The sequence below is a fragment of the Streptomyces sp. NPDC101776 genome (assembly GCF_044766845.1).
In the GTDB taxonomy this organism is placed as follows: Bacteria; Actinomycetota; Actinomycetes; order Streptomycetales; family Streptomycetaceae; genus Streptomyces.
Genome location: NZ_JBIWMV010000004.1, coordinates 406,516 through 462,193 on the forward strand (window position 1 = coordinate 406,516; position 55,678 = coordinate 462,193).

Annotated in this window: 51 protein-coding genes and 4 pseudogenes (2 of these 55 running past the window's edge); 29 read left to right on the forward strand and 26 right to left on the reverse strand. The window is 70.8% G+C overall.

The window, feature by feature from the left end:
- Nucleotides 1–343, forward strand: partial view of a hypothetical protein gene (locus ACIRRY_RS17120; RefSeq protein ID WP_403973033.1) — the 3' portion only. It extends 176 nt beyond the left edge of the window; the window shows 343 of its 519 coding nt (coding positions 177–519); its start codon lies beyond the left edge, outside the window; it ends in the stop codon at nt 341–343.
- Here the strand turns inward: ACIRRY_RS17120 and ACIRRY_RS17125 are convergent.
- Both ACIRRY_RS17125 and ACIRRY_RS17130 read right to left on the reverse strand, forming a co-directional pair.
- Nucleotides 340–831, reverse strand: coding sequence for an LURP-one-related/scramblase family protein (locus ACIRRY_RS17125; RefSeq protein ID WP_403973035.1), 492 nt, complete (start codon nt 829–831; stop codon nt 340–342). The genes ACIRRY_RS17120 and ACIRRY_RS17125 overlap by 4 nt on opposite strands.
- A complete protein-coding gene (locus tag ACIRRY_RS17130) occupies nt 828–1,838 on the reverse strand; it encodes a GlxA family transcriptional regulator (protein WP_403973037.1) in 1,011 nt (336 codons plus the stop codon). The genes ACIRRY_RS17125 and ACIRRY_RS17130 overlap by 4 nt, the downstream gene beginning before the upstream one ends.
- A gap of 52 nt (nt 1,839–1,890) precedes the next feature.
- On the opposite strand from ACIRRY_RS17130, the gene ACIRRY_RS17135 reads away from it, so the two are divergent.
- Nucleotides 1,891–2,277, forward strand: a complete 387-nt coding sequence (locus ACIRRY_RS17135; RefSeq protein ID WP_403973039.1) for a cupin domain-containing protein — start codon at nt 1,891–1,893, stop codon at nt 2,275–2,277.
- Here ACIRRY_RS17135 and ACIRRY_RS17140 read toward each other — a convergent pair.
- Together ACIRRY_RS17140 and ACIRRY_RS17145 are read right to left on the reverse strand one after the other, a co-directional pair.
- On the reverse strand, nt 2,262–2,453 hold the full coding sequence (locus tag ACIRRY_RS17140) for a DUF397 domain-containing protein (protein WP_403973041.1): 192 nt from the start codon (nt 2,451–2,453) through the stop codon (nt 2,262–2,264). The two genes, ACIRRY_RS17135 and ACIRRY_RS17140, sit on opposite strands and share 16 nt — an antisense overlap.
- A 10-nt stretch (nt 2,454–2,463) precedes the next feature.
- The gene (locus ACIRRY_RS17145; RefSeq protein ID WP_403973043.1) at nt 2,464–3,309 is read right to left on the reverse strand and encodes a helix-turn-helix domain-containing protein; all 846 of its coding nucleotides are present in this window, start codon (nt 3,307–3,309) and stop codon (nt 2,464–2,466) included.
- Between the two features lie 227 nt (nt 3,310–3,536).
- Between ACIRRY_RS17145 and ACIRRY_RS17150 the strand changes: the two genes are divergently transcribed.
- Complete coding sequence (locus tag ACIRRY_RS17150) at nt 3,537–3,989, forward strand: ATP-binding protein (RefSeq protein ID WP_403973045.1); 453 nt, start codon at nt 3,537–3,539, stop codon at nt 3,987–3,989.
- A gap of 29 nt (nt 3,990–4,018) precedes the next feature.
- Nucleotides 4,019–5,911 carry a thioredoxin-like domain-containing protein gene (locus ACIRRY_RS17155; protein WP_403973048.1) on the forward strand — a complete coding sequence of 631 codons (1,893 nt, stop codon included), beginning with the start codon at nt 4,019–4,021 and terminating at the stop codon, nt 5,909–5,911.
- Nucleotides 5,912–5,939: 28 nt separating this feature from the next.
- Here the strand turns inward: ACIRRY_RS17155 and ACIRRY_RS17160 are convergent, their stop codons facing one another.
- The 5 genes from ACIRRY_RS17160 to ACIRRY_RS17180 all read right to left on the reverse strand — a co-directional run bounded on the left by ACIRRY_RS17160 (nt 5,940) and on the right by ACIRRY_RS17180 (nt 11,011).
- Nucleotides 5,940–6,104: a hypothetical protein gene (locus ACIRRY_RS17160; RefSeq protein WP_200712931.1), complete on the reverse strand. Its 165-nt coding sequence runs from the start codon at nt 6,102–6,104 to the stop codon at nt 5,940–5,942.
- A gap of 43 nt (nt 6,105–6,147) precedes the next feature.
- The gene (locus ACIRRY_RS17165; protein ID WP_403973050.1) at nt 6,148–7,206 is read right to left on the reverse strand and encodes a glycosyltransferase family 2 protein; all 1,059 of its coding nucleotides are present in this window, start codon (nt 7,204–7,206) and stop codon (nt 6,148–6,150) included.
- 205 nt (nt 7,207–7,411) lie between these two features.
- Entirely contained in the window at nt 7,412–7,651 is a 240-nt protein-coding gene (locus ACIRRY_RS17170; RefSeq protein WP_266859456.1) for a DUF6458 family protein, read from the reverse strand.
- Between the two features lie 116 nt (nt 7,652–7,767).
- Nucleotides 7,768–9,063, reverse strand: coding sequence for a M18 family aminopeptidase (locus ACIRRY_RS17175; protein WP_403973052.1), 1,296 nt, complete (start codon nt 9,061–9,063; stop codon nt 7,768–7,770).
- Nucleotides 9,064–9,184: 121 nt separating this feature from the next.
- Nucleotides 9,185–11,011 carry an acyl-CoA dehydrogenase gene (locus tag ACIRRY_RS17180; RefSeq protein ID WP_403973054.1) on the reverse strand — a complete coding sequence of 609 codons (1,827 nt, stop codon included), beginning with the start codon at nt 11,009–11,011 and terminating at the stop codon, nt 9,185–9,187.
- Between the two features lie 149 nt (nt 11,012–11,160).
- Here ACIRRY_RS17180 and ACIRRY_RS17185 point away from each other — a divergent pair, with 149 nt between their 5' ends.
- From ACIRRY_RS17185 to ACIRRY_RS17215, 7 genes are all read left to right on the forward strand, one after another.
- On the forward strand, nt 11,161–11,643 hold the full coding sequence (locus tag ACIRRY_RS17185) for an SseB family protein (RefSeq protein WP_403645571.1): 483 nt from the start codon (nt 11,161–11,163) through the stop codon (nt 11,641–11,643).
- Nucleotides 11,644–11,827: 184 nt separating this feature from the next.
- Nucleotides 11,828–12,928: an SDR family oxidoreductase gene (locus ACIRRY_RS17190; protein WP_403973056.1), complete on the forward strand. Its 1,101-nt coding sequence runs from the start codon at nt 11,828–11,830 to the stop codon at nt 12,926–12,928.
- Nucleotides 12,925–14,316, forward strand: coding sequence for an aminotransferase class I/II-fold pyridoxal phosphate-dependent enzyme (locus ACIRRY_RS17195; protein ID WP_403973059.1), 1,392 nt, complete (start codon nt 12,925–12,927; stop codon nt 14,314–14,316). Before ACIRRY_RS17190 ends, ACIRRY_RS17195 begins: the two co-directional genes overlap by 4 nt.
- 306 nt (nt 14,317–14,622) lie before the next feature.
- The gene (locus ACIRRY_RS17200; protein WP_403973061.1) at nt 14,623–15,672 is read left to right on the forward strand and encodes a diiron oxygenase; all 1,050 of its coding nucleotides are present in this window, start codon (nt 14,623–14,625) and stop codon (nt 15,670–15,672) included.
- A complete protein-coding gene (locus ACIRRY_RS17205; RefSeq protein ID WP_403973064.1) occupies nt 15,669–16,421 on the forward strand; it encodes a tryptophan 2,3-dioxygenase family protein in 753 nt (250 codons plus the stop codon). The genes ACIRRY_RS17200 and ACIRRY_RS17205 overlap by 4 nt, the downstream gene beginning before the upstream one ends.
- 130 nt (nt 16,422–16,551) lie before the next feature.
- Complete coding sequence (locus tag ACIRRY_RS17210; protein ID WP_403973067.1) at nt 16,552–17,529, forward strand: pirin family protein; 978 nt, start codon at nt 16,552–16,554, stop codon at nt 17,527–17,529.
- 65 nt (nt 17,530–17,594) lie between these two features.
- Entirely contained in the window at nt 17,595–18,695 is a 1,101-nt protein-coding gene (locus tag ACIRRY_RS17215; protein WP_403973069.1) for an AI-2E family transporter, read from the forward strand.
- Here ACIRRY_RS17215 and ACIRRY_RS17220 read toward each other — a convergent pair.
- Nucleotides 18,611–20,791 carry a SpoIIE family protein phosphatase gene (locus ACIRRY_RS17220; protein WP_403973071.1) on the reverse strand — a complete coding sequence of 727 codons (2,181 nt, stop codon included), beginning with the start codon at nt 20,789–20,791 and terminating at the stop codon, nt 18,611–18,613. The genes ACIRRY_RS17215 and ACIRRY_RS17220 overlap by 85 nt on opposite strands.
- A 165-nt stretch (nt 20,792–20,956) precedes the next feature.
- On the opposite strand from ACIRRY_RS17220, the gene aspS reads away from it, so the two are divergent.
- The 3 genes from aspS to ACIRRY_RS17235 all read left to right on the forward strand — a co-directional run bounded on the left by aspS (nt 20,957) and on the right by ACIRRY_RS17235 (nt 24,377).
- A complete protein-coding gene (aspS, locus tag ACIRRY_RS17225) occupies nt 20,957–22,720 on the forward strand; it encodes an aspartate--tRNA ligase (protein ID WP_403973073.1) in 1,764 nt (587 codons plus the stop codon).
- A gap of 154 nt (nt 22,721–22,874) precedes the next feature.
- Nucleotides 22,875–23,840, forward strand: coding sequence for an intradiol ring-cleavage dioxygenase (locus ACIRRY_RS17230; RefSeq protein ID WP_403973075.1), 966 nt, complete (start codon nt 22,875–22,877; stop codon nt 23,838–23,840).
- Between the two features lie 153 nt (nt 23,841–23,993).
- Nucleotides 23,994–24,377: a hypothetical protein gene (locus tag ACIRRY_RS17235; protein ID WP_403973077.1), complete on the forward strand. Its 384-nt coding sequence runs from the start codon at nt 23,994–23,996 to the stop codon at nt 24,375–24,377.
- A 29-nt stretch (nt 24,378–24,406) separates the two neighbouring features.
- Here ACIRRY_RS17235 and ACIRRY_RS17240 read toward each other — a convergent pair whose 3' ends face one another.
- Complete coding sequence (locus ACIRRY_RS17240) at nt 24,407–25,336, reverse strand: hypothetical protein (RefSeq protein WP_403973080.1); 930 nt, start codon at nt 25,334–25,336, stop codon at nt 24,407–24,409.
- 80 nt (nt 25,337–25,416) lie between these two features.
- Nucleotides 25,417–25,838: pseudogene (locus ACIRRY_RS17245) on the reverse strand (ATP-binding protein).
- A 159-nt stretch (nt 25,839–25,997) separates the two neighbouring features.
- Here ACIRRY_RS17245 and ACIRRY_RS17250 point away from each other — a divergent pair.
- The 3 genes and pseudogenes from ACIRRY_RS17250 to ACIRRY_RS17260 form a co-directional block, all read left to right on the forward strand.
- Nucleotides 25,998–26,129: pseudogene (locus tag ACIRRY_RS17250) on the forward strand (helix-turn-helix domain-containing protein); the annotation flags it as partial.
- Nucleotides 26,130–26,197: 68 nt separating this feature from the next.
- A pseudogene (locus tag ACIRRY_RS17255) lies at nt 26,198–26,461 on the forward strand (dioxygenase); the annotation flags it as partial.
- A 160-nt stretch (nt 26,462–26,621) separates the two neighbouring features.
- A complete protein-coding gene (locus tag ACIRRY_RS17260) occupies nt 26,622–27,971 on the forward strand; it encodes a polysaccharide lyase family 1 protein (protein ID WP_403973083.1) in 1,350 nt (449 codons plus the stop codon).
- A gap of 224 nt (nt 27,972–28,195) precedes the next feature.
- On the opposite strand, the pseudogene ACIRRY_RS17265 reads toward ACIRRY_RS17260, so the two are convergent.
- From ACIRRY_RS17265 to ACIRRY_RS17275, 3 genes and pseudogenes are all read right to left on the reverse strand, one after another.
- Nucleotides 28,196–28,831 (reverse strand): annotated as a pseudogene (locus ACIRRY_RS17265) (FG-GAP repeat protein); the annotation flags it as partial.
- A 95-nt stretch (nt 28,832–28,926) separates the two neighbouring features.
- Nucleotides 28,927–29,403 (reverse strand): hypothetical protein, encoded by a 477-nt coding sequence (locus tag ACIRRY_RS17270; protein ID WP_403973085.1) that lies wholly within the window; start codon nt 29,401–29,403, stop codon nt 28,927–28,929.
- Between the two features lie 46 nt (nt 29,404–29,449).
- Nucleotides 29,450–30,076 (reverse strand): TetR/AcrR family transcriptional regulator, encoded by a 627-nt coding sequence (locus tag ACIRRY_RS17275; RefSeq protein ID WP_403973087.1) that lies wholly within the window; start codon nt 30,074–30,076, stop codon nt 29,450–29,452.
- A gap of 117 nt (nt 30,077–30,193) precedes the next feature.
- Here ACIRRY_RS17275 and ACIRRY_RS17280 point away from each other — a divergent pair, with 117 nt between their 5' ends.
- A complete protein-coding gene (locus ACIRRY_RS17280; RefSeq protein WP_403973089.1) occupies nt 30,194–30,934 on the forward strand; it encodes an SDR family NAD(P)-dependent oxidoreductase in 741 nt (246 codons plus the stop codon).
- A gap of 15 nt (nt 30,935–30,949) precedes the next feature.
- Here the strand turns inward: ACIRRY_RS17280 and metG are convergent, their stop codons facing one another.
- The 5 genes from metG to ACIRRY_RS17305 form a co-directional block, all read right to left on the reverse strand.
- A complete protein-coding gene (metG, locus tag ACIRRY_RS17285) occupies nt 30,950–32,680 on the reverse strand; it encodes a methionine--tRNA ligase (protein WP_403973091.1) in 1,731 nt (576 codons plus the stop codon).
- Between the two features lie 144 nt (nt 32,681–32,824).
- On the reverse strand, nt 32,825–34,684 hold the full coding sequence (locus tag ACIRRY_RS17290; protein ID WP_403973093.1) for a VWA domain-containing protein: 1,860 nt from the start codon (nt 34,682–34,684) through the stop codon (nt 32,825–32,827).
- A 245-nt stretch (nt 34,685–34,929) separates the two neighbouring features.
- Complete coding sequence (locus tag ACIRRY_RS17295) at nt 34,930–36,951, reverse strand: FUSC family protein (protein WP_403973095.1); 2,022 nt, start codon at nt 36,949–36,951, stop codon at nt 34,930–34,932.
- Between the two features lie 59 nt (nt 36,952–37,010).
- Entirely contained in the window at nt 37,011–38,042 is a 1,032-nt protein-coding gene (locus ACIRRY_RS17300) for an endonuclease/exonuclease/phosphatase family protein (RefSeq protein ID WP_403973098.1), read from the reverse strand.
- 52 nt (nt 38,043–38,094) lie between these two features.
- Nucleotides 38,095–38,847 (reverse strand): alpha/beta fold hydrolase, encoded by a 753-nt coding sequence (locus ACIRRY_RS17305; protein WP_403973100.1) that lies wholly within the window; start codon nt 38,845–38,847, stop codon nt 38,095–38,097.
- A gap of 81 nt (nt 38,848–38,928) precedes the next feature.
- Between ACIRRY_RS17305 and ACIRRY_RS17310 the strand changes: the two genes are divergently transcribed.
- Nucleotides 38,929–40,425 (forward strand): PLP-dependent aminotransferase family protein, encoded by a 1,497-nt coding sequence (locus ACIRRY_RS17310; RefSeq protein WP_403973102.1) that lies wholly within the window; start codon nt 38,929–38,931, stop codon nt 40,423–40,425.
- On the opposite strand, the gene ACIRRY_RS17315 is transcribed toward ACIRRY_RS17310, so the two are convergent.
- Nucleotides 40,307–41,257 carry a hypothetical protein gene (locus ACIRRY_RS17315; RefSeq protein ID WP_403973104.1) on the reverse strand — a complete coding sequence of 317 codons (951 nt, stop codon included), beginning with the start codon at nt 41,255–41,257 and terminating at the stop codon, nt 40,307–40,309. The genes ACIRRY_RS17310 and ACIRRY_RS17315 overlap by 119 nt on opposite strands.
- A gap of 212 nt (nt 41,258–41,469) precedes the next feature.
- Here ACIRRY_RS17315 and ACIRRY_RS17320 point away from each other — a divergent pair, with 212 nt between their 5' ends.
- Nucleotides 41,470–42,069 carry an SH3 domain-containing protein gene (locus ACIRRY_RS17320; protein ID WP_403973107.1) on the forward strand — a complete coding sequence of 200 codons (600 nt, stop codon included), beginning with the start codon at nt 41,470–41,472 and terminating at the stop codon, nt 42,067–42,069.
- Between the two features lie 87 nt (nt 42,070–42,156).
- Here ACIRRY_RS17320 and ACIRRY_RS17325 read toward each other — a convergent pair whose 3' ends face one another.
- Nucleotides 42,157–42,603, reverse strand: a complete 447-nt coding sequence (locus ACIRRY_RS17325) for a hypothetical protein (protein ID WP_403973109.1) — start codon at nt 42,601–42,603, stop codon at nt 42,157–42,159.
- A 125-nt stretch (nt 42,604–42,728) separates the two neighbouring features.
- On the opposite strand from ACIRRY_RS17325, the gene ACIRRY_RS17330 reads away from it, so the two are divergent.
- The 3 genes from ACIRRY_RS17330 to ACIRRY_RS17340 all read left to right on the forward strand — a co-directional run bounded on the left by ACIRRY_RS17330 (nt 42,729) and on the right by ACIRRY_RS17340 (nt 45,938).
- Complete coding sequence (locus ACIRRY_RS17330; RefSeq protein WP_403973112.1) at nt 42,729–43,400, forward strand: NAD(P)-dependent oxidoreductase; 672 nt, start codon at nt 42,729–42,731, stop codon at nt 43,398–43,400.
- 5 nt (nt 43,401–43,405) lie between these two features.
- Nucleotides 43,406–44,614: a PP2C family protein-serine/threonine phosphatase gene (locus tag ACIRRY_RS17335; RefSeq protein ID WP_403973115.1), complete on the forward strand. Its 1,209-nt coding sequence runs from the start codon at nt 43,406–43,408 to the stop codon at nt 44,612–44,614.
- Between the two features lie 85 nt (nt 44,615–44,699).
- Nucleotides 44,700–45,938, forward strand: a complete 1,239-nt coding sequence (locus ACIRRY_RS17340) for a hypothetical protein (protein WP_403973117.1) — start codon at nt 44,700–44,702, stop codon at nt 45,936–45,938.
- Here ACIRRY_RS17340 and ACIRRY_RS17345 read toward each other — a convergent pair whose 3' ends face one another.
- Complete coding sequence (locus ACIRRY_RS17345) at nt 45,939–47,189, reverse strand: amidohydrolase (RefSeq protein ID WP_403973120.1); 1,251 nt, start codon at nt 47,187–47,189, stop codon at nt 45,939–45,941.
- Between the two features lie 131 nt (nt 47,190–47,320).
- Here ACIRRY_RS17345 and ACIRRY_RS17350 point away from each other — a divergent pair, with 131 nt between their 5' ends.
- Entirely contained in the window at nt 47,321–48,133 is an 813-nt protein-coding gene (locus tag ACIRRY_RS17350; protein ID WP_403973122.1) for a hypothetical protein, read from the forward strand.
- A gap of 388 nt (nt 48,134–48,521) precedes the next feature.
- Here ACIRRY_RS17350 and ACIRRY_RS17355 read toward each other — a convergent pair whose 3' ends face one another.
- Nucleotides 48,522–48,668, reverse strand: coding sequence for a hypothetical protein (locus ACIRRY_RS17355; RefSeq protein ID WP_403973125.1), 147 nt, complete (start codon nt 48,666–48,668; stop codon nt 48,522–48,524).
- Between the two features lie 134 nt (nt 48,669–48,802).
- Complete coding sequence (locus tag ACIRRY_RS17360; protein ID WP_403973128.1) at nt 48,803–49,120, reverse strand: DUF6401 family natural product biosynthesis protein; 318 nt, start codon at nt 49,118–49,120, stop codon at nt 48,803–48,805.
- Between the two features lie 180 nt (nt 49,121–49,300).
- On the opposite strand from ACIRRY_RS17360, the gene ACIRRY_RS17365 reads away from it, so the two are divergent.
- From ACIRRY_RS17365 to ACIRRY_RS17375, 3 genes are all read left to right on the forward strand, one after another.
- Nucleotides 49,301–50,644, forward strand: a complete 1,344-nt coding sequence (locus ACIRRY_RS17365) for a tetratricopeptide repeat protein (RefSeq protein ID WP_403973130.1) — start codon at nt 49,301–49,303, stop codon at nt 50,642–50,644.
- A gap of 140 nt (nt 50,645–50,784) precedes the next feature.
- Complete coding sequence (locus ACIRRY_RS17370; RefSeq protein WP_403973621.1) at nt 50,785–51,741, forward strand: permease; 957 nt, start codon at nt 50,785–50,787, stop codon at nt 51,739–51,741.
- Entirely contained in the window at nt 51,738–52,541 is an 804-nt protein-coding gene (locus ACIRRY_RS17375; protein WP_403973623.1) for a TIGR03943 family putative permease subunit, read from the forward strand. Before ACIRRY_RS17370 ends, ACIRRY_RS17375 begins: the two co-directional genes overlap by 4 nt.
- A 97-nt stretch (nt 52,542–52,638) precedes the next feature.
- On the opposite strand, the gene ACIRRY_RS17380 is transcribed toward ACIRRY_RS17375, so the two are convergent.
- Nucleotides 52,639–53,421, reverse strand: a complete 783-nt coding sequence (locus tag ACIRRY_RS17380) for a hypothetical protein (RefSeq protein WP_403973133.1) — start codon at nt 53,419–53,421, stop codon at nt 52,639–52,641.
- A gap of 285 nt (nt 53,422–53,706) precedes the next feature.
- Here ACIRRY_RS17380 and ACIRRY_RS17385 point away from each other — a divergent pair, with 285 nt between their 5' ends.
- Both ACIRRY_RS17385 and ACIRRY_RS17390 read left to right on the forward strand, forming a co-directional pair.
- Nucleotides 53,707–54,405, forward strand: a complete 699-nt coding sequence (locus ACIRRY_RS17385; protein ID WP_403973136.1) for a type 1 glutamine amidotransferase domain-containing protein — start codon at nt 53,707–53,709, stop codon at nt 54,403–54,405.
- Nucleotides 54,406–54,615: 210 nt separating this feature from the next.
- Nucleotides 54,616–55,678, forward strand: partial view of an esterase/lipase family protein gene (locus tag ACIRRY_RS17390; protein ID WP_403973139.1) — the 5' portion only. The gene runs 146 nt beyond the window's last position; 1,063 of the gene's 1,209 nt are visible here — the first part of the coding sequence; it begins with the start codon at nt 54,616–54,618; its stop codon lies off the right edge, out of view.

A 55,678-nucleotide genomic window follows, 5' to 3' on the forward strand; every position in this document is an offset into this window, starting at 1 on the left:
GGTGCTGCGGACGGTCCTCGTCGGCACGTGCGCGTGGCTGCTGTTCTGGGCGATCCTGCACGCCGAACGCCGCCGCCAGGCCCTCTACACCCGCATCGGCTACGACACCGTGTCGGCCGGCTCCTGGTCGACCGCCCGCCCCGTCAGAGTGCTTGCCACGATGCTCGTCGCCTGGGTCCCCGTGACGGTGTTCATCTGGCTCGTGGGCAGGACGCAGGACGACCCCTACGGCTGGACGACCAGCGCGGTCTTCGGCGCGCTGGCCGTCGCGGGCGGCTACGTCGGGGACAAGGCACGCCGCCGGACCCGCGCCGGCACAGCCGCCGACCAGGACGTCGGCTAGTCCTCCCGCTCCTTCTCCGCCAGGTGGATCACGCACACCGCCACCGCGATCAGCAGCGCCGCGTCCGCGTCCTCCCGGACGATGTCGACGCCGTAGGTCTCCCGGACGTGCAGCCAGCGCCGGGAGATCTGCGCGAGCAGCTCGCCGTCGTAGTCCACCCCGAACTCGCGGTCCAGGATCTTGCCGCTGACGTCGAGTTCGGTGCCGTCCACCAGGGACACCCGGTAGTGGTTGCGCAGCAGGGAGAACCGCTTGCGCTTGATGGTCGCCAGGGGCTCACCGTCCCGTTCGATGACCATCGTGTCGCGCAGGGCGAGCATCTTCTTGTGGATGTCGATGAGCACGCGCCCGTGCGTGTCCTTGAGCTCGAAGGTGTCTCTGATGCGCATGGCCTTGCCGTCGACCAGGAACACCTTGTTGCCGTGCTGGTCCTCGATCCAGTAATCCTCACCGAAGCCGAGGATCCGATCGCGTACGAGGAATCTCATGACATTACGGCTTCCCCGGCAGCCGGTCCGAAACGCCGCCGATAGGCCGACGGGCTCAATCCGGTCTCCTTCCGCAGCCGTACGCGCAGGTTCGCACCGGTGCCGAGCCCGCACCGCGCGGCCACCACGTCCAGCCGTTCCTCCCCGCGCTCGATCAGCCGGCAGGCCAGGGCCACCCGCTCCCCGGTGAGCCACGCGAGCGGCGTCGTCCCGAGCTGTGCCCTGAAGCGCCGGTGCAGGGTGGCGGGGGAGACGGCCGCGCGGGCGGCCAGTCCGGCCACCGTCAACGGCTCCCCCAGCCGCTCCTGCGCCCACGCGAGCAGCGGCGCGAGCGACTCGTCGGGCACGTCGGGCAGCGGCCGTTCCACGAACTGCCGTTGCCCACCGTCCCGATGGGCCGCGAACACGAGCCTCCTGGACACCGCGTTGGCGATCTCGGCGCCGTGGTCCCGCCGTACGACATGCAGCCCGAGGTCGAGCGCGGCGGCGCTGCCGGAGGCGGTGAGGATGTCGCCGTCGTCCACGAAGAGGACGTCCGGTTCGAGCCGCACGCGCGGGTGCAGCATGCGGAAGCGGTCGGCCCACATCCAGTGCGTGGTGGCCCGGCGCCCGTCCAACAGCCCGGCCTCGGCGAGCGCGAAACTCCCGGTGCACAGGCTCATGACACGGGCCCCGCGCGCGTGAGCACGCCGAATCGCGTCGAGGACGTCACCACCGCGCGGTACGACGTTGTCGGGCCGGCCCGGCACGACGAGGGTGTCCGCCGAGTCCACCGCGTCGAGACCGTGCGCTCCGGTGAGGGTGAAGAACCCGTGGTTCATCCGCACCTCACGCGTGGGCGCGCACACCAGGACTTCGTACAGGGGCCCGGGGAGCCCGAGTTCAGGCCGGGGCAGCCCGAACAGCTCGGTGGCGACACCGACCTCGAAGGGGTTGGTGCCCTCGTCGACGATCACGGCGACCCGGTGCGGACGGGTGGGCGGACGCTGAGAGGATCCTTGCGGCATGTGCGATTCCTAGCACTCGTACGGCCGCTACGACACCCCGCACGCTGACCTCATGGAACCCATCGCGCTAGCTGCCGCCCTCGCCTCCTTCACCGACCGGTGGAGCCCCCGCATCGTCACCACCGTCAACGACTACGACGTACGCGTCGCGAAGGTCGAGGGCGAACACCTCTGGCACACCCACGACCACACCGACGAGTTCTTCCTGGTCCTGGAGGGCGAGTTGCACATCGCGCTTCGCGAGTCGGCGGGGGAGCGCACGGTCGTCCTCCCCAAGGGCTCCGTCTTCACGGTCCCCCGCGGCACGGAACACAAGCCGTACGCCCCGATCCCCACGGAGATCCTCCTCCTCGAACCGACCGGCACGCTCACGGTCGGCGACCAGCATGAGGAGATCCCGGCGCATGTGGACGCGACGACGGGTCACACCTTGAACTGACCCTTCAGGGCGGTGAGTAGGGAGTTCAGGGTGGTGGGGGTGGGTGAGAGGAGCGTGGTGGGCTCGTCGCTCTCGCGGAGGTGGAGGGTGGTGAGGGTGGCGGCTATCTCCAGGCAGTCCTCGTCCTCGCCGCCCCCCGAGTAGGACGACTTGTGCCAGTGGAGAGTGGGGGACATCGGTGGCCTTTCACAGTTCCTGGGCGATGCGGCGGATGAGGTCGAGGGAGGCGCCCTGGGTGAGGGCAGCGCCCTCGATGCGTGCCAAACGGGCCTGGTAGCGACCCAGTTGAGCGGGAGCGTCGAGGAAGACGGACCCGTGCGCCGAGTCGAGCTGCACGGTGTTCAATTGTGCGACGGCTCCGCCGACGTACTGCATGGAGTGTCCTGAGCCCGCGAAACCGTCCGTGGTGAACGGGATCGCGCGGATCGTGACGTTCGTCCGCTCGGTTGCTCGCGCGAGATGGTCAAGCTGGGCGCGGGTGACCTTCGGGCCGCCAACACGCATGCGCAGAGCGGCTTCATGGATGATCACGTCATACGGCGTCTCTGAGTCGAGCACCTGCTGGCGCTGCATCCGGAACATGACGCGAGCCTCTCGCCCGGCGTCCGGAAGGTCTGGTTGCACGAAGACCGAGGCCGCGCGTACGTGATCCTCGGTTTGGAGGATTCCCGGGATATGTACGACCTGGAAGGTGCGGACGTACGACGCGTGGTGTTCCAACTCGGCGATGTCGAGCGCTCCGGGTGCCAGAACACCTCGGTACTCCATCCACCAGCCCTTACTGCTCGGATTCGCCATCTCGGCCAGCGCATCGATGAGTCGATGATCGCCGCACTCGTAGAACTCGACCAGCCTGCGCAACCGCTCCTCGCTGATGCCGAACCGGCCTGACTCGATGTGACTGATCTGGGTCTGGTTCACGCCCAGGAACGCGGCGGCGTCTCGCGACTCGATGCCGGCGGCCTCCCGCAGTCGACGCAGCTCCGCGCCCAGTCTCGCTTGACGCGCGGTGGGGGTGGGCCTTGGTGGCATGGCGTCCTCCTTCAGGGCAATTATTCAATACCGCTTGAGCCGTATCAGGCTGAGCCGCTATGGTCGTAACGTATCTCACGGAGGGTGCCCAACTGGTCACCCATCCGCAACTCCCGCACGCCCACCGCTCGTTGGAAGCGCCACCCCGACCATCGACACCGGGGCGCCGGACAGCAACGAGCCCGGGCTCGCACAAACCCCCCTCACCCCACCGGAGTTGATGCCCCATGCCCTCGTACACCCTCATCTGCCCACCCCTCGACACCTCCCCGCACATCGCCCGCGACTTCGTCGCCACCGTCCTGGGCACCCTGGACCTGGACAGCAACATGATCGACGACGCGATCCTGTGCACCTCCGAACTCGTCACCAACGCCTGCGTCCACGCGAAGGGCGGTGACGGCACGGTGTTGTGGCTGGCGGTGGAGGAGGGACGGCTGCGGGTCGTGGTGTACGACGGCGACGAGAACCCGCCGGTGATAAGGGAACTCACGACGGACGCGACGGAGCGCACCGGCGGTCGAGGCCTGTATCTCGTGGACAACGTCACCGAGGGCCACTGGGGCCACGGCCCGGACATCCCCTACGGCGGCCAGCCGCACCCGGAGGGCAAGGCGGTGTGGTTCGACCTGCCCGCAGCCCTGCCCGTGGACAAGCCCGTACGACGCCCGGCGAGGTGACTGTCAGCGATGGGTGGCACTCTTGTTTCATGACCGACGCATCCCCGGCCCCGACTCCCCGCCGCGCCCGAATCCGCGCCCCCCAGCTCACCGGCAAGGGCGGCTGGCTGAACACGGGTGACAAGCAGTACACCCTCGCCGACCTGCGGGGACGCATCGTCATTCTGGATTTCTGGACCTTCTGCTGCATCAACTGCCTGCATGTTCTCGACGAGCTGCGGGAGCTGGAGGAGAAGCACCGGGACACGGTGGTGATCATCGGCGTGCACTCACCGAAGTTCGTGCACGAGGCCGAGCATCAGGCGGTCGTCGACGCCGTGGAGCGGTACGGGGTGGAGCATCCGGTGCTCGACGACCCGGAGTTGGCCACCTGGAAGCAGTACGCCGTGCGCGCGTGGCCGACGCTCGTCGTGATCGACCCCGAGGGGTACGTCGTCGCGCAGCACGCGGGCGAGGGGCACGCGCACGCCATCGAGCGGCTGGTGGCGGAGCTGGAGACCGAGCACGCGGCGAAGGGGACGCTCCGGCGCGGGGACGGGCCTTATGTGGCCCCGGAGCCCGAGCCCACCGTGCTGCGCTTCCCCGGCAAGGCGATCGCCCTCCCCGGCGGCACCTTCCTGGTCAGCGACACCACCCGGCATCAACTCGTCGAGCTGGCGGCCGACGGGGAGAGCGTCGTACGGCGGATCGGTTCCGGGGCGCGGGGGTTCGGTGACGGGACCGCCGACTCCGCGGCCTTCAACGAACCGCAGGGGCTCGCCCTCGGCGAGGACGGGTCCGTCGTTGTCGCCGACACCGTGAATCACGCCCTGCGGCGCCTCGACCTCACCACGGGTGCCGTGACCACCCTCGCGGGCACCGGCCGTCAGTGGATGCAGGGCGAGCCCACCTCGGGTCCCGCCCGCGAGGTCAGCCTCTCCTCCCCCTGGGACGTGGCCTGGTGGCAGGGCAAGGTGTGGATCGCCATGGCCGGTGTGCATCAGCTCTGGGCCTACGACCCCGTCACGGACACGGTCTCCGTCACCGCCGGCACCACCAACGAGGGGCTCGTCGACGGGCCCGGCGCCGAGGCCTGGTTCGCGCAGCCCTCGGGGCTCGCCGCGACCGCCGACCGGCTGTGGCTGGCCGACTCCGAGACGTCCGCCCTGCGCTGGGTGGACCTGGACGGCGCCGTCCACACCGCCGTCGGCACCGGACTCTTCGACTTCGGGCATCGTGACGGAACCGCCGAACAGGCGCTGCTCCAGCACCCGTTGGGCGTCACCGCGCTCCCGGACGGCTCGGTGGCGATCAGCGACACGTACAACCACGCACTGCGCCGCTACGACCCCGCGACCGGCGAAGTCACCACGCTGGCCACGGACTTGAGGGAGCCGAGCGACGCCGTGCTCGTCGGTGACGAGATCCTGGTCGTCGAGTCGGCCCGGCACCGACTGACCCGCCTACGGTTGCCGGAAGAGGCGGTGCGCGTCGAGTCCGTCGCCCATCGCACCCGGCGCGCGGCCACCGAAGTCGCCCCAGGCGAGCTGAAGTTGGACGTCATCTTCCAGGCCCCTGCGGGCCAGAAACTCGACATCCTCCCCCACGCTCGAACAGACTCGCGCGGGGGGACCCCCATCGGCCCCTCGACCAGGCTCCTCGTCTCCGCCACCCCACCCGAACTGCTCCTCGCCGGCGAGGGCGCGGGCACGGACCTGAACCGCACCCTCACCCTCAACGAGGCTGTCGCGGAAGGCGTGTTGCACATCTCCGCGATGGCCGCGTCCTGCGACGACGATCCGTCCAACGAGTTCCCGGCCTGCCATGTCCACCAGCAGGACTGGGGCGTCCCGGTCCGCCTCACCGAGGGCGCGACGGACCGCCTCCCCCTCGTCCTGGCCGGCATGGACGACCGGGAGGACCAGCCCGACCAGGACGCCTGAAACGAGGGATCAGCAGCACAGCAAAGGGCTACCGTCGCCGCGCCCGCGGCGCCAGCTTGTACACCGCCATCCCCGCCGCCACCAGCGTCGTCGCCGCCACCATCATCGCCATGCTGTTCAGCCACAGGCCCGTCGCGGCCAGGGTGGCACCACCGGCGCCGGTCGTGCCGGCGCCGACAACTCTTCCGTACATAAACGTTTCTCCTTGCGGACGTGAAGTGATGTGGGGGATGGGCCTAGGTGGCCACCCACCTCTCCTCGCTGCGGCGGACCAGGCCCCACAGGGAGGTGAAGTAGACGGCGTGCTGGAAGAGGTCGTAGAGCATCTCGGGGATCATCAGCGCGGCGACCAGGACCGCGACGGGGCCCGCGCGGCGGACCGAGACGGTTTTCTCGACCACGAAGATCAGGCCGATGGCGGTCCAGAACGGGGAGAGGCCGGGGAAGCCGTAGACCGTCGTGTAGGTCGCCATGAAGGTCAGGTAGATCAGGAAGGACAGGGCGCCGAAGCCCATCAGGAACTGCTGGAGGAAGTAGCGGGCGGTGACACGTGTCCAGCCGTAGTCGCGGAGGTTCTCCAGGGCGCCGCGCTGCCAGCGCAGGCGCTGGTGCCAGAGTTTGGGGAGGCTGGTCATGACCTCGGTGGTGACCGCGCAGCCCGCCGGGGACATGGCGCGGTAGCCGAGGGTCTTGACCGCCTTGGTCATCTCGTCGTCCTCGGTGAGGGAGGCGAGGCTGTAGTAGCCGTCGCCGCCGCCGATGCGGCCCGAGTGGCGGGCGTCCCGCACCTCGCGCAGGACGCGGGCCCGGAACATGGTGCCGGTGCCGGTGAGGACCTGGGCCTTGCCGCCGGTGCGGTCCAGTTCCCAGGCGTAGCGCTGGAACTCCATGCGCTGGAGCAGGCCGAGGAGTCCGCCGCCCTTCTCGCCGTAGAAGACTCCGCCGACGGCGCCGACCTTGCGGTTGAAGGTGGCCATCGCGGTCTCGCTGAACCAGGGGTTGAGGATCGTGTCGGCGTCCTGGACGAGGAGGAGGTCGCGCTCGTCGAGGTGGGGCAGGACCCAGTCGATGGCCTGGTTGAGGGCGCCGGCCTTCTTGTGGGTGTTGCCCCGGGTGGCGAAGATGTCCGCGCCGTGCGAGGCGGCGACCTCGGCCGTGTCGTCGGTGCAGTTGTCGGTGACGACGACGATCAGGTCGGGCTTGCGGGTCTGGCGCCACAGGCCCTCGATCGCGGCGCCGATGCGGTCCGCTTCGTTGTGGGCCGGGATGAGTACCACCAGCCGTGGTTCGAGCACGGCAGCAGCCCCCCGCGAAGATCGTGAGACGGGCCCGGGGCTGCCTCTCCCCGGGCCCTCAACTGCACGAAGTCTTCACGAGGTTCACACAACCGCACAATGCGCCCAGCGTCACGGATTGCTCACGGTTGACTGTGTATGTCCTGTGCGGGCGATTCGGCGCGTGTGCGGGGTACGCCCACCTATCCGCCTGCGAAGGTGTGGCTCACGCGCCGTATCCGCCGCGGTAGCCGCGCGACTCGTCGTCCTCGACGACGGTCGTCTGACCCGGTATCACCACGCGCCGGCGCCGGGCCATGCTGCTGAACGTCACGACGCCGATCAGCCCGACGACCATGAGGATCACGCCGACCAGGTCGAGATTGACCCCCTGCATGTGCCAGTCGGTCGCGAACGTCAGAATCGCGCCGACGGCGATGAGGATGATGCATCCGCCCAGGCCCATGAGTGTCGCCTCCCTGTGCTGTCCGGGCCGGTCGTCCCGGTCCGCACCCCGGGTACCCGGGGAACCAACACCCATGCGCCGAGCGGGACAACACCCATGAGCCAGGCGGGAGTTGGCTAACCCTCCAGGAACGCCACCAGCGCGTTGGCCAGCAGGAACGGGTCGCGGTCGCCGCAGAGTTCGCGGGCGCTGTGCATCGAGAGGATGGCCACGCCGATGTCGACGGTCTTGATTCCGTGGCGGGCCGCGGTGATCGGGCCGATCGTCGTGCCGCAGGGCATGGAGTTGTTGGAGACGAAGGTCTGGAAGGGCACGCCGGCCTTCTCGCAGGCCGCGGCGAACACCGCGCGGCCCGAACCGTCCGTGGCGTAGCGGTTGTTGACGTTGACCTTGAGGATCGGGCCGCCGTTGACGCGCGGATGGTGCGTCGGGTCGTGCCGCTCCGCGTAGTTGGGGTGCACCGCGTGACCCGTGTCGGAGGACAGGCAGACGGTCCCGGCGAAGGCACGGGCCCGGTCCTCGTACGAGCCGCCGCGCGCGAACACCGAGCGCTCCAGGATCCCCCCGAGCAGCGGGCCGTCCGCGCCCGTGTCGGACTGCGAGCCGTTCTCCTCGTGGTCGAAACCGGCCAGCACGGGGATGTACGGCAGGTTCTCGCGGGCGGCGGCGGAGGCGAGCGCGGCGGCGCCGGAGTGCAGGGACAGCAGGTTGTCCATGCGCGGAGCGGCCACCAGCTCCTGGTCGCGGCCCAGGTAGGCGGGCGCCTCCACGGAGTGGGTCATCAGGTCCCAGCCGGTGACCTCGCCCGGCGCGAGCTCCGACTCCTCCTCCAGGAAGGCGATCAGATCGCCGTCGCGGACGTCGTCGCCCAGGCCCCAGATCGGCTGGAGGTGGCGCTGCTTGTCCAGCTTGAGTCCGTCCGCCGACACGGAACGGTCCAGGTGGATGGCGAGTTGGGGCACCCGGAGCAGCGGCCGGTCCACGTTCACCAGCCGCGTCGAACCGTCCCGCAGGGTCAGCCGGCCGGCCAGACCGAGGTCGCGGTCGAGCCAGGAGTTGAGCAGCGGCCCGCCGTAGATCTCGACGGCGACCTGGCGCCAGCCGTGCCCGCCGGTGTCGGGGCGCGGCTTGACCCGCAGGTTCGGGGAGTCGGTGTGCGCGCCGACGATGCGGAAGGGGGTGTGTGGGGCCGCGCCCTCGGGGACGTACCAGGCCACGATCGCGCCACCGCGCAGCACGTACTTGCCGCCGGTCGTCCCCTCCCAGGCGTCCGTCTCGGCGACCTGCCTGAATCCGGCCTTCTCCAGCCGCTCGGCGGTGTTCGCCACGGCGTGGTACGGCGTGGGACTGGCCGCCAGGAAGGACATCAGATCGTCGGTGTGGCCGCGGTCGAAGCGGATGGGTGCGCTCATGGGGTTCACCTTAACGACGTACGAGGGCCCGCTCCCGGGGGTGGGAGCGGGCCCTCACAAGGGCGATGTGGGGATTCGCGAAGCTGTACCGGTGTTGTCCTGGAACGTGTCGGGGGCTTGTCTAGAAGGCTGCCTCGTCCAGCTCCATCAGGTCCAGTTCTACGCCCTCGGCGACCTTGCGGGCCAGGGTCACGCCCGGCAGAACGTTGCCCGCGAAGAACTTCGCGGCCGCGATCTTGCCGGTGTAGAAGGCACGGTCCTTGGCGGAGGCCGTCTCCAGTTTCTCGACGGCGACCGCGGCACCCTTGAGGAGCAGGTAGCCGACGACGACGTCGCCGGAGGCGAGCAGCAGGCGGGTGGTGTTGAGGCCCACCTTGTAGATGTTCTTGACGTCCTCTTCGGTCGCCGCGAGGTCGGTCAGCATCAGGCCGACGATGGCCTCCAGCTCGACGGCCGCCTTGGCGAGGTGCTCACGGGCACCGGCCAGGTCCTCGCCGCCCGTCCCCAGCGCGAGGAACTCCTTGATGTCCTCGGCGAGGGAGTTGAGGGCGCTGCCCTGGTTGCGGACGATCTTCCGGAAGAAGAAGTCCTGGCCCTGGATGGCGGTCGTGCCCTCGTACAGGGTGTCGATCTTGGCGTCCCGGATGTACTGCTCGATCGGGTACTCCTGGAGGAACCCGGAGCCGCCGAAGGTCTGGAGCGACTGGGCGAGCTGCTCGTAGCCCTTCTCGGAGCCGTAGCCCTTGACGATCGGCAGGAGGAGGTCGTTGAGCGCGTGCTCGGTGGACGTGTCCTCGCCCTCGGCCTCCTTGACGGCGATCGTGTCCTGGACCGAGGCGGTGTACAGCACGAGCGCGCGCATGCCCTCAGCGTACGCCTTCTGCGTGATCAGCGAGCGGCGCACGTCCGGGTGGTGCGTGATGGTGACCTTGGGCGCGGCCTTGTCCATGAACTGCGCGAGGTCGGGACCCTGGACGCGCTCCTTGGCGTACTCAAGAGCGTTGAGGTAGCCGGTCGACAGCGTCGAGATGGCCTTCGTGCCGACCATCATGCGAGCGAACTCGATGATCCGGAACATCTGGCGGATGCCGTCGTGCTTGTCGCCGATCAGCCAGCCCTTGGCGGGGTGGCGGTCGCCGAAGGTCATCTCGCAGGTGTTGGACGCCTTGAGGCCCATCTTGTGCTCGACGTTGGTGGCGTAGACGCCGTTGCGCTCGCCCAGCTCGCCGGTCTCGACGTCGAAGAGGAACTTCGGCACGAGGAAGAGGGAGAGGCCCTTGGTGCCGGGGCCGTGGCCCTCCGGCCGCGCGAGCACGTAGTGAAGGATGTTCTCCTCCATGTCGTGCTCACCGGACGTGATGAAGCGCTTGACGCCTTCGATGTGCCAGGAGCCGTCGTCCTGCTGGACGGCCTTGGTCCGCCCCGCGCCGACATCGGAACCGGCGTCCGGCTCGGTCAGCACCATGGTGGACCCCCAGGTCCGCTCCACCGCGAGCTGCGCGATCTTCTTCTGTACGTCGTTGCCCTCGTCGTAGAGGATCCCGGCGAAGGCCGGACCGGAGCAGTACATCCACACGGCCGGGTTCGCGCCGAGGATCAGCTCCGCGTACGACCAGATCAGGGAGGGCGGAGCCGTCGTACCGCCGATGGCCTCGGGGAGGCCCAGCCGCCAGTACTCGGACTCCATGAAGGCCTTGTAGCTCTTCTTGAAGGAGGCCGGGACGGGCGCGGTGTTCGTCTTCGGGTCGAAGACCGGCGGGTTGCGGTCGGCGTCGGCGAAGGACTCCGCGAGCTCGTTCTCCGCGAGCCGGGTCAGCTCCTCCAGGACGCTCTTGGCGGTGTCCGTGTCCATCTCCGCGAAGGGACCGGTGCCGTACAGCTTGTCGCGCCCGAGGACCTCGAAGAGGTTGAACTCGATGTCGCGGAGATTCGACTTGTAGTGCCCCATGGCGACGACTCCGTAGAGAGATATGTACAACGAGATGCGTACGCGAGATGTGTACCAAGCAGTAGCAAGCAATAACTACGATGATGCTACCCGTCGGTAATAAGAAGCAACCCCAAGCCGTCCATCTGTGACTCAGTACTCTTGCTCGCATGTATGGATACGGCCCGACCATGGATGGGGGCGCGGCCCAGCAGGGGTATGTCCCGCCCCAGCAGCAGATGGCCGGTGGCGTGGGCGGCTACGGCCAGCAGCCGCCGCTCTACCCCGAGCCGTCCCCGCCCTCGCTGGCGGACGCGGTACGCGCGTTCACCACCGGGCAGATGGCCGCGGAGGACTTCCAGCAGGTCTTCGCGACGTCCAAGGTGTACTGCCCGCGCGGCGACAACCCGGGCTTCCTCGCGCTCCACAACACCCAGCAGCCGGTGATCCCGATGTTCACCTCGCTGAAGGAGCTGCGCCGCTACGCCGGCAAGGAGTCCAAGTACTTCGTGATCACCGGTGCCGAGGTCATCGACCTGCTGCCGACGGGGTACGGCTTCGTCGTCGACATGGAGGGCGAGCACCGGATGGTGTTCGACGCGAAGGCGGTCGAGCAGATGGTGGAGTTCGCGATGCGCAGGATGTACGGCTGAGCAGCCCGGCTCGGTTGATCGGTTGATCAGCTCGATCAGTGACTCGATGGCCTAGTCGCTGAAGTGCGGGGCGCGATCCGACGAGAAGTCGGCGGTGTTACCGGCGCGGCGGGGGTGTGCCCCGGGTGGCTGGAAGTGTGCGGTTCCGTCAGAGAGCGGACACGGCACACCGACGGGGGCCCGCATGGCGGCGACACGGAACGTACTGATCACAGGCGGCTCGGCGGGGATCGGGCAGGCGTGCGTGCGGCGGTTCGTGCGCGGGGGTGATCATGTCTGGTTCACGTATCACTCGGGGCGGGAGCGGGCGGCTCGGCTGGTGGCGGAGTTGGCGGGGCTGGGGGGACCCGGGGAGCTTGCGGGATCGGGGGAGTTGGCGGGGCCACGGGGGCAGGAGGGATCGGCGCGGTCTGCGGGGTTGACGGGCTCGGCGGGTCTGGCGGAATCAGCCGGATCATGGGGGCCCGGAGGTCTGGCGGGCTCGGCGGGACTGAGGGGACCGGGAGGTTCTTCGGGTCCGGCGGGATCGGCGGGACCGGGAGGCTCGGGAGGACCGTCCGAATCTGCGGCCCCGTCGGGGTCTGCGGTTCCGACTGGACCGGCAGGCCCTGCGGGACCGGGGGACGGCCGCCGCTACGCACCCAGGGCCTTCGAGTTCCGGCAGGGTGAGTGGTCCGATCACGAACGCCTGGTCGCGGAACTGCCGGGACCGGTCGACATCCTGATCAACAACGCGGCGGTCGGCTCGAAGACGGTCGAGCAGTACGTCCCCGGGCCCGGTCACGCGCAGGACGCCGCGTTCCTCCAGATCAACGCGGTGGGACCGCTCTGGCTCAGTGAACAGCTGCTGCCGGGCATGCGGGCGCGCGGCCGGGGCACGATCGTCAACGTCGCCAGTGTCGGCGGGGGCGTCGCGCAGTTCCCGGGTTTCCGGGTCGCGGACGGCATGAGCAAGGCGGCCCTCGCGTATCTCACCCGCCACCTCGCCGCGGAACTGGTCCACGACCCCGTCGACGTCCTCGCGATCTGCCCCGGCGCCGTGGACACCCCCATGTTCGAGGCCAGCACCCTCGCGGGCCTCACCCCGTCCCGCCGCACCGCCCTCCAATCCGCCCTGCCCGGCGGCCGGTTGATCCGCCCCGAGGAAATAGCGGAACTGGTGTGGTGGCTGGCGGGCCCGGGTGCCGGTCTGCTGCACGGCGCGGTGATCGACGCGTCGATGGGGCTGGGGGTGCGGCCGGGGTTGCTCGGTGGGGTGGTGGAGGGTGCGGGGGTGGAGGGGTGACCTCGATCTCCCGCCAAGCCGCCCGCCTCGTCTCCGGTTCGCCCGCCATCGCCGAGGCCCACTTCCGTGCCGAGGCGCTGCCCTACCACCCCAGCCTGCGTCCCGACGGTTGGCTCAATCTCGGTACCGCCGAGAACCGGCTCGTCCAGGACCTGCACGGCGAGTTGCCGCCACCGCCGCTGACGGCGCGCGAGACCCGTTACGCGCCCCTGTACGGGACCCCCGAACTGCGTGAGCACATCGCACGGCATCTCAGCTCGACGGGCGGTCGGGCCGTCGACCCCGAGGATCTGGTCGCCGTGGCGGGGGCGACCGCGGCCCTCGACGTGGTCGCGACCGCGCTCTGCGACCCCGGTGAGGCGATCGTCGTGCCCGCGCCCTGCTACGGAGCCCTCGACACCGACCTCGGCGGCCGTTCCGGCGCTCGGCTGCTGCTCGCCCCGCCCGACGTAGCGGACGGCCACGGGCTCTCCGTAGCCTCCGTGGACCGGACGCTCGCCGAGGCGCGGCGTGACGGCGTGGACGTACGGGCCGTAGCGCTCGCGTCGCCCGCGAATCCGACCGGAGCTGTCCATCCGGCCGCCGAATTAAGGGAGTTGGCCGTGGTGGCGGCCCATCACGGTGTGGACGTCGTCGCCGACGAGATCTACGCGGGGTCGGTGTTCGGGCCGCTGCCCTTCACCGGGTTGCGGACGGTCGCCGCCGACCCCGCCCGCGTCCACACCGTGTGGGGTTTCGCCAAGGACTTCGGGCTGCCCGGGCTCAAGGCGGGCGTGCTGCACACCACCGACCCGGAGATCCGGGACGCGGCCCGCGCCCTCGCCTACTTCGCGCCCGTCTCCACCCACACCCAGGCCCACCTCACCCGGTTACTGGCCGACCCCGCGCGCGTGCACGCCTTCCTCGCCGAGAACCGGCGCCGCCTCGGCACCTCGTACACCCGGGCCGCCGCGCTCCTGGACGGCCACGGCATCCCGTACGCCCCCGCGCAGGCCGGCTGCTCGGTCTGGGCCGACCTGGCCGCCTGGCTGCCCCGCCCCGGCTTCGCCGGAGAACGCGCGCTCTGGCAGGAGATCCTCGACCGCACCCACGTCAGCATCCTGCCCGGCGAGGCCTTCCACGCCCCGCGCCCCGGCTGGTTCCGCATCTGCCACTCACTCGACGCGGCCCTGGTGGAGGAGGCCCTGGCCCGGCTCGGCCGCCTCCTCAACCCGAGCGGAACACCCCGCGCACCCCATACACCCCATACACCCCATACACCCCATGCGTTCCATGCGCCTCATGTACTCCGCACACTCCGTGAGCCTCACGACGACACGAGATGCCACGCGATCGCACCGGCGGGGCTCACCGGACACAGCCGTGGTGAAGGGGGGCCTGGTGAGTGAGTTCCCGCTCCAACCGGCCCGGCTGCTCATCCGGAGGGGAGCACCACACGCACCCCGTACACCACACACACCCCATACACCACACGCACCTTGTGCGCCCCACCGATGCCCTGACCGCACCCCAGGGGACCCGCCCGGCACGACCGCCCTCGCGGCGGAGTCCCCACTCCGACCGGCTCAGTCGCGGTCTGCCGACGCAGGACGCCGCCGATTGCCCCCACGAGCCCCGCCCGACACGACCCCCTTCCCGGCAGAGCCCCCGCCCCAACCCACCCCACCCGCTCACCAAGAAGGGAGCCCCCCCCCGTGACAACCCCCAACAGCGCCAACACCCCCCACCCACACCCGCCCGGCCCCCTCGACCGCTGGTACGAGCAGGCAGGCGTCCGCACCGGCGTCCGCCGGATGTTCCACGAGGACACCGAGCGCGGCAAGGTCTTCTTCCCGGTCGCCCTGGTCCCGTACGCCGGACATGACGCCGTACGCGAACTGCCGCCCGAGCGGCTGCGCGAGCTGACCGTGCGGCACCTCTACCAGTTCCTGCTGTCGACGACCCACCTGGAGACCCGGGTCGTCAACACGGCCGCCGAAGCCGTGGCCAACGGCCGTACCGGACTCGACCTGCCCGCCGACCTCCGCCCGGACGCCTTCAAGGTCTACTGCGACGAGGGCTACCACGCCCTCTACAGCCTCGACCTCGCCGACCAGATCGCCGCCGTGACGGGCATCGCGATACCGGACCAGGACTACGGCGGCTTCGTCGACCGGCTGCGCAGCGCCGCGCACCGCGCGCTGCCCGCCGCGCCCGCGCTCGCCGGACTCCTCCAGGCGGTGGTGTTCGAGACGCTGATCACGGCCGTGCTGAACGAGGTACCGGGCGACGACAGCGTCGTCCGCGTGGTCCGCGACCTGCTGCGCGACCACGCCCGCGACGAGGGCCGCCATCACCGTTTCTTCTCCGCCCTCTTCCGAGAGGTGTGGACCCACCTCTCGGCCCCCGACCGCACCGCCGCCGCACACGCCCTGCCCGAACTGATCCGCACCGCCCTGACCTGGGACCTCGCCCCCGTCCGCGCCTCCCTGCGGCTGGCCGGCCTCGACCCGGACACCGCGCGCCGGGTCGCCGCCGACTGCTGCGCGGCCGGCCCCGACCCCCGCCGCCTGAACGAGACCGCCCGCTCGACGCTACGGCTCTGCGCGACCGTCGGCGTCTTCGAACTCCCCGGCGCCCGCGAGCACTTCGCCGCCCACGGCCTCGGCGACGGCCACGACTTCGGAGACGGTCACGGCTTGGGCTGCGGCCACGACTTCGGCGAGTGCCACGGCCTCGGCGACGGCCACGAGGAGACCCCGTGAACCCGACCACCACGAGCCTCACCTACGGCACGTATCTGCGGCTGCCGCAGCTCCTCGGCCAGCAGTTGCCGCAGGCCGCCGCCGCGCACGACGAGCATCTGTTCATCACCGTGCACCAGGTCCACGAACTCTGGTTCAAGCAGCTCCTCGTCGAGCTCACGGACGCCCGCGACCGGATGCTGACGGGCGAGAACGCCGTAGCGCTACGACGACTGCGCCGCTGCCACGAGATCGAGCGGGCGCTGCTCGGCACACTGGAGCCGCTGGACACGATGGCGCCGCGCGACTTCCGGGAGTTCCGCGGCGCGCTCGGCACCGCCAGCGGCGGCCAGTCCGCCCAGTTCCACGAGATCGAGGCGCTCTCGGCCCACCGCGACCCCGCCCACTCCGCCCACCGGAACCGCCCCCGCCGCATGCGCTGGCTGACCCGCGCCGAACGGGCCTGCCTGGACCGCCGCCTGCTGGAACCCACCCTGTGGGACGGCTACCTCGCGGCGCTGGCGGGCCACCCGGGCGTGGTCCGGACCGCGGCCTTCCGCGGTGAGGGCCCCCTGGGCGAGCTCGCGGACGCGCTGCTGGGCCACGACGAGGGGTGGGCGCGCTGGCGGGCCCGGCACGTCCGGGTCGTGGAGCGGCAACTCGGCGGGGAGCGGGGTACGGCGGGGAGTTCGGGTGCCGCGTACCTGCGGAGCCGTAGCGAGGAACGGTTCTTCCCCCGGTTGTGGGAGGCTCGGGGCGCCGTGCTGTGAGCCCCTGATACGTCCGCTGTGCGGGTGAGTCGGGCGGAAGTCCGGAGGGAATGTCCTCCGGGCTTCTTCTGTTGTGGGGTAGCAGAAAGTTCAACGCTCAACTAAACTCGACGCACAAGGAGGTCCCGACATGCCTGCAGTGACCGTAGAGAACCCGCTGACCCTGCCCCGCGTGGCCGCGCCCGCAGACGCCGTGGCTCGTCCCGTGCTCGCCGTCAGCACCGCGCCGAGCGGTTTCGAGGGTGAGGGCTTCCCGGTGCGCCGCGCGTTCGCCGGGATCAACTACCGCCACCTCGACCCGTTCATCATGATGGACCAGATGGGCGAGGTGGAGTACGCGCCGGGCGAGCCCAAGGGCACCCCCTGGCACCCCCACCGCGGCTTCGAGACCGTCACCTACATCATCGACGGCGTCTTCGACCACCAGGACTCCAACGGCGGTGGCGGCACCATCACCAACGGCGACACCCAGTGGATGACGGCGGGCGCGGGCCTGCTGCACATCGAGGCGCCGCCGGAGTCGCTGGTCGTGTCCGGCGGTCTCTTCCACGGGCTTCAGCTCTGGGTCAACCTGCCCGCCAAGGACAAGATGATGGCCCCGCGCTACCAGGACATCCGCGGCGGCCAGGTGCAGTTGCTGACGACTCCCGACGGGGGCGCGCTCCTGCGGGTCATCGCCGGTGAGCTGGACGGCCACCAGGGCCCCGGCATCACACACACCCCGATCACGATGATCCACGCCACCGTGGCGCCGGGCGCGGAGATCAACCTGCCCTGGCGCGAGGACTTCAACAGCCTCGTCTACGTCCTGGCGGGCAAGGGTTCGGTCGGCGCCGACCGCCGCCCGATCCACGTGGGCCAGACCGCCGTCCTCGGCGCGGGTTCGTCCCTGACCGTCCGCGCGGACGAGCAGCAGGACGGGAACACCCCGGACCTCGAGGTCGCCATCCTCGGCGGTCAGCCGATCCGCGAGCCGATGGCGCACTACGGCCCGTTCGTCATGAACACCCGCGAGGAACTCCAGCAGGCCTTCGAGGACTTCCAGAAGGGCCGGCTGGGCACCATCCCCGCCGTGCACGGCATGACCGGCGGCGGCCCGCAGTCCTGACCCGCCGTCACCCAGGCGGTCCGTCCCGACGGGACGGACCGCCTGTCGCGTGATCGGGTGGGAGCGTGCAGCTCCTCCCCGTTCCCGTACGACGGCTCGCCGCCTGGTGTGCCGTCATTCTGCTGGTCTGCGGGGTCGGTTACGTCGGGATCCGGCTCTGCTCCGAACTGCGGACCGCCGTGACGCCCGTGCTGCTCGCGCTGCTCGGCACCGCGCTGCTCGGGCCGCTGTACCGGCGGCTGGTGACGGCGCACGTGAACCGGTCGGTGGCCGCCGGGATCACCTGTGTCGCGGTCGTCGCCGTCGTCGGCGGGGCCGTGTACATCGTGGTCGCCGCGCTGATCGACACCGGGGACCAGATCGTGGCCTCGCTCAAGGACGCGGCGAACTCCCTCTCCGACCACTTCGGGGCCGCCGGCACCTCACTGGACGACCTCGCGTCCAACGCCAAGGAACTGCTCACCAAGTTCGGCGGGACGGCCGCCTCGAACGTCATCAGCGGGGTCAGTGTCGTCGGCGAGACCATCGCCATGGCCGTTCTGGCGCTGCTGCTCGTCTTCTTCTTCCTCCGCGACTCCCACCTCGCCACGGGACTGTTGCGCTCGTTCGCCCCGCACGGCACCGGCGACCTCGTCGAGGCCATGGCCCGCCGTGCCTTCGAGGGCGTCGAGGGCTTCATGCGCGGGACCACCGTCATCGCCCTCATCGACGCGCTGTGCATCGGCATCGGGCTGCTCGTACTGGACGTGCCGGGCGCGTTCGGCCTGGCCGCACTCGTCTTCGTCGGCGCGTACATCCCGTACCTCGGCGCGTTCCTCTCCGGGGCCGTCGCCGTGCTGGTCGCACTCGCCGACCGGGGTGTCGTCATCGGACTGTGGGCTCTGGGGGTCGTCCTCGCCGTACAGGTCCTGGAGGGGCACGTCCTCCAGCCGATGATCCAGAGCCGGACCGTGCAGATGCATCCGGCGGTCGTGATGATCGCGATCACCGCTGGGGCGTCCGTGGCCGGCATCCTCGGCATGCTGCTCGCCGTACCGCTGACCGCCGCCGCCTTCGGTGTCGTGCACGAACTACGGGAGCGTTACGCGTCCCAGGACCCGAACTCCGAGACCCCGCCCGGGCCGTCACCGTTCGCGTCCCCCGAGCCGTCCCCGTCGGACTCGTAGAGCTCGAACCAGATGCTCTTGCCCTCGCCCCTCGGGTCCACGCCCCAGGTCTCGGCGAGGAGCTCGATCAGGAGCAACCCGCGCCCGGAGGACGCCAGTTCACCGGGGTGCCGCTTGTGCGGGAGGTCGTCGCCTGCGTCCGTGACCTCGACCCGCATCCGCCGCTCACCGCTGTCGCCGGTCACTTCGGCGGTCAGCAGGGCGTCGGCGTCGGTGTGCACGAGGACGTTGGTCAGCATCTCGGAGACGAGCAGGACCGCCGAGTCGACCTGGTCGGCGGTCGTCCAGTCGTGGAGGAGTTCGCGCAGTTGCTGCCGGGCCACCGCGATCCGCTCGGGCTCGGCCTGCGCGACCGTGAGCACCGTACGGCGGACCGTCGGCGGGACGTTCGTCGTGTCGCCGCAGCCGCAGCTCTCGCCCTCCCGGGACAGCAGCAGTACGGCGATGTCGTCCTCGCGGCGGTCCACGAGCGGGCCGGTGGTGTGGTGCGAGGAGGGCCCGTGGACGGCCTGGACGAGCGCGTCGGCGAGTTCTTCCAGGTCGCCCTTGTGTCCCTCCAGGATCGTCCGGATGCGCTGCCAGCCCGTCTCCAGGTCGTGGCCGCCGGTCTCGATCAGCCCGTCCGTGCAGATCAGCATGGTCTCGCCGGGCTCCAGGGCGAACATGGTCGTCGGATAGTCGGCGTCCGGGTCGATGCCGAGCGGCAGACCGCCCGCCGTGGGCCGCGTCAGCACCGTCCCGTCCGCCATGCGTATCGCCGGGTCGGGATGGCCCGCCCGGGCGATCTCCAGGACGCCCGTCGCCGGATCGGCCTCGGCGTACAGGCAGGTCGCGAAGCGCGGGTCGGCCTTCTCCGCGTCACCGTTGGTGATGCCGTGCAGGAAGCGCGAGGCGCGGGACAGTACCGCGTCGGGCCGGTGTCCCTCGGAGGCGTAGGCACGCAGGGCGATCCGGAGCTGCCCCATCAGCCCGGCGGCGCGCACGTCGTGCCCCTGGACGTCCCCGATGACCAGCGCGATCCTTCCGTTGGGCAGCGGAATCATGTCGTACCAGTCGCCGCCGACCTGGAGCCCGCCGCCGGTCGGGATGTAGCGGGCGGCGACGCTCATGCCCGGGATCTCCGGGCCCAGCGTGGGCAGCATCGAGCGCTGGAGTCCGTCCGTCAGCTCGCGCTCGGACTCGGCGACCCCGGCGCGGGACAGGGCCTGTGCGAGCATCCGGGCGACCGTGGTGAGGACGGACCGCTCGTCGGGCGTGAAGGCCACCGGGTGGGTGAAGGCGGCCATCCAGGCGCCCATCGTGCGTCCGGCGACGGTCAGCGGCAGGAACGCCCAGGACTGCCGGTGGAAGTGCTGGGCGAGCGGCCAGGTGACCGGGTAGCGGTCCTTGTACTGGTCGGGCGTGGACAGATAGACGGCACGGCCCGTCCGGACGACCTCGGCGGCCGGGTAGTCGGTCACCGTGGACATGTGCGAGAACGGGTCCTCGTCGCCCGGCTGGTGCCCGTGATGGCCGACGATCGTGAGGCGGTCGCCCGATACGCCGAACACGGCGAGGCCGTCCGGTGAGAAGCCCGGCATCGACAGGCCCGCCGCGACCCGCAGCACCTCCGCCGTGGACCGCGCCTCCGCCAGCGCGCGGCCCGCGTCCAGCAGGAACGCCTCGCGGGAGCGCCGCCAGTCACCGGTGACCGCCGTCCGCCCGGCCGGTGTGCCGGGTGTGGGCTCGGCGACCTCCTGGAGGGTGCCGATCAGCTCGAACGACCGGGTCTCGGGGTCGTAGGACGGCTTGGAACGGCTGCGGACGGTACGGATCACCCGGCCCCGCTCGTCCATGATCCGGACCCGGACCTCGGCGAGGGTGTCCTCGGCGACGGCCAGCCCGACGACCCCGGCGATCTCGTTCCAGTCGACGGGGTGGAGTCGGGCCCGGGTCTGAGCCTCCGTGAGGGTGGTCGGCTCGGCGGGCAGCCCGAGGAGCCGTGCGGCCTCGGCGTCCACCGTGACCAGCTCCGAGGCGGTGTCCCAATGCCACAGACCGGTCGCGAGGGCGGCGAGTACCTCCCCCACGGCGGGCAGGGGCTCACCAGTGCGCATGGCCCCACTGTAAGAAGAGGAGATCGAACCGTGCCACCGAGGGAGCCCGTAGTTAATGGTGGGGAGGCGATCTGTGGGTGGCCGGTACCCTTGGGACGTCCGGGCTCCGGCCCCGGACGTTTCACGTGAAACACTCCCCGATCCGCGAAGGCTGGATGAACGACGATGCATCGGTACAGGTCCCACAGCTGCGGCGAGCTCCGCGCCTCTGACGTCGGCACCGACGTCCGGCTGAGTGGCTGGCTGCACAATCGGCGCGACCTGGGCGGCATCCTCTTCATCGATCTGCGCGATCACTACGGCATCACGCAGCTCGTCGCCCGCCCCGGCACGCCCGCGTACGAGGCCCTCGACAAGGTCACCAAGGAGTCGACGGTCCGCGTCGACGGCAAGGTCGTCTCCCGGGGCACGGACAACGTGAACCCGGATCTGCCGACCGGTGAGGTCGAGGTCGAGGTCGGCGAGGTCGAGCTGCTCGGTGCCGCCGCCCCGCTCCCCTTCACGATCAACACCGAGGACGGGGTCAACGAGGAGCGGCGCCTGGAGTACCGCTTCCTGGACCTGCGCCGCGAGCGCATGCACCGCAACATCATGCTGCGGTCCTCGGTGATCGCCTCGATCCGCTCGAAGATGGTCGCCCTCGGCTTCAACGAGATGGCCACCCCGATCCTCTCCGCGACCTCCCCCGAGGGCGCGCGCGACTTCGTGGTCCCCTCCCGCCTGAACCCGGGCAAGTTCTACGCCCTTCCGCAGGCACCGCAGCAGTTCAAGCAGCTGCTGATGATCTCCGGCTTCGACCGCTACTTCCAGATCGCGCCCTGCTTCCGCGACGAGGACGCGCGCGCGGACCGCTCGCCGGGCGAGTTCTACCAGCTCGACGTGGAGATGAGCTTCGTAGAGCAGGAGGACGTCTTCCAGCCGATCGAGAAGCTCATGACGGAGCTGTTCGAGGAGTTCGGCGGCGGCCAGCCGGTCACCTCGCCCTTCCCGCGCATCCCGTTCCGCGAGTCGATGGTGAAGTACGGCTCCGACAAGCCTGACCTGCGCGCGAAGCTCGAACTCACCGACATCACGGACGTGTTCGAGGGCTCGGAGTTCAAGGCCTTCGCCGGCCAGCACGTGCGCGCGCTGCCGGTACCGGACGTGGCGTCGCAGTCCCGCAAGTTCTTCGACCAGCTCGGAGACTTCGCGGTCACCCTCGGCGCGAAGGGCCTGGCCTGGGTCCGCGTGACCGAGGACGGTTCGCTGACGGGCCCGATCGCGAAGTTCCTCACGGAGGAGAACATCGCGGAGCTGACGAAGCGACTGTCGCTGGCCCCCGGCCACGCGGTGTTCTTCGGCGCGGGCGAGTTCGAAGAGGTCTCGAAGATCATGGGCGCGGTGCGGGTGGAAGCCGCGAAGCGCGCCGGGCACTTCGAAGAGGGCGTCTTCCGCTTCTGCTGGATCGTCGACTTCCCGATGTACGAGAAGGACGAGGAGACCGGGAAGATCGACTTCTCGCACAACCCGTTCTCGATGCCGCAGGGCGGCCTGGAGGCCCTGGAGACCCAGGACCCGCTGGACATCCTGGGCTGGCAGTACGACATCGTCTGCAACGGCGTCGAGCTCTCCTCCGGCGCGATCCGGAACCACGAGCCCGAGATCATGCTCAAGGCCTTCGAGATCGCGGGCTACGACCGTGACACCGTCGAGGAGCAGTTCGCCGGCATGCTGCGCGCGTTCCGCTTCGGCGCCCCGCCGCACGGGGGGATCGCCCCCGGCGTCGACCGCATCGTCATGCTGCTCGCGGAGGAGCCGAACATCCGCGAGACGATCGCGTTCCCCCTCAACGGCAACGCGCAGGACCTGATGATGGGCGCGCCGACGGAGCTGGACGAGACGCGTCTGCGGGAGCTGCATCTGTCGGTGCGGAAGCCGCAGCCGAAGTAGTGGGCGAACGGCGGTAGTTGGGACGTCAGGCAGCTGAGACGTCAGGGAGTTGGGGCTCGGAACCGGCATCGGTTTCGAGCCCTTTCGCTTACGCACAGGATTCACAGCGCATTCTCATGTTCATGTCATGTCGGGCGCCCCTAGCGTCCCCGGCATGACGGATTCCCGAGTACCCCCCATGGATTCTGAAGTCCCCGAGGACAGGGGACAGTTGGCGCGCCGTACGGTCCTGGTGGCCGGCGGTGTGGCGGTGACGGCGGTGGGCGCGGCCGGAGCGCTGTCGGTGAGCGCCTCGGCGGAAGAGCGCGCCCCGGCCGGCGCGACCGGGTCGCCCGAGGCCTGCTACACACTCACCTCGGAGCTGACCGAGGGCCCCTACTACATCGACGCCGACAAGATCCGCCGCGACGTCACTGAGGACCAGGAGGGCATCCCGCTCACCCTGTCCCTGAAGGTGATCGACGCGGACACGTGCAGACCGCTCCGCAACGCGGCCGTGGACATCTGGCACTGCAACGCGACCGGCGTCTACTCCGGCTACGAGGCGGGCGGGGGCGGCGGCCCGGCCCCGACGGGCGCGCCGCCGTCGGGCACCCCGACCGATACCCCCACCGGCACCCCGACGGGTGGCCCGCCGCCCGGTGGCGGCGGAGGCCACCAGGAACCGACCGACGACGACCGCTTCCTGCGCGGCACCTGGCACACGGACCGCCATGGCCAGGTCACCTTCAGGACGGTGTTCCCCGGCTGGTACCAGGGCCGTTGCGTTCACATCCACGTCAAGGTGCACGTCGACGGCGAGTGGACGGACGCGGGCTACGAGGGCGGCCACACCTGCCACACGGGCCAGCTGTTCTTCGACGAGAAGTCGGTCCTGGCGACGGCGGTCCTGGAGCCGTACGTCTCGAACACGGCGACCCGCACGACGCTCACCGAGGACGGGATCTATCCCCAGAACGGCCACGAGGGCGGCCTGCTGTACCTCAAGTACGACAGGCGGCGGATCGCGCGGGGGGTGCGGGCGCGGCTGACGCTGGCGGTGGCACCGGACGAGACGAACGAGGGGGAGGGCGGCCCGGGCCCCTCGCCTTCGGCGTCACCGTCGGCCACGGCGGGCTGACGAACACACCGGCCTCGTACGTCCCACCCGCCATGGAAACCTCGCAGCGGACACACAGGAATATCGATGTGCCTGCACAGAGGCAGGGCGTGTCATGGACGTACGAGGTCGGAACCGCCCGGCCGCGCACCACGTGAACGCCGGGAGGAAGCGATGGGATACATCGTGCTCGCACTGCTGTTGATCGCCGGGGCGGCGTCCGCCGTCGTCCTCCTGCGGCGCGCGCAAGGGGCGCGGGGCGGGTCCGACCTGTCCGACCTGGACGCGGAGGTCGAGGCCAGCGGCTGGGTACTGCGGCTCGGCGCGAGCCTGTCGGTCCCCGAGGCGAGGATCTGGGCGGGAGCGGACGAAACGGCGACGCGGGCGCTGACGGCCGCCGCGGAATGCCACCGGGCGGCAGGCACCCAACTCTCCGCGGCCCACACGGCGGACGAATACGCCCAGGCGACGAGGCTCGCCCGGGAGGGCCTGGCCCACATCGCCACGGCACGGGCGGCGCTGGGGAGCGGGCCGGTACTGGCGGACTCGGCGGCGTAGGCCTGGTCGGGCTGTGCTGCTTCGAGTCGTCAGACCTGGTCGGTGACGGATGGGGGCTGGGAAGCCTCGGGGGTCTCGACGAACAGTTCTTCCGCCGTGGACGCCGTCAGGGAACGGTCGAACCAGAGGGTGAGGGTGTCGAGGTCGGTGCAGGAGGTGATGCGCTCACGGATGTCGTCGGGGACGTCGATGCCGTGCTTCTCCAGCACCCGCAGGATCAGCGAGGCGCGATCCTCGGTCTTGCCTTCGGCCTTCCCCTCCAGGTACTTCTCCTCGTAGATCGTCCCGTGGCCCGGGAAGTGGGTGATGACGTTCGACATCAGCTCTCTCCATTTCTCCTTGGCCGGAGTGTTCTCCAGGCCTACTTCCAAAACCTCGAACCAGTACGCCGTGGTGTCTGGATCGAAGGACAGGAGTCCACGGACCATCGCTTCCAGTATGGCGGGCGCTCTGCGGTCATCGCTATGAACGATCGCCGAGAGCACGGAGAGCGCCGGCTGCTGGGTCACCGTCGACTCGTCGGTGATCACCGGGACGGTGCCTGGTCCCAGCACGAACGGGCGTGTGACCTGGGTCGTCCACGGACCGACGCCGCACTCGAAGGGACCGGCTGCCCACTTCGCCGTCGGCCGGTCCCGGCATACGGCCACTAGCAGCACCGGCATGTCGTACCTCGCGCTGAGGTGCGCCACGTAGTAGGCCCAGCTCTTCGCCTTGTCCGGGTCCTTCTTGGTCTGGGACTCGATGGCGAGCAGGAAGCTCTCTCCCATGGCGGGTTCGAACTTGAGCACCGTGTCCACCCGGCGTTCCAGGGGCCGGATTTCGGTGGCGTCGGGTGTGATCGTGCCGAAGTCCGACTTCGCGGGCGGTGGGATGCCCAGTGACTCGAAGACGAGAGTGAGGGCCTCCGGATGCTCCTGGAAGAGCCGGTGGGTCGCCTCGTGGGTTGATGTGACCATGTGCGCAACCTAGGTGGATCAAGGACCGGGCTGTCCGGCGGATTTGGGGACGTTCACTCTTTCGAGGGGCGGAGAAACGTTCAGGCCGCGCCGCCGAGTTCGCGCCAGACGTACTTGCCCCGGTGACCGTTCCTGGACAGCGGCTGCCAGCCCCATTGGTTCGCGCAGGCTTTGACGAGGGCGAGCCCGCGGCCCTCCTCCAGGTCCAGGAACTGGTTCAACTCCATTGGTGGTTGCGGGGGTTCGGGGTTGGCGTCCCAGGCGCCGATGCGGAGGGTGCCGGGTTTCCAGGAGACCCGGAGGATCACGGGGCCCTTCGTGTGGCGTACGGCGTTGGAGACCAGCTCCGTTGCCAGGAGTTCGGCGGTGTCGACCAGGCCGATGAGTCCGTGCATCGTCAGGATCAGGCGGAGGGTACGGCGGCAGACGGTGACGGCGCGGAGGTCGTGGGGATGGTGAGGGTGTATTCCCAAGGCGCGGCCGGCTCTTCGGTTTCGGGCATACGTGACTCCTGGTCAGGGAGGGGGAGTTGGCGGGTCGGCGGTGGCTTGTCGCGGCCGGCATGGCATGGCGGGGCGATGCGCTTCCGGGGTCCCGGTGTTCCGCAGGGTGTGCGTCGCATCACTGTTCGAAGCCCGCAATGCTGGGGATTTGGAGCCGCATGCCCGCGAGGATTCAGCCGACCGCTCGCCAACTCTGCCTCGGTGCTGAGCTGAGGAAGCTACGCGAGACGGCTGGCCTGTCGTCCCGAGAAGCGGCGGGACTGCTGAGTGTGGCCCCAGCCCAGATGAGTCCGGGAAACGAAACAGCCAACCAGTCGCCGGAACAATCGGGTAAGCAATCCCCGCGCACAAGCGGGACTTGACCCGACGCACGGTCGTCGTCGCCGGCGGAGCCGCCGTCGCCGCGGTGGGTGTGGGGGGAGGGCTCGCCGCGAGTGCGTTCGCGGACGGGGTGAACTCCCCCGGGGCCGCGAAGGGCACGGCCAGCGGTGGCGATGCGTGCTACACGCTCACCTCGGAGACTACCGAGGGGCCGTACTACATCGACGCCGACAAGATCCGGCAGGACATCACCGAGGACGAGGAGGGTATTCCGCTCACCCTTGCTCTCAAGGTGATCGACCCCAGCCGAGCGCGTCGGCGACACCTTCGGCATCCGCGTCCTCATAGCGCCCGGGCCGTAACTGTGGGCAGGACCAAGAAAGTTGGCGGGCCGCGGCAACCTTCTTGATCCTGACGGCCACTGAGGAGTCGTAACCCCTCGCCGCACCAAAGGACTTCCCGTGGCCACCTCTTCCCACCGCCGCTCCCTCCGCAAGCGCCGCACGATCGTCGTCACCGCCGCCGTGGCTGTCGCCGGCGTCGGCGCCGGGTTCCTCGTGCTGAACGCCAACGCCGCCAGTACCAGCGTCGACCTGTACCACCGGACGCTCGCCGCCAAGGACGGCTGGGCCTCGTCCGGGACCGGGACCACCGGTGGGGCGAAGGCCGATGCCGCGCACACCTTCACCGTGAGCACCCGCGCCCAGCTCGTGAAGGCGCTCGGGTCCGCAAGTGACACCACGCCCCGGATCGTGAAGATCAAGGGCACGATCGACGCCAACACCGACGACAGCGGCAAGAAGCTGACCTGCGCGGACTACTCATCCGGCACGGGCTACTCGCTGTCCGCCTACCTCAAGGCCTTCGCCCCCTCCGCCTACGGCACCTCCAAGCTGCCCTCCGGTACGCAGGAGAAGGCGCGGGCCGCGGCGCAGACCAAGCAGGGGAAGAACGTCATCTTCCGGGTGCCGGCCAACACCAGCGTCGTCGGCGTGCCCGGCACCAACGCGGGGATCACCGGCGGCATGCTCCAGATCCAGAGCGTCGACAACGTCATCGTGCGGAACCTGACCTTCGCCGCCACCCAGGACTGCTTCCCGCAGTGGGACCCGACGGACGGAGACAGCGGGAACTGGAACTCGCAGTACGACGCCGTGACGCTGCGCGGTGCCACGCATGTCTGGGCCGATCACAACACGTTCACCGACGCGCCGGGGCTCGACACCTCCGACCCGACGTACTACGGGCGCCAGTACCAGATCCACGACGGCGACCTCGACATCACCAAGGGCTCCGACCTGGTGACCGTCGAGCGCAACCAGTTCACCAACCACGACAAGACGATGCTCATCGGCAGCAGCGACACCGACAGCGTCGGCAAGCTGCGCGTCTCCATCCACCACAACGTGTGGAAGGGCATCGTGCAGCGGGCGCCGCTGGCCCGGATCGGGCAGATCCACATCTACAACAACTTCTACGACACCACGAACCTCAACGGGTACGTCCTTCAGTACAGCGTCAACTCGCGGGCCAAGGCGCAGGTCGTCGCCGAGGACAACTACTGGAAGATTCCCGCGAGTCAGAAGGTCGGCAAGCTGTTCAGCGGGGACGGCACCGGGTCCATCGCCGGTGGCGGCAACCTCGTCAACGGCACCGCCACCGACCTCGTCGCCGCCTACAACGCCGCCAACTCCAAGAAGCTGAAGACCACCGTGAACTGGACGCCGACCCTCACGGCCGGGCTGGAGACCTCCGCCAAGAACCTGCCGACGGAGCTCGCCGGCACGACCGGGGCCGGCGTCCTCAAGTAGCCCCCAGTGAGCGGCGGTTGACTCAGATCAGCCAGAGCAGCCCGTACCCGCCCAGGGCCGTGTCGCTCTGCTGGGTGAGGCCGACCGCCGGTGCGGTGAACAGCTTGGTGCCCGTGGCCGTCGGACGGGAGGTGCCGCCGGGGAAGACCCAGACCGCGCCCGCGCCCGTGTCCGCGTTCTCGTGCTCCGAGCTCCGAGCTCACGAACAGTTCGGGCTTGCCGTCCTTGTCGACGTCCCCGACCGAGACCGTCGTACCGAAGAAGTCGTCGGTCTCGGAGGCGCCGGGGACCCCGGCGGTGTCCTGGGTGAATGAGTAGGCGCCGGTGCCGAGCGCACCTGTGCGGCGGCCGGGAATCACGGTCACCGAAGCGGCCCGGCTCTGGCCGGCGACGCCTTCGAACGGGGCGCCGACGACGATGTCGGCGAGCCCGTCCCGGTTGAGGTCGGCCACGGCCAGGGCGCCGCCGAACTCGTCGTCGTACGGCGTGGAGACCACGAGGTCCGCGTAGCCGTCCCGGTTGAGGTCCGCCGTCGCGGTGGCGGTGCCGAACTCGTCGTAGGCCTCGGCCGTGCCCGGTACCCCGACGGTGTCCTGGGTGATCGTCTTGCGGTGGGCCGCCGAGAGGCCCGACGAGGACCCGTACAGGACGACGATCGCGCCCGCCGCCTCCTTGCCGGCCACGTTCGCACCCGGCGCGGGCAGGACGGCGTCGCGGTAGCCGTCACCGTTGAAGTCGCCGGGGACCGCTCCGTGCACGGCGAGCGCGGGCGCGGCGGGCAGCAGTGTCCCGCCGACCAGGGCCGCGGCGACGACCGCCGCGGCCCGCCATCTTCCGCCGGACACCGTCGAGTTGCTCATGCGAGTCCCCCTCCCACCCCCGACGCGCCCCCTGTGCGCCGACACCAGGCGTGCAGTGTGAAGCCCCTGGCTGTAAGGGAGTTGAGGGTGAGGACTCAGCCGTCGTACGTGCCGTCCCACGGCGGCCCGAAGGCGTGCCGGTCCGGATACAGCTCGGCCCAGCTGCCGTCCTCGTCCTCCTCGACCAGCAGGCCGAACAGGACGCCGTCGACGGTGCGTTGGAAGGGGCGGACCGCGATGTCGGTGTAGCTGCGGCGGGGGAGGGCGCGGAGCAGTTTCGCCAGGTGGATTCGGGCCTGCGAGAGGACCGAGTCGTCGCCGTGCGGGGCGCGCTGCTGCTCGGCCCAGGTGCCGGCGCACCAGATCTCCGAGTCGCGGTACCGGCCCGCGGTATCGAAGGTGTGGAGCACCGTGTAGAGACGTTTCTGCTCTTCCCAGCCGTCGTCGGGACGGAAGCCTTGGGGAAACGCGTAGGTGACCGACGCCAGGAACTGGCCGTCCGCGTAGCGGCCCACGGCACCGCTGCGCTGATTCGGCTCGTAGGCGATCGGAATGACCTCGGGGACTGCCATGGCGGAACCTTACGGGTTGGCGCGAACACGTCTACGTCGGGGTCCGTCACCGAGCCCGCATGACCTCGCTGAGTTGGCCCTGGGCCAATGGTGGCACCGCGATGGGATGCGCCGCACCAGCCCGCAGTCCGTCGAGGAAGAACGCCAGGCAGCGGCGCCAGGCGTCGGGCGCGGTCTCCATCGACTCCCGGATCACCTGGGACATCGCCCAGATCAGGGTGACCAGGTCCTCCGGTTCGAAATCGGGGCGCAACTGCCCGCTGTCCCGGGCCCGTTGGATGATCAGCTCCGCGCGCTGGAAGCCGCGGTGACAGGCCTGTTCGACCTCCCCCGCCGCCCGGAACCGTTGCGCCATCGCGTCGTTGAGGCCGTGGTCCTCGGCCTGTAGCGCGAAGAGCCCCTCGATGTACCCGACGAACCCGTCCCAGGGGTCCGGAGCCGCCAGCGCCGTATCCATGATCCGTTCCAGCGTGGCCAGCCGCTCCGGGAGGATCGCGTCCCAGAACGCCTCCCGGGTGGGGAAGTGGTTGTACAGCGTGCCGATGCTGACCCCGGCCTGCCGGGCGATCTCCTCCAGCGGCGCGTCCAGGCCACGTTCGCCGAAGAGCCGGGTGGCGGCGGTGAGCAGCTTCGCGCGGTTGCGGGCGGCGTCGGCCCGCAGGGGTTTGGGCATGGCTCCATCATACGGAACCTGAGACAAGCCTCAGGTTAGGTGTTACGGTCGCCTGAAGTTGAGGCAATCCTCAAGTTCTCTGTTCCGGGTACCTCTCCATCGTCGAAGGGCACCGTCATGTCCGCACCCACCTCGTCAGACCCCAAGGTCGCCGTCGTCATCGGCGTCGGACCCGGCCTCGGCATGTCCGTCGCGCACCGCTTCGGCCGCGAGGGGTACGCCCTGGCGCTGGTCTCCCGCAGCGACACCCGGCACGCGGACTACGTCGCGTCGCTCGCGGCGGCGGGGATCGACGCCGGGTCGTACGTCGCCGATGTGCGCGACGGTGAGCGGCTCGGGGCGGTGCTCGACGCCGTCGCGGAGCGGTACGGGCACATAGACGCCGTCTACTACGGGCCGGGCGCCCTCGACCTCGACGCGCGCCCCGAATCGATCACCGAGACCGACTCCGCCGGTGTCCGGGAGGCGATGAGCTGGATGTATCCGGCCGTCGACGTCGTGAACAAGGTGCTGCCCGGCATGGTCGAGCGTGGTGACGGTGTGCTGGTGTTCGCGGGTGGGCTCAGCGCAGTGGTGCCGATGCCGATGCTCGGCGCGCTCGCCGTGTCCTCGGCCGCCCTGCGCAACTACGCCCTGACCCTCAACGCCGCGCTCGCCGAGCAGAAGATCTACGTCGGCAACCTGGTCATCGGCGGACTCATCGAGCGCGGTGACATCCATCAACTGCTGACGGCTCACCCGGAGCGCTACGGGAACATCGGTGAGCGGACCCTGAACCCCGACGACATCGCCGACGCCGCCTGGGAGTTGGCGGCGCGGCGAGATCGGGCGGAGGTGACCTTCAACGTGCTCGGGTGAGAAGTGGCGACCAGGTCAGCCCTGGTCGCCGCCGAAGCGCTCCTTGTACGTCTCCAGGTCCTCGTCCGTGAGCTTCGCGAAGAGGACCGGGGGGACCGTGAAGGGGGTGCCCGCGGGGATGGCGGTCAGCGACTTCGCCTCGTCCGAAGACACCCATGTTGCCGTGTCGTCGGGCAGGGCGAAGGCCGCGCGCATCGCCGCCGACGAGGACGGGATGAAGGGTTCCGAGACCACCGCGTAGAGGTGGATCAGGTTCATCGCCGTGCGCAGGGTGAGGGCCGCGGCCTCCGGGTCGGTCTTGATCTCCAGCCAGGGGGCCTTCTCCTCCAGGTAGGAGTTGCCCGCCGACCACAGGGCGCGCAGCGCCGCGGCGGCCTTGCGGAACTGGAGGGCCTCCATCTGGGTCTCGTACTCGGCGAGCAGGGCGGCGGTCTGCTCGCCGAGCCTCGTCTCCGGCTCGCCCGCCGCCGCGCCCGCCGGGACCTCGTCGCCGAAGCGCTTCTTCGAGAAGGACAGGACGCGGTTGACGAAGTTGCCGAGGGTGTCCGCGAGGTCCTTGTTCACCGTGGCGGTGAAGTGCTCCCAGGTGAAGGACGAGTCGTCGGACTCGGGGGCGTTGGCGATCAGGAAGTAGCGCCAGTAGTCGGCCGGGAGGATGCTCAGGGCCTGGTCGGTGAAGACGCCCCGCTTCTGGGACGTGGAGAACTTGCCGCCGTAGTACGTCAGCCAGTTGAAGGCCTTGACGTAGTCGACCTTCTTCCACGGCTCGCGGACGCCGAGCTGGGTGGCCGGGAACATCACCGTGTGGAACGGGACGTTGTCCTTCGCCATGAACTCCGTGTAGCGGACCGGGTTCTCACCGGCGTCCGCCTCGTACCACCAGGACTTCCAGTCGCGGATCTCGCCCTCGGGGGCCGCGTCCGACCATTCCTTCGTCGCGCCGATGTACTCGATGGGGGCGTCGAACCAGACGTAGAAGACCTTGCCCTCCGCCGCGAGCTCGGGCCAGGTGTCGGCGGGGACCGGGATGCCCCAGTCCAGGTCGCGGGTGATCGCGCGGTCGTGCAGGCCTTCGGTGAGCCACTTGCGGGCGATGGAGGAGGCGAGCTGCGGCCACTCCTCCTCGTGGGCGGCGACCCACTCCTCGACCTCGTTCTGGAGCTTCGACTGGAGGAGGAAGAGGTGCTTGGTCTCCCGCACCTCCAGGTCGGTGGAGCCCGAGATCGCCGAGCGCGGGTTGATCAGGTCGGTGGGGTCGAGCACCCGGGTGCAGTTCTCGCACTGGTCGCCGCGGGCCTTGTCGTAGCCGCAGTGCGGGCACGTGCCCTCGACGTAGCGGTCCGGGAGGAAGCGGCCGTCGGCGGGCGAGTACACCTGGCGGATCGCGCGCTCCTCGATGAAGCCGTTCTCGTTGAGGCGGCGGGCGAAGTGCTGGGTGATCTCCAGGTTCTGCGGGGAGGAGCTGCGGCCGAAGTAGTCGAAGGCCAGCGCGAAGCCGTCGTAGACCGCCTTCTGCGCGTCGTGCGCCTGCGCGCAGAACTCGGCTACGGGGATGCCCTGTTCCTTCGCGGCCAGCTCGGCCGGGGTGCCGTGTTCGTCAGTCGCGCAGATGTACAGGACGTCGTGGCCGCGCTGGCGGAGGTAGCGGGAGTACACGTCCGCCGGGAGCATGGACCCCACCATGTTGCCCAGGTGCTTGATCCCGTTGATGTACGGAAGGGCGCTGGTGATGAGGTGTCGAGCCATTGGAGGGCTGCTCCCAGGTCGGTGTGCTGCTGTTGTCGCGAACCTTGAAATCGTAGCCGACATGGGTATGCCGCCCGCCTCCCGTTTTACGGGGTGGGAAGCGGGCGGCACGTTGTCCTACGACTGTGTCCTACGGCTGTGCGGTTACGGGCGCCAGTCGATCAGCACGCCGTCGTAGAGCTCCGCGTCCGTGAGCTCCAGGGGGGTCGGGCCCGCGTGGAAGAAGGCCGTGTTGTCGGTCTTCAGCTTGCGGAGGTAGTCGAAGGCCTTGTTGTCGTGGTCGCCGAACGCGACGAACGAGAAGAAGACGGAGGCGTGCGACTTGGCGGCGTCCGTGAGGGACTGGGTGGCCGGGGTCTTCGCGTCCGGGGCGCCGTCCGTCTGGAAGACGACCAGGGCGGGGGTGGCCGGGGTGGCGTTCGCGTCGTAGTGCGCGAGTACGGCTGCTACGGCGGCGTGGTAGCTGGTGCGGCCCATCCGGCCGAGGCCGGCGTGGGTCTCGTCGATCGTGTTCTCGGGGGAGGCGTTGGTGAGGTCGGTGGTGCCGTCGACCTCCGTGGAGAAGAAGACGACGTGGACGGTGGGGGTGGGGTCGGGGTCCAGGTGGGTCGCGAGGGCGAGGGTCTGGTCGGCCAGGGCCTGTGCGGAACCGTCCTTGTAGTACGGGCGCATGCTGGAGGAGCGGTCGAGGACGAGGTAGACCTTCGCTCGGGTACCGGTGAGGCCGGCCTTGCCGATCGCGACGGCAGCGGAACCGGACCCCACGGCCTCGGCTACGCCCTCGGCCGTCAGGATTTCCCCACCCGCACCGCCCGTGACGCTCTCGTCGTCGGGTGCGGGTGGCCCCTGCGTGGCGGACCCGCCGTCGGCGGCTGCGGCGACGGGCTCCGCGAGAACGGGCTCCGCGACAACCTCTTCCGTGGGCTCCGCCACGGGTTCGGCAACGGGTTCGGCGATCGGTTCGGCGATCGGCTCGGTGGTGGCGATGACCTCCGCCGCGACCGGCTCGGCCACCTCGTCGAGCACCGGCTCAGCCACCTCGGGAACCGACGACTCGGCCACCGCTGCGGCCACGGGCTCCGCCTCGGGGGCGCTCTCGGCGACCGGTTCCGCGACGGGCTCCACCTCGGCCTCCGGCTCAGGCGTGCTCTCCGCGACCGGCTCCACTTCGGGCTCGGTCTCCGCGACCGGCTCGGCTTCCGGCGTCACCTCGGCGGCAGGTTCAGCGACCGGCGCGGGCTCGGGCTCGACGACCGCCTCCGGCTCAGTGACCGGCTCCGTCTCGGGCTCCGCCGTCACCTCAGCCGCAGGCTCCGCTTCGGCTTCCGCTTCCGCCTCGACGACCGGCTCGGTTTCCGCGACCGCCTCGGTCTCCGCCTCCGCCGTCACCTCAGCCGCAGGCTTCGCTTCCGCGTCCGCCGTCTCCTCAACGACCGCGACCGCGTCCGCGTCCGCCTTCACCTCACCGACCGGCTCCGCCTCAGCGACAGTCTCAGCCACCGGCTCAACTACGACCTCGGCGACCGGCTCGACAACCACATCATCCGTCGGCTCAACCACGGCCTCGGTCACCGGCTCAGCAGCCACCTCGGGCACCGGCTCGGCGACTACCTCGGTCACCGGCTCGGCAACAACCTCAGCCGAAGGCGCAGCCGTACCCACGGCCGTACCCGCAGCCGCCGCCCCGGTACCCTCCGCCCCCTCCACCGACGTCGCCGGCTTCGGGACCGTCACGTTGTCGAAGGCCAACGCCACCAGGTCGTGCTCGTCGTCCTCCTCCTGGGTGGAGGACGCGCGGGGCTCCGGTACCTGGGCCGTTGCCGCAGGTGACGGGGTCGGTGTCGACGTGAGGTCGGGTTCGGTGGACGGGGACGGGACCTTCGCGTCCGGTTCCACCGCGGTCGGCTGCTCTTGCGAAGGAGTGCGTTCCGCACCCTCTGCTCCGGTGGCACGCTCCTTGCGTGACCTGCCGAACGCATTCCGCAGGAGAGTGAGAATGCCCATGTGCGCAACCCTTCGCGTGAGTTGAAGCCGTCAATCCCTGGCCAGGACGGACACGTAAGGTTAGCGGCCTCGGATGGCGATCTTAGGCAGGGGCAAGGCGCGTGGGACGCGTCCTGTCAACACCCCCTGTTTCAGCCACCACTTCGCTCGCCCGTTCACCTGCGTACTCACCTGCGTACTCACAGGCCCGCCCCCCGGCCCCACCCGCCGACCGGTTCACGCGCCGTTCACATGAAATCGCGTCCTCAGTGCGGCGAAGCGATCGCCCGTGCCGCCGCGACCTCCTGCCGCAGCGGCTCCAGGACGCTCTCCGCCGGGCCCGTCAGATCCGTACGGACCTCCACCAGGACCTCCGACTCGCGTACGCCCTCCGACAACTCCCGTAGCTGAAGCACCACTTGGGTCACCTCGGCGGAGGGCGGAGACGGTGCCCCGTGCTTCACCCGTACCCTCGCCGCCGTCGTCGCGTCGACGATCCGTTCCACGGCGACGACCAGCGGGAGCCAGCCGGCGGCGAGACGACCGGTGGGCGGGGGTTCGGTGAGGGCGCGCTGGAACTCCGTACGGATGACGGACAGGTCGCGGTACAGGCGGCGCCGCATCCGGGCGCGGGCGGCCGGGTCGACCTCCACCCCGGCACCGGCAGAGCCCCCGGCACCGGCACCGGCAGAAACCCCGGCCCCGGTCCCGACCCCGGCAGCCGTAGACGCCCCGAACGCCGACTCCACGTACGTCGCCGTGTCCGCCACCGCCTCCGCCAACCGGTCCCCCACCCTCGTGTGCCAGCTCTCCGGCCAGAGCAGATAACCCGCCACCAGCGCGATCCCGCAGCCGATCAGCGAGTCCACCAGGCGGGGCAGGAGCAGTGCCGTGCCCTGGTGGTTCAGGACGTCGGACAGGAGCAGGATCACCGGGGTGATCGCCATCGTCTGGTAGCCGTAGCCCCGGGGGGTCAGGGCGGGGATGAGGGGGGCCAGGAGGAGCAGGACCAGTACGTCCCACCAGCCCCCCGGCACCGCCGACAGCACCGCCGCCGCGATCACCAGTCCCGCCACCGTGCCCAGCGCGCGCAGCAGCGCCCGGGAGAAGACCGAGCCGAAGTCCGGCTTCAGGACGAAGGTGATCGTCAGGGCGATCCAGTACGAGCGCGGTACGGGGACCGTGGACACCAGCACCTGCGCGAGGCCGATGCAGAGGGCCAGGCGCAGGCCGTAGCGCCAGGAGCCGGAGGAGAGCAGGACGTTGCGGGCTGCCCTTGCCGCGCGGATGCGGAGGGCCGCGGGGCGGCCGAGGCGGTCGTCGATGCCGCGCGGGTCGACGTCCGGGGCGGTGACGACCTCGGCCGCGTGGCGCAGGGCGTGGTCGATCGCGCGCGCTGTTTCGCCGGTGGGGGTGGGGAGGTCGAGCCCTATCGGGCCGGTGTAGCCCGTCTCGACGGCGTGCGCGAGGTGGCGGACCGTGTCGCGGATCTGTGGGGGGAGGGCACGGCCGGACTGGTGGACCGCCGGGGCCGCCTCGACCACCGGGGTGATCGCGTTCAACTGGGCCAGCAGGCGGGTGAGTTCGGGGCTGCGGCCGTGGTGGCGGGCGCGCCGGGCGAGGACGAGGTCGTACGACTGGTTCAGGGACTGGGTGACGGCCCGGCGGGCCGCGTCGTAGGCCGCCGTGGGGTCGTCGCCGCAGGTGGCGAGGAGGTCGGCGACGGTGCGGTAGGTGTTCGCGACCGCCGCCCGTTCCGGGACCCCGGAGCGCAACGGCCAGGCCAGCAGGGCGAGGAGGAGGACCAGGAGGCCGCCGCCGGACATCAGGACGGGGGCCGGCCACCACGCGCCGGGGAGCGGAAGCCCCGCGCCGATCACCGAGTTGAGGAGCAGCAGCAGGCCCGATACGGAGGCCACCGCGCCGATCGTCGAGATCATCCCGGAGACGAGCGCGATGGCGGTCAGGGTGATGACCGCGAGCCAGCCCCGGTCGTAGACCGCCGCCCCGAGCGTGACGCCGATCGCGCCGAAGAGCTGGGGGATCGCGATGTTGAGGATGCGCATGCGGTAGGCGTCGGCGGTGTCGCCGATGACGCCGGAGAGGGCGCCCATGGAGGCGAGCGCGCCGTAGGCGGTGTGTCCGGTGGCCAGGCCGATCGCGAGGGGGAGGGTCATCGCGACGGCGGCGCGGGCGATCGCCGGCCGGTTGAGGGGGGCCTGCTGGGGTTGGAGGTTCCTCACCAGCCAGTCGGGGGGTGTGAGGCCGATGGGGAACTCGCGGGACATGCGCCCATTATGAGCGGCGCGTCCGGCGGAGAAAGGACCTTGCCCGGACCGTCCCCGGGCTATTCGTGCTGGTGGAGCGTGATGTCGACCAACAGGGCGCGGTGGTCGGTGTCGGCGAGGTCGAGGAAGCGGGCGCTGTTCGCGGAGAAGTCCGGGGACAGGAGGACGTGGTCGATCTGGGTGCCGAAGGTGGGGAGCAGCCTCCCCCACTGCCTGAAGGGCGTGGGAGGTGCCCCCATCGGCCAGCTCGGGGTGCGGGGGTGTCCGGCGAGGCGGGCCGCGTCGCGCAGTCCGGTGTCCAGGATGCGGCGGAAGGCCGCGTGGTCCTGGGAGGAGTTGAAGTCGCCGGCCAGGACGGTGGGGGTGGTGGGGTCGGCGGCGGCGAAGGCGCGCAGCCGGGCCAGTTCGCGGTGCCACAGGGCGACCTGGTTCGGCAACGGGGGCATGGGGTGCGCCAGTTGGAGCCGTACGGCCTGACCGTCCACGTCGGCCACCGCGCCGGGCATGCCCATCGTGCCGGTGACGCCCCGCGTGCCCTTGAGCGGGAAGCGGCTCAGGATCACCGAGCCGTGCGAACCGGCCGCCGCCACCGCCTGCCGGTAGCGGAACTCGGTGCCGAAGTCCCGCTCCAGCGTGGCCTGGCAGGTGTACTCGCACTCCTCCACGAACACCACGTCCGGCCGCTCCCGCCGGATCACCGGCACCAGCGCACCCGTCCCCCGCCCGAACTCGACGTTCGAGGTCAGCACCCGGAACTCGGCGATCGCCGGTCCGCTCGGATCGCTGCTCTTCCCGTACGGCTCGATGAACCACGCCAGCAGGCCCAGCAGCGCGACGCCCCACACCAGCCCGAGCCGCCGGCGGGTGATGAGGGAGAGGAGCAGCCCGAAGCCGGTGGGGGCGAGCAACCACGGCAGGAACGCGAGGAGTTGGGGGACGGGCGTGATCGCGTCCGTGTCGGCCGTACGACAGCCGACGACCACGCTCACGCCGGCGAAGAGGAGTCCCGCACACCAGCGCGTGAAGCGGCGTCCGCGATGGCGTTCGGGCACGAAGTCGGCGGCGGTCCACTCGGAGGTCGTGGTGCTCAAAGGGTGACCTTCCGCCAGTGGACGTAGACGCCCAAATCATCCCACGCTCACCTCACTCCACGCGGGCCAGGAACTTCCCCAGGATCCCGTTGAACTCCTCGGGGCGTTCGAGATTCGGCAGATGTGCCGCGCCCTCGATCACATGGAGCGTGGAGTCGGGGAGCGCGGCGTGCATCGCCTCGGCGTCGGCGACCGGGGTGTAGGTGTCGTCGGCACCCACGACCACCAGGGCAGGGACGGACACCCGGGTCAACAGGTCGCGGTAGTCGGGGCGTTGGGCCCGGGCGCGCAGGGCGGCGGCGGCACCCGTGGGGTCGGTGGCCGCCATCATGCGGTGGACGTGGGCCTTGACCTCGGGATCCGCGTACGGCGCCACCATCCGCTCCAGGACCTCGTCCGCGTAGCCGCGCATGCCCTCCCGCAACAGGCGGTCCGCCGTCGTGTTCCGGGTGCGGGCGGCCTCCGGGGTGTCCGCCGCCGGGAAGGTGTCGGCGAGGACCAGACCCCGGACGCGGTCGGGGAACCGGCCGTGGCAGTCCATCGCGATCTGCCCGCCCATCGACAGCCCGGCCAGCACGAACGTCTCCACCTCCGCCTCGTCCAGCAGCGCCTCCAGGTCCGCGGCGAAGTCCGAGAAGCGGGTGACGGCGGGGGTCGAGGGGGAGCGGCCGTAGCCGCGCAGGTCGGGGGCGAGGACCCGGCGGGCGGGGGAGAACGCCTCGATCTGCGGGGTCCACATCGTGTGGTCGAAGGGGTGGCCGTGGATGAGGACAAGGGGGAGGTATGGGTCGGTAAGGGGTGGCATGCCCTCGACCCTAGGTCGGCTCAACTCCTCGGTACAATAAGATCTTTGCCCTCGGTGCAATCCCGATGACGGAGGGGCTCGATGAGTGACTACCGGCTGATCGCCGACCGCATCGCCGGCGACATCGCCTCCGGGCGGCTGCGGCCCGGTCAACGGCTGCCCCCGCAGCGGGTGTTCGCCCGGCGGCGCGGGATCGCCGGGTCCACGGCCGGGCGGGTGTACGCCGAACTCGTGCGCCGGGGGCTGGTGGTGGGAGAGGTCGGCCGCGGCACCTTCGTGCGGGCCGCGGCGGCGGGGCCGTACGGGCAGGCGATCGTCGAGGCGGCGACCGGGGCGCCGGTGAATCTGGAGCTCAACTACCCTTCCGCGCCCGGCCAGTCGGCGCTGCTGGCGCCGGCTCTCGCGCCGCTGCTCCGCCCGGACGTACTGACCGAGGCGCTGCGTCCGGCGCCCGCGACGGGGACGGCGGCGGCGCGGGAGGCGGTGGCGGAGCTGCTTGCCACGCCCACCTGGCGGCCCGATCCCGACCGTGTTCTCTTCACCGGCAACGCGCGGCAGGCCATCGCCGCAGCCCTCGCCTCCCTGGTCCGGCCCGGTGGTCGGGTCGGGGTCGAGCCGTTGACGTATCCGCTGGTCAAGGAGATCGCGGGGCGGCTCGGGGTCACGCTCGTCGCGCTGGAGGCGGACGGCGGCGGACTGTGCCCGGAGTCCGTCCGGTCCGCGCATCGCACCGCTCCCCTCTCCGCGCTCTATCTCCAGCCGACGCTCCACAATCCGACCTCGGTGACGACCGGCGAGGCGCGCAGGCGTGAAATCGCCCAGGTCATAAGGGAGTTGGGGCTGCCCGTCGTCGAGGACCGCATCTGGTCGTTCCTGCACCCGGACTCCCCGGACCACCCAAGCTCCCCGAACTCCCCAAGCTCCCCGGACTCCCCGGACTCCCCGGACTCCCCGGACTCCCCGGACTCCCCGGACTCCCCAAGCTCCCTGGACCACCCGGACTCCCCCGCGCCGCTCGCCGCCCACGCCCCCGGTCTCGTGCACGTCGTCGACGGGCTGTCGAAGCGGGTCGCGCCGGGGCTCACCGTCGGCTTTCTCGTCGTGCCCGAGGGCCGCGTCGAGGCCGTCGGCGTGGCCGTCCGGTCGGGTGGGTGGAGTGCGGGGCGGTTCGCGCTGGAGGCGGGAGTGAGGTGGATGACGGACGGGACCGTGGCGCGGCTGGTCGAGGCCAAACGGGCCGACGCGAGGGCCCGACAGCGGCTGGTCGTCGAGGAGTTGGGCGAGTCGGGAGAGTCGGGAGAGTTCGCGGTACGGGCCGATCCGCTCACCTATTACGCCTGGTGGGAGCTGCCCGCGCCGTGGCGGGCCGACACCTTCACGGCCGCCGCCGCGGCACACGGGATCGCCGTCACGCCGGGGACCGCCTTCGGTGTCGATCCGAAACGGACCCCGGACGCGGTCAGACTTGGGCTCGCGTCGGCTGCTGTGCCGGATCTGCGGCGGGCATTGCGGACGCTCGCCGCTCTCGCACGAGGCGCAGCAGCAGGAACTCCCGTACCGGGCGGGCGTATCGGGTGAGCCAGGCCGTCGCGGCCACCGTGAGGCCCACGCCCAGCAGCAGCCAGGCGACCTGGCGCAGGGTCGAGGTCAGGGCGTCGTAGATCGCGCCGCCCGCCGCTTCCGAGACCTCGGCCGGCAGGTCGGCGACGGTGAAGTGGCGGCCGATCGCGAGCGCGAGGCCGAGCAGCGCGCCGCCGAGAGCCGTGCCGAGCGCGGTCGCGGTGATCGCGCGACGGCGGCGCACGGCGACGGCGATGCCGGTGACGGCGAAGACGGCGGCGGCCACGGGGAGCCAGAAACCGGCGACCTCAAGCACGTGGAACTCCTGTCGGAGCGGGCCCAGTTCACCGGCCTGGAGAACCGCCACCTCGGTGTGCTGGACCGGGATGCGGCTCGCCAACGGCACGTGTTCCAGGGCGAGTTGGTGTTTGACCTGGGCGGTGACCGGGGCGAGGTCGACGGTGACGGTGCCGTCCCGTGCCTCGTCCTGGAGGGCCGCCAGTACGGCGTCGTGGGTGGCCCGGTTGCCCTCGTCCCAGGCCACGCGGAAGGCCTGGGTCTCGGTGAACGAGCGCACCGCCTCGTGCACGAACGGCGCGGTGCCGGGCGTCCGGTCCGTCACGCCGTGCACCCGGCGCACCCGGACCTCGCGCAGGATGCCCGCGCCGACCGTGTCCGCGATCACGTCCCGTACGGCCGGGTCCGCGGCCAGCGGCGCCATCGCGGTGACATAGCGGCCGGAGTCGGTCAGGCCGTAGGCCGCCCAGGCCGCCAGCGCGCCGAAGGGCGTCAGGAAGCAGGAGAGGGCGACGAGTACGGCCGACAGGGCGCTCCGGAGACGTGGGGGCACCTCTCCAGAACAGGGCCGGGGAGCGTCGTACGCGAGCGGGTCGAGGGTTTTTGACTGCATATGGGTTAAGGGTCGGGCCCGGACGGGTGGGGGGACGGGCCCGGAACCCTTCGCGGAACCCCGGAACCCTTGGCGGAACTGGGGAGTCCGCTCTCGGGTGGAGGCTTCACCCGAACGGGTGTTTCCTGGAGCTGGGGAGAAGGAGGCCGAACATGCGCACCACTCCGGCCCTGCGGACTCTCGCCGCGGCCCTGCTGACCGGTGGCACCCTCGCCGTCGCGGCGGCGGGCACCACGGCGGCAGCAGCACCGTCAGCACCGTCCAGGTACGCCGAAGGTCACGGCGGTGGCGGCGGTGGCGGCAGTCCGATCTGGGGCACGATCGCCTCCCGCACGGATCTGAACGTGCGGCAGTCGCCCACCACACGGTCCCCCGTCGTCGACTCGCTCGCTCCGGGCAGTCAGGACCGCGTCCAATGCGTGGTCAGGGGACAGACCGTCAACGGAAATCCCGACTGGTACTGGCTCGTCGGCGCGCAGGCATGGGCCAGCGCCGCGTTCGTCGACACCGGCGGCCGGAGCGTGCCGTCCTGCTCGGACCCGTGTCCGGGCTGGAAGGACGGCGGCGACAACTCCAACTGGGGTGACAACAACTCCGGCAACAACTCCAGTTGGAACAACGACCCGAACTGGGGTGACAACTCGTCCTCGTGGAGCACCTCGGCCTCCGGGTCGTGGAGCGTCTCGGGCTCGTGGAGCTGGAGCGCGTCCGGGTCCTCGACCGGCGGCGGCATCTGGAACTGGGCGCCGTAGGAAGGGAATCGGAGGGAAGGGCGTGGGCCCCGGCACCAACTCGGTGCCGGGGCCCACGCCCTTGTGCCGTCCATCCGCCGTACGGCGTCAGCGGATGCGGTTGCCCTCTCCGTCCTCGCGCGTGTAGTAGCGGTAGAAGAACACCAGGAAGACGCCCGCCGTGGTCGCGAGTCCGATGGCCGTGGAGCGCAGCACGCTCTCGCCGGTCTGGCTGTACAGGAAGCCCAGCGAGGCGCCCGCGAAGCCGGACTTGACCAGCGAGTGCAGTTCGCGCTTCAGCAGCGGCGCGAACCGCGCCACCGCCAGGCACAGCACGACGAACGCGAGCGCCGTCACAAAGCCGAACAGGATGTTCCAGCCCGTGACGGGTCCGCCGCTGCGACGGTTGGCGGCCGCCCAGTAGCCGTAGACGAGCCCCAGGACGACCGGGATCGCCACCTTCGCGACGCGGTGGACGCGGGTGTCGAAGATGTCGGGAAGGCCGCTCGGGGCAGTGAATCCGCCGGAGCCGGGCGTGGGTGCCGCGTGAGCCATGAGAGCACTCCTCTCTCTCGCCCCCGTCTACCGATTTTTCCGCCCCCGTCTACCAATGCACACCCCGGGACAGGCGGTGGCAAGTCGGGGTGCGGCCTCGGTTGCCCCATGTTTCGCTGGGGCGCATGAAGCTCGTACTCTTCGGCGCCACCGGCATGGTCGGCAGCCGGATCGCGACGGAGGCCTCGGCCCGCGGACACCAGGTCCTGGCGGTCAGCCGCTCCGGCCAGTCACCGGTCCCCGGGGTCACCGCCACGGCGGCCGACGCCTCGGACCCGGAGAAGGTCGTGGAGGTGGCGCGCGGCGCCGACGCGGTCGCCTCCGCGTGCGTACCGCCCCGATGGGGGTCCCCCCGGTCGAGCGAAGCCGAGACCGGGGGAGGCAGCGATCCGAGCGGCCCCTTCCTCGCCCTGAACGAGGCGCTCGTCGCGGGCGTCCGCGCGGCCGGCGTCGGGCGGCTCCTCGTCGTCGGCGGCGCCGGCGGCCTGGAGGTCGCCCCCGGCCAGGCGCTCAGCGACCAGCCCGGCTTCCCCGAGGCCTACCTCCCCGAAGCCCACGCCCACCGCGCCGTCCTCGCCTACTACCGCGGCCTCGACGACCTCGACTGGACCTATGTCTCCCCTGCCGCCGAGATCGCCCCCGGCACCCGCACCGGCCGCTTCCGCGTCGGCGGGGACCAGCTCATGACCGACGACCAGGGCCGCAGTCTCATCAGCGCCGAGGACTACGCGGTCGCCTTCGTCGACGAACTGGAGCGGCACGCCCACCCGCGCGGCCGGATGTCGGCCGCGTACTGACCGTCGTGAGCGCCCGCGGACACAGACCGGTGCGCTACGGCGCCTTCTGGCGCCCCCCGCTCGACGACGGGCTGCCCCGCGCCCGGGACCCCGACGCGCTGCGCCGCCAGCATCTGCTGCGGGTGCGCGGGCGCAGTGTCGCCTGGGTGCCGCCGCTGCTGGTGCTCGTCACCATCCTGCTGGTCGACTGGTACACCGGCGGGGAGTTTCGGACCGTCTCCTGGATCGTGCTCGTGCCCGGTATCGCCGCGGCGATCTGCGGGGTGCGGGGCACGGCCGTGTTCGCCGCGCTCTGCACGGCCACCTACGCGATCGCCGACCACGCCTGGCCGCGCCAGTACCAGACCGGTCTGCCCGACTTCATCCTCGTCGGCATGGGCGGTGTCCTCGCCGTCCTGGCCTGCGCGGTCCGGGTCCGCGGCGAACGCCGCATGCTGCACATGCGGGACGTCGCCGAGACCACCCGGCGCACCCTGCTGCGCCCGCTGCCGCCGGGCTGGGGCGGCCTCGACCACGCGGCCGTCTATCTCGCCGCGGACGCCGTCGCCCGCGTCGGCGGCGACTTCTACGACATCCAGCCCGGCCCGCACGGCACCCGCGCCCTCGTCGGTGACGTCCAGGGCAAGGGCCTCGGCGCGGTGGAGGCGGCGGCGGCGCTGCTCGGCACGTTCCGTGAGGCGGGATACCACGAGCGCGAACTCGCCACGGTCGCCGCGCGGCTGGAGATCCGGATCCACCGGCACGGGCTGCATCTCGCCGCGCTCGGTCAGGAGGACGACGACCGTATCGACCGGTTCGCCACCGCCGTCCTGCTGAGCTTTCCCGTCGCCGAGCCGGACACCGTCGAGGTCGTCAACTTCGGTCACGAACCGCCCTGGGTGGTCGGCCCACTTGGGGTACGGTCGCTGCCGCCCGGGCACGGACTCCCGCTGGGGCTGGGCGAGTTGGCGCACATGGACGGGCCGCCGCCGACCCTCCGGATCACCCTCGCCCCCGGTGAGACCCTCCTCGTCGTCACCGACGGGGTGACGGAGGCGCGGGACGGGGCGGGCGTCTTCTACCCGCTCAAGTCCCGTGTCACCGAAGGGGTCCTGGCCGACCCGTCCCTCGCCGAACCGGACCGGCTCGTCGCCTACGTCCGGGACGGCACCCTGCGCCACAGCGGCGGACATCTCGCCGACGACACCACGATCTTCGCGGTACGGCGGTCCTGACATCACCCTTTGCTCCAGCAGAGGTTCGGCAGAGGTTACGGTGCTGGGTACGTACGTAGGTGATCGATGGTTCGGGGGAGGGCGCATGCCTGGAACGGTGCTGCTGCTCGCGGCCTCGCCGGTCGGCAAGGGGCGACTGGTGGACGCGGCCTCCGTCCTTCCCGTGCTCGCGGCCGTCGACCCCGCCGTGCTGTCCGGTACCGACACCGCCAACGTTGTCGAACTCGCCGACCCGTTGGAGCCGCAGGCCGTGCTGACCCGGTTGCGGGCCGCCGCGACGGCGCCGGGGCCGTTGACCGTGTTCGTCACCGGGCAGCTCCAACTCGACCGGAAGCAGCGGCTTCCGCATCTTGCGCTGGCGCGTACGACGCCGGCGACCGTTCGGTACACCGCGTTTCCGTGGGCGTGGGTCCGGGAGGAACTGCGGTTGCGGGCGCCGGGGACGACGACCTTGCTGCTCGATCTGCACACCGATGCGGAGACCTGGCAGTGGCTGCGGGATCGTCCGCTCGACTCGGGGCGTACGAACGCCGTTTACGGTCGCATCGCGCCGCCTCCTGGGCGACGGGTGGTGGCTGTGCCGGGGTATATGAAGGCGGTCGCGACGATCTTGCGCAGCGGGAGCCGTCCGGCGGTTGAGCAGTTGCATGAGCTGGCGTTGGAGAGGCTGGGGGCGGAGGGGTATGCGGATGTCGTCCTGTCCGCGCCGGGAGTTGATGTCGGCGCGGGAGTGGGTGCGGGCGTTCCTGGGGGCTTCGCCCCCAGACCCCCGTCGGCCCTGAAGGGGCCTCGTCCTCAAACTCCCCCAGAGGGGGGACCCCCAGACGGGCTGGATATTGCCGGCCTGGGTGAGAAAGCTGCCGGCCCGCGTGAGGAAGCTGCCGATCTGCGTGAGGAAGCTGGTGACCCTCACGGTGTCATCACGGAGGCCGTCCAAGCGGGACGTCACTCCGACGCCGATGCCCTCGCCGCCGAGCACGAACAAGCCGCCGTACGGGCACATGGGCGGGGTTCGGAGGAGGCGCTGCACTGGACCGAAGTGCGGGCCGATCTCGCGATGTTGGCCGGGGATCCGGTGCGGAGTTGTCGGGGCTGGCTCGTGGTGGCGGGGGCGCGGCTGGCGGCGGGACAGGCGGCCGACGCGTCCGCTGTCGAGGCGGCCGTGGACCGTGCCCACCATCAGTGGGGGCAGATCCACGAACCGGCCCGCGCTCGTGAACTGGGGCCCGAGCTGGCCGAGTTGAGGAGCCGGGTGCCAGGGCGCCGCGCGGGAGCCCTGGACCACGTACAGCAGCACCTGGTCCAACTCCAGTTGATGGGCTAGTCAGTTCACCGTCAGGATCTCCAACGCGCCGGACACCAGGGTCCGTACACCCGGCGTCACCGTCACCAGATCCGGTGCGAACTGCGGGCTGTGGTTGCTGGGGACGGCGAGGAACTTCTCCATCAGGTCCGTGCCGGGCGCCGCGTCCCACACGTCCGCCGGGGTGCTCGTCACGAACCAGTAGGAGTACGGCACCCCGTCCGGGACCAGGTGGGGAAAGTCCTCGCTGCCCATCGCGGGACCGGGGTCGAAGACCGTGCCCTGGCCGAGGACCTCGGTGTGGACCGCGGCGATCCGGTGATCGGTGTCGGCGTCGTTGACCGTCATGGGGAAGCTGTTGCCGACCGTGATCTCGGGCTCGGTCGGGCATCCCGCGGCGAGGCACTCGCCGGCCGCGATACGGCGGATCGCGGCGATCATCCGGTCCCGTACGTCGGTGGACTGGGTGCGCAGGTTGAGCAGCAGGCGGGCGGTGGTCGGGATGATGTTGTGCCGGGTGCCGGCCTCGATGCGGCCCACGGTGAGGACGGCGGACTCGCGGGCGGCGATCTCCCGGGAGACGACCGTCTGTAGCCGGGTGACGAGGTAGGCGGCGGTGACGACCGGGTCGACCGTCGTCTCGGGGCGCGAACCGTGGCCGCCGCGGCCGTGGATGACGATCTCGATGTCGGTCGTGGCCGACATGATCAGGCCCGGTGAGTGCGGGTAGAAGCCGGCCGGGCCGGGTGCCGCGTGCTGGGCGAGCAGCGCGTCCGGGCGCGGGACACGCTCGTACAGGCCGTCGGCCACCATCGCCGCCGCGCCCTCGCCGGTCTCCTCCGCGGGCTGGCCCACCAGTACCAGCGTCCCCGACCAGGTGTCCCGCCCGGCGGCCAGCGCCTGCGCGGCACCGGTCAGCCAGGTCACGTGCAGGTCGTGCCCGCAGGCGTGCATCACACCGTCGACGGTCGAGGCGTACGACAGTCCCGTGTCCTCCGGCACCGGCAGCGCGTCCATGTCGGCGCGCAGCAGCACGGTCGGGCCGTCGCCGTTGCGGAGCACCCCGGTGACACCGGTGCCGCCGATGCCCTCGACGGTGTCGTAGCCCGCCTTGGTGAGCCGTTCGGCGAGCTTCGCGGCCGTGCGGTGTTCGCGTCCGGACAGTTCGGGGTGGCGGTGCAGGTCCCGGTAGAAGTCCTCCAGGCCGGGGACCGGGAGGTCGGCGGTGAGGTCCAGTGCGGTGCGCGCGGCGGCGGAAACGGAAGAGGTCACGAGGGCAGCCTGTCACTCGTATGGGTGTCTCCACCACGGTCCTGGCCGAGTGTCACTGCTATCCACAGAGGAGGGGGCCGGCAGTACCCAGCGAACTACCCAGCGATGTACCCACCGAAGGAAGTGCCGCCATGGCAGTCCCCGAAGCCACCCTCGCCATCAACTTCACCCAGGGGCTGAACGACGCCTGGTCGAAGGTCGCGCAGTTCGTGCCCAAGCTCGTCGGGTTCCTGGTCATCCTGGCCATCGGCTGGTTCGTGTCGAAGATGATCGCCCGGGTCCTGGACCGGGTGCTGCGCAAGGTCGGCTCGGAGAGACTCTCCGAACGGGCCGGTACGGAACGGTACTTGCGGGACTCCAAGTACGACATGACCGGCATCGTCTGCAAGATCGTCTACTACGCGCTGATGCTGATCACCCTCCAGCTCGCGCTCGGCGTCTTCGGCTCCAACCCGGTCAGCACGATGATCAACGGCATCGTCGCCTGGCTCCCGCGCGGCATCGTCGCGGTGGTCCTGGTCGTCGTCGCGATGGCCATCGCCAACGCGGTCCGCGGGATCGTCGGCAGCGCCCTGTCGTCGATGTCGTACGGCCGGATGCTCGCGACGATCGTCTGGGCCTGCATCGTCGCGCTGGGCGTGATCGCCGCGCTCGGTCAGGCGGGCATCGCCACCTCGGTCACCCAGCCGGTGCTCTACGCCGCCCTCGCGACCGCGGCCGGCATCCTGATCGTCGGTGTCGGCGGCGGCATGATCGCCCCGATGCGGCAGCGCATGGAGCGGGTGCTGATGGCGGCGGAGCGCGAGACCACCAACGCGAAGGGCAGCCTCACCGCGTACCAGGCGGGCCGCGAGGACGCGATGACCAACCAGCCGGTGCGCGAGCGGACGGACCTGGGGATGGACGCGCGGGGTGACGACATGCCTGGGTCGTCCGGCATGTGAGGTGACGCAATCGCAGGTGGGAGCCGTGCTCCGGAGTTGATTCGGGTCGGGGGCGGGACTGCCGCATCAACTCCCCGGCGATGACGATCGGAGGCGTGGGGGCCCCGCGCCGGGGGGGGGCGCCCCCCCCCCCCCCCCGGGCCCCCCCCCCCCCCCCCCCCCGCCGCCCCCCCCCCCCCCCCCGCCCCGGGGGGCCCCCCCCCCCGACCGGCGTATCACTGGGCCACATCGTCGACCCGCGTGATGGCACATGGACGTACCAGTGGCAGGTCGGCGGGCGGCGTGGTTCCCCGGAGTACGAGAACCGTCTGCGCCTGCCGTACGGGAACGCCGTCACCATCGCGACCGACCTGGGGGTGTGGAAGGTCGAGACCGGCGCGCTGCCGCTCTACTTGTGCGCGGACACGGCGTTTCCGACCGGGTGAGATGCCGGCAGGCGGTCCGCCGCCTTGGCCGGGCTTGCCGCCGCCGCTCCGATCAGGGCGGCTACGGCGATGACGGCGGCGCAGAATCCTCTGACGTAACGCGCGGACATACCAACCTCGCAACGACAGTGACAGCGGCAACGACAGCAACGAGTTAAGCACGCTTAATGCGTGCCTAACTTAAGGGGTTGGAGCCCGCAACGGGAAGGGCTTCAGGGCGAGTTGAGCCATCGGAAACCCTTTTTCAGTCACCCCGGCGCTGCTCGGGCAGCAGTCCGTGGCGGTGCACCAGCCAGCTGATGGCGGTCAGCCTGCACACCGCGTAGTCGTGCCCGACCGGCTCCCGCCAGTCCAGCTCCGCGAGCGCGTCCAGGAAGCCGAGCGCGTAGTCCGTGAGATCGGCGTGGTCCGGGGGCGGGGGCAGCAGCTCCGGGCCGCCCGCCGAGAGACGTTCCCGCAGCTCGGCGACGTGCTGGTCCACCGCGGCCGTGAAGGCAGGCTCGAAGGCGAACTCCGCGAAGCGGGGTCCGTACGCGCTGCTGATCTTGGCCAAAGGGGACATTTCTTCACCATACGACAGGCGGGTGCGGGGGAGTTACGTGATACCCGTCACCGGTGTGCCACGCAGTGGTGACACTCGGCGACAGTCCGTAATCGATCGCTGGGGTCTTCAACAACTCGCCTCCCATGTAAGTGAGTTACCGACCAGTCCGTAACTCGGCTTACTGGCATGATTAATCGCATGGTGAGACGGGACGACCCGGAAGTCATCGGGCGCAGGGTGCAGCAGCTGAGACGTGAACGTGGGCTCACCCAGCGGCAGTTGGCCGAGCCCGCCTACACGCCCGCGTACATCTCCACCCTGGAGGCCGGCCGGGTCCGCCCCTCCGACGACGCGCTGCGGCACCTCGCCGACCGACTCGGCGTCGCCTACGACGAGTTGGCGACCGGCCGCCCCGCCCGCCTCGCCACCGAACTGCGCCTGCATCTGACCGAGGCCCAACGCACCCTGGCGACAGGGGAGTCGGAGGAGGCCGCCGAGCAGTACGCCGACCTCCTCGCCGAGGCGGAGTCGTACGGGCTGGTCGACGAGGAGGCCGTGGCGCTGCTCGGGCTCGGCGAGTGCGGGCTCGACACCGGTGATCTCACCGCCGCCCGCCTGTACTTCGAGCGCGCCGAGCGACGGCTGGCCGACGAACCGCTCCCGGCCCGCGTACCCGCCCTGCGCGGCCGTGCCGTCGCGCACTACCTCACCGGTGAACTCCGGTACGCCGTCTACCTGTTGGAGTCCACCCTCGACGAGCTGAACCGCGGCGGTCTGCACGACCCCGACGCGCTGCTGCTGCTCTACGCGAGCGCGATCGGCCCGTACATGGACATGGGCGCGCACGCGCGGGCGGCCCAGGCGGCGGAGCTGGCGCTCGCGCTCGCGCCGCAGGTCGCGGACCCGGCGCTGCTGGCGCGCATGCACCGCTCGGTCGCGCGGACGCTGATAGCGGAGGGCCGGGTCGCCGAGGCCGACGCCTCGCTCGCGAAGGCCGCCGAGCTGTACCGGCAGCTCCAGTTCCGCACCGAACTCGCCAACTGCCACTGGATGCGCGGCTACGTCTACGCCCAGGACGGTGAACTGGAGCGCGCCGAGGTCGAGTTGAGGCAGGCGCTGGACATGCTGACGGCGAAGCGCGCGGCGCTGTACAGCAGTCAGGTCGCCGTCGAACTGGCCGACGTACTCCACAAACGCGGCAAGTCCGACGAGGCCGCCACCCTCCTCCACAACGTCCTCAGCGACCTCAGCTCCGAGCGCGGCGCCCTGCACTCCGCCGCCGCGCACCGCCTCCTCGGCATCATCGCCGAGGACGCCCGGGACACGGACGCCGCCGAGGAGCACTACGTCCGCGCCCTCAGCCTGCTGGAGCGGGCGGGCGCGGCCGGCGACCTGGCCGACCTGTGCCGGATGCTCGGCGATCTGCTGCGCCGGACCGGCCGGGTGGAGGCCGCCCTCGACGCCTACCGCACGGGCCTCGGGCACCGTACGGCCCCCGGGACCACGACGCTCGGCCCGGCGCCCGCACAGCCTCCTCTTTGACAAATCGGGGATGGCGCACAGCGCCGCCGGTTACCGTGCGACCTACGAGTGACGAGGCGTAGTCGTACGAACCGGGATGAGACAGGCGCGTGCAGAACGAACGGACTGTGGTCGACGGCCTGCGTCTGGCCGTACGCGCCATGGTCTACGCGGTCCTCGGCGGCGCGGCCCTCATCGCCATCGCGACGGTCGTCTCCGTCCTCGGCCCCATGCTGGCGATCGACCTCTACACCCCGGCCGTGGCGGCCTGGTGGACGGTCTTCACGGCGGTGGCGGTCCAGGGCGTTCCCTTCCTGCTCCTGGGCACGGTGGTGTCGGCGGCGATCGGCGCCTTCGTCCCCGAGCGGGTGTTCACCAGGCTCCTCCCCCGCAACCAGGCCCTCGCCGTCCCCATCGCGGGCGCGGCAGGTGTCGTACTCCCGGGGTGTGAGTGCGCGTCGGTACCGGTGGCGAGCAGCCTGATGCGGCGGGGAGTCGCCCCGGCCGCGGCCCTCGCGTTCCTGCTCTCCGCCCCGGCGATCAACCCGGTTGTCCTGGTGGCCACTTCGATCGCCTTCCCCGGCCAGCCGAGGATGGTGCTGGGCCGTCTGGTCGCGTCCCTCGCGACGGCGGTGGTGATGGGCTGGCTGTGGGCACGCTTCGGCAAGGAGGAGTGGCTCCGCCTCCCGAAGCGCACGCGGACCGCGCAGTCGCCGGTGGGCGTGAAGGCCTTCGTGGCCGGCCTGCAACACGACTTCCTCCACGCCGGCGGGTTCCTGGTCCTGGGCGCGGCAGCGGCGGCGACCTTCAACATCGCCGTACCGCGCTCGATCCTGGACGTCTTCACGGGCTCGTCCTGGCTGTCCCTCCTCCTGCTGGCCCTCCTCGCGGTGGTCCTGTGCGTGTGCAGCGAGGCGGACGCCTTCGTCGCGGCCTCGCTGAGCGGCTTCTCCCCGGCGGCGAAGCTGGCGTTCATGGTGGTGGGCCCGATGGTCGACCTGAAACTGATCGCCCTCCAGGCGGGCACGTTCGGCCGGTCCTTCGCCTTCCGCTTCTCCTCGGCTACCTGGCTGGTGGCCGTGGTGAGCAGCACGCTGGTGGGGTGGTGGCTGCTGTGAGGCGCTACGGCTCGGCGGTCCTGCTCCTGCTGACGGGCGCGGCGGTGCTGCGGATCTCGCTCTTCAGCGAGCTGTATCTGCGGTATGTACAGGCGGCGTTGCGGCCGTATCTGGTGATCTCCGGTTCGCTGCTGATCGTGCTGGGCCTCGTGGCGGCGGTCAGGGGCATGCGGCAAGGGGCTCACGAGGGGGACGAGGAGCACGAGGGGGACAAGGAACACGGGGAGGACGGGGAGGACGGGGAGGACGGGGAGGATGAGGAGTACAGCCACTCCCATACCCATGGTCACGCGCACGGCGGCCCCCGGATCGCCTGGCTGCTGACCCTCCCCGCGCTCGCCCTGCTCCTCTTCCCGCCCCCGGCGCTCGGCTCGTACAGCGCGTCGCGCGAGGAGGCACAGCGGGCGGCGCAGGGTGTGGGCACCTTTCCCGCGCTGCCCGCCGGGAAGGTGCTGGACATCTCGGTCGCCCAGTACAGCTCCCGCGCGATCTACGACAGCACCCGCTCCCTCAGGGGCCGCACCCTGCGCATGACCGGCTTCGTGACCCACGGCTCCGACGGCACCTGGTACCTCACCCGCCTCCTGGTCACCTGCTGCGCGGCCGACGCGACGATCAGCAAGGTCGAGATCCGGGGCGACGAAGCCGACGGCGCTCCCCAGACCGACACCTGGGTCACGGTCACCGGCACCTGGATCCCCAAGGGCAAGCTCGGCACGGACGCCGCCTGGCCCCCGGTGCTGGAGTCGACCACGGTCAAGCAGGTGAAGCAGCCGGCGGACCCGTACGACAAGCGGTGACTGGCCAAGGGCGGCAGCGACGGCGGACGGCAGTGAGGACCGGATCACCTTCTCGACCCGCCCACGCCTGAAGTCCCGTTTCGGGTACAGCCGTTCGCTAGATCTGCACCCGTCCCTGCTTCTGTACCTCCGTCAGCCGTTGCGCGCCGACCTCCAGCGCCTGGCCGGTGGCGGCCGGGGGCACGGTCGCCAGGCCGCCGTTCGTGAGGGTGATGGTGTCGTCGCCGATGCGGACGGCGGCGGTGTCGAGGGTGAGGACGGAGGGGTCGCCCTCGGGGGTCGTGCCGGTGAAGGTGAGGTGGAGGCCCTCGCGGGCGTCGCCGACGTTCGGGAGGGCCGCCTCCGTGACGGTCACCGTCTGGGGGCCGGATCGGGTCGTCGTCGCCGTGAAGGTCGCGCAGGTCCCCGGGAGCGTCTTCAGCCAGGCCAGTGTGCGGTCCACGTCGGCCGGGGGGAACGCGGCCACCTGGTAACGGAGTTGGGCCGCGTCGTCGGTGTCGTCGAGGGCGGTCACCGCCTGGGTGGCGGCGGGGGTGCCGAGGAGTTCGTCGGCGTAGAGGGCGTCCAGGAGACGTTGGCAGTCGGGGAGGGCGGTCCGCGCCTTGAGGAGGCCGTCGCGCCAGGTCGCCGTGCCCTGGGTCGGGGTCCAGGGGGCGCCCAGGTCCGCGTCCGTGATCAGCGCGGCCTGTGCCTGCGCGGGGGTGAGGACGGGGGCGGCGGCCGGGGACGCGTGGGCGGCGGGGGTGCGCGCGGCCGAGGGGGAGGGCGCGGTCGTCACCTCGTGCAGGATGCCCTCGTTCGCGCAGCCCACCGTGGTCAGCAGGGTGCCCGCCGACAGTGCCGAGGCGAGCAGCAGGACACGGGCCGGGGAACGGGTCATCGAGGGTCCCTCCTGGGGCGGGCGGAGTGCGGCAGGCGGAGTGCGGCAGGCGGAGTGCGGACAGGCGGAGTGCCGGACGCGGAATCGCCGCGTGCTCGCTCCCACGGCACCATCGCCCGCGCCCGCCCACCAGCGCGCCGGGCCGTCCGGGTGACCGGCGGTCCCACCGCGGGCCGTCGGAAATCCGATACCGGGAACGCGATTCGGCATTGGCCGCCCGTCCGCGCCCGGCCTACTGTCGAGGAGATCCCCTGCCCCCCATCCGATCCCTGGAGACGAGCCCCCATGTCGAAGATCCTCTTCGTGCTGACCGGCGCCGATCACCTCACCCTCGCCGACGGCACACAACACCCCACCGGCTACTGGGCCGAGGAGGCCGTCACCCCGTACGAGGCATTCAAGGCGGCCGGTCACGAGGTCGTCGTCGCCACGCCCGGCGGTGTCGTGCCGCCCGTGGACCGGGGCAGCCTCGCCGCCGACTACAACGGCGGCCAGGAGAACGCCGACCGGGTCGCGGACGTGCTCGCGTCGAGCCCCGAGTTCCTGCACCCGGTCAAGCTCACCGAGGTCGACCTCGCCGACTACGCCGCCGTCTACTACCCCGGCGGCCACGGCCCGATGGAGGACCTCGCCGTGGACGCCGACTCCGGCCGGCTCCTCACCCTGGCCCTCGACTCCGGCAAGCCCCTCGGCGTGGTCTGCCACGGGCCGGCCGCGCTGCTCGCCGCGACCCGGGAGGACGGTACGAACGCCTTCGCCGGGCGGCGGCTCACCGGGTTCACCAACACCGAGGAGACCCAGGGCGGCCTCGCCGACAAGGTGAAGTGGCTGCTCCAGGACCGGCTCGTGGAACTCGGCGCCGAATTCACGGAGGGCGAGCCGTGGGCCCCGCTCCTCGTGATCGACGGCAACCTCGTCACCGGCCAGAACCCGGCGTCCTCCGCACCGGTCGCGGACGCACTCCTCAAGAAGCTGGCGGACTGAGGCGGCCCGACCCGTTGTGAGGGGAACGCGCGCGGGAACGGGAACGGCCGAGCGAAGAGAACAGGCCATTGGCACATGCCAGCCGCACTAAACAAATTCCGTGCATGCTCCATCCGAAGTGGTGAACACCCCAGCTCAGCAAGGTGATACGCCTCGGTCGTCCCCCATGCTGACGTCGTCTCCCCCGTCCCCTCACGAAGGAGCACGACCATGTCCGAGACGACCGAAGAGCCCAACGTCGGCACGTTCACCCTCGGCGGTCCGCTGTCCGCCGAACCGGCCGCGCCGGTCGAGGTGCCCGAGCACGAGGAATGGGCGCTGCCCCACGGCTTCGCCTGGGTCTTCCTCGGGGAGGGCAACCGTGATGTCAGAAGGCCCGTGATCATGGCCGACGGCTTCAACCTCGGCCGCAGCAAGCTCGATTGGCTCTATCAGGGACTGGAGGGCGGCGAGTTCCCGTTCATCAGCGAGCTGCGCCGACGCGGCCGGGACGTGATCCTGCTCGGCTACGACGAACGCAGCGCGTCGATCCTGGAGAACGCGCAGACGGTCATCGCCGCCATCCACCGGGCCGGCGCCGAACGGCTCGGCAACGCCCGGCTGGCCGTCGGCGGCTTCAGCATGGGCGGCATCGTCACCCGCTACGCGCTCGCCAAGATGGAACAGCAGCGCATGGACCACCAGACCGGCCTGTACTTCTCCTACGACAGCCCCCACCGCGGCGCGACCATCCCGGTCGGCGTGCAGGCGTTCTCGCACTTCATCCCGTTCCCGAACGACTTCGCGCGCCAGATGAACAGCCCGGCCGCCCGCCAGATGCTGTGGCGCCACTACGACAAGGACACCGGCAAGATCGGGGTCGCCCCGGAACGCACGGAGTTCCTGGCCGAGTTGGAGCGGGTCGGCAACTGGCCGCAGATCCCGGTGAAGCTCGGTGTGGCCAACGGCCGCGCCGACGGCATCGGTCTGCCGGACGTGCCGCCCGGCGAGGTCGCGCTGCGCATCGACCGCATCTACCCGGGCACCACCTTCTACACCCAGGCCCAGGGCGACGACGTGACGGCCGCCTATCTCAACCGGCGCTTCCCGAAAGCCGAGAGGACCATCACGACCAGCGGCTTCCCGGAACTGGACGGCGCACCCGGCGGCACCCTGCACACGTACAAGATCCTGGCCGACGCGATGAAGAAGCTCGGCGGCAAGACCGACCTGCGGCACGAGCAGGTGTGTTTCGTGCCGTCCGTCAGCGCGGTCGCCGTCCGCGACATCGAGA

Bases quoted from the DNA above. Each gene is read 5' to 3' on its own strand.
- ACIRRY_RS17150 (WP_403973045.1), top strand. From the start codon at position 3,537: ATGCCCTCGTACACCCTCATCTGCCCACCCCTCGACACCTCCCCGCAC.
- ACIRRY_RS17370 (WP_403973621.1), top strand. From the start codon at position 50,785: ATGGTCTACGCGGTCCTCGGCGGCGCGGCCCTCATCGCCATCGCGACG.
- ACIRRY_RS17310 (WP_403973102.1), top strand. From the start codon at position 38,929: ATGAGTGACTACCGGCTGATCGCCGACCGCATCGCCGGCGACATCGCC.
- ACIRRY_RS17275 (WP_403973087.1), bottom strand. From the start codon at position 30,076: ATGCCCAAACCCCTGCGGGCCGACGCCGCCCGCAACCGCGCGAAGCTG.
- ACIRRY_RS17185 (WP_403645571.1), top strand. From the start codon at position 11,161: ATGTATGGATACGGCCCGACCATGGATGGGGGCGCGGCCCAGCAGGGG.
- ACIRRY_RS17220 (WP_403973071.1), bottom strand. From the start codon at position 20,791: ATGCGCACTGGTGAGCCCCTGCCCGCCGTGGGGGAGGTACTCGCCGCC.
- ACIRRY_RS17340 (WP_403973117.1), top strand. From the start codon at position 44,700: ATGCCTGGAACGGTGCTGCTGCTCGCGGCCTCGCCGGTCGGCAAGGGG.
- ACIRRY_RS17230 (WP_403973075.1), top strand. From the start codon at position 22,875: ATGACGGATTCCCGAGTACCCCCCATGGATTCTGAAGTCCCCGAGGAC.
- ACIRRY_RS17235 (WP_403973077.1), top strand. From the start codon at position 23,994: ATGGGATACATCGTGCTCGCACTGCTGTTGATCGCCGGGGCGGCGTCC.
- aspS (WP_403973073.1), top strand. From the start codon at position 20,957: ATGCATCGGTACAGGTCCCACAGCTGCGGCGAGCTCCGCGCCTCTGAC.
- ACIRRY_RS17365 (WP_403973130.1), top strand. From the start codon at position 49,301: ATGGTGAGACGGGACGACCCGGAAGTCATCGGGCGCAGGGTGCAGCAG.
- ACIRRY_RS17155 (WP_403973048.1), top strand. From the start codon at position 4,019: ATGACCGACGCATCCCCGGCCCCGACTCCCCGCCGCGCCCGAATCCGC.
- ACIRRY_RS17355 (WP_403973125.1), bottom strand. From the start codon at position 48,668: ATGTCCGCGCGTTACGTCAGAGGATTCTGCGCCGCCGTCATCGCCGTA.
- ACIRRY_RS17145 (WP_403973043.1), bottom strand. From the start codon at position 3,309: ATGCCACCAAGGCCCACCCCCACCGCGCGTCAAGCGAGACTGGGCGCG.
- ACIRRY_RS17380 (WP_403973133.1), bottom strand. From the start codon at position 53,421: ATGACCCGTTCCCCGGCCCGTGTCCTGCTGCTCGCCTCGGCACTGTCG.
- ACIRRY_RS17320 (WP_403973107.1), top strand. From the start codon at position 41,470: ATGCGCACCACTCCGGCCCTGCGGACTCTCGCCGCGGCCCTGCTGACC.
- ACIRRY_RS17140 (WP_403973041.1), bottom strand. From the start codon at position 2,453: ATGTCCCCCACTCTCCACTGGCACAAGTCGTCCTACTCGGGGGGCGGC.
- ACIRRY_RS17125 (WP_403973035.1), bottom strand. From the start codon at position 831: ATGAGATTCCTCGTACGCGATCGGATCCTCGGCTTCGGTGAGGATTAC.
- ACIRRY_RS17385 (WP_403973136.1), top strand. From the start codon at position 53,707: ATGTCGAAGATCCTCTTCGTGCTGACCGGCGCCGATCACCTCACCCTC.
- ACIRRY_RS17330 (WP_403973112.1), top strand. From the start codon at position 42,729: ATGAAGCTCGTACTCTTCGGCGCCACCGGCATGGTCGGCAGCCGGATC.
- ACIRRY_RS17325 (WP_403973109.1), bottom strand. From the start codon at position 42,603: ATGGCTCACGCGGCACCCACGCCCGGCTCCGGCGGATTCACTGCCCCG.
- ACIRRY_RS17160 (WP_200712931.1), bottom strand. From the start codon at position 6,104: ATGTACGGAAGAGTTGTCGGCGCCGGCACGACCGGCGCCGGTGGTGCC.
- ACIRRY_RS17295 (WP_403973095.1), bottom strand. From the start codon at position 36,951: ATGTCCCGCGAGTTCCCCATCGGCCTCACACCCCCCGACTGGCTGGTG.
- ACIRRY_RS17350 (WP_403973122.1), top strand. From the start codon at position 47,321: ATGGCAGTCCCCGAAGCCACCCTCGCCATCAACTTCACCCAGGGGCTG.
- ACIRRY_RS17210 (WP_403973067.1), top strand. From the start codon at position 16,552: ATGCCTGCAGTGACCGTAGAGAACCCGCTGACCCTGCCCCGCGTGGCC.
- ACIRRY_RS17305 (WP_403973100.1), bottom strand. From the start codon at position 38,847: ATGCCACCCCTTACCGACCCATACCTCCCCCTTGTCCTCATCCACGGC.
- ACIRRY_RS17170 (WP_266859456.1), bottom strand. From the start codon at position 7,651: ATGGGCCTGGGCGGATGCATCATCCTCATCGCCGTCGGCGCGATTCTG.
- ACIRRY_RS17360 (WP_403973128.1), bottom strand. From the start codon at position 49,120: ATGTCCCCTTTGGCCAAGATCAGCAGCGCGTACGGACCCCGCTTCGCG.
- ACIRRY_RS17190 (WP_403973056.1), top strand. From the start codon at position 11,828: ATGGCGGCGACACGGAACGTACTGATCACAGGCGGCTCGGCGGGGATC.
- ACIRRY_RS17290 (WP_403973093.1), bottom strand. From the start codon at position 34,684: ATGGGCATTCTCACTCTCCTGCGGAATGCGTTCGGCAGGTCACGCAAG.
- ACIRRY_RS17280 (WP_403973089.1), top strand. From the start codon at position 30,194: ATGTCCGCACCCACCTCGTCAGACCCCAAGGTCGCCGTCGTCATCGGC.
- ACIRRY_RS17240 (WP_403973080.1), bottom strand. From the start codon at position 25,336: ATGGTCACATCAACCCACGAGGCGACCCACCGGCTCTTCCAGGAGCAT.
- ACIRRY_RS17270 (WP_403973085.1), bottom strand. From the start codon at position 29,403: ATGGCAGTCCCCGAGGTCATTCCGATCGCCTACGAGCCGAATCAGCGC.
- ACIRRY_RS17135 (WP_403973039.1), top strand. From the start codon at position 1,891: ATGGAACCCATCGCGCTAGCTGCCGCCCTCGCCTCCTTCACCGACCGG.
- ACIRRY_RS17130 (WP_403973037.1), bottom strand. From the start codon at position 1,838: ATGCCGCAAGGATCCTCTCAGCGTCCGCCCACCCGTCCGCACCGGGTC.
- metG (WP_403973091.1), bottom strand. From the start codon at position 32,680: ATGGCTCGACACCTCATCACCAGCGCCCTTCCGTACATCAACGGGATC.
- ACIRRY_RS17180 (WP_403973054.1), bottom strand. From the start codon at position 11,011: ATGGGGCACTACAAGTCGAATCTCCGCGACATCGAGTTCAACCTCTTC.
- ACIRRY_RS17175 (WP_403973052.1), bottom strand. From the start codon at position 9,063: ATGAGCGCACCCATCCGCTTCGACCGCGGCCACACCGACGATCTGATG.